Annotated in this window: 38 protein-coding genes, 1 tRNA gene and 1 pseudogene; 25 read left to right on the plus strand and 15 right to left on the minus strand. The window is 64.3% G+C overall.

From position 1 onward, the window contains the following. On the minus strand, positions 1-473 hold a 473-nt coding region (locus CTR53_RS20365), incomplete at its 3' end, for a 3-phosphoshikimate 1-carboxyvinyltransferase (protein WP_367159009.1). Positions 474-636: 163 nt separating this feature from the next. Between CTR53_RS20365 and CTR53_RS20370 the strand changes: the two genes are divergently transcribed. Together CTR53_RS20370 and CTR53_RS20375 are read left to right on the plus strand one after the other, a co-directional pair. Beyond that, the gene (locus CTR53_RS20370; RefSeq protein ID WP_290818032.1) at positions 637-963 is read left to right on the plus strand and encodes a TIGR02300 family protein; all 327 of its coding nucleotides are present in this window, start codon (positions 637-639) and stop codon (positions 961-963) included. A gap of 131 nt (positions 964-1,094) precedes the next feature. Next, a tRNA-Ala gene (locus tag CTR53_RS20375) sits at positions 1,095-1,170 on the plus strand. A 61-nt stretch (positions 1,171-1,231) separates the two neighbouring features. Here CTR53_RS20375 and CTR53_RS20380 read toward each other — a convergent pair. Next, positions 1,232-1,423 carry a hypothetical protein gene (locus CTR53_RS20380; protein ID WP_290818035.1) on the minus strand — a complete coding sequence of 64 codons (192 nt, stop codon included), beginning with the start codon at positions 1,421-1,423 and terminating at the stop codon, positions 1,232-1,234. Positions 1,424-1,520: 97 nt separating this feature from the next. Here CTR53_RS20380 and CTR53_RS20385 point away from each other — a divergent pair, with 97 nt between their 5' ends. From CTR53_RS20385 to speE, 4 genes are all read left to right on the plus strand, one after another. After that, positions 1,521-2,081 carry a PAS domain-containing protein gene (locus CTR53_RS20385; protein WP_290818038.1) on the plus strand — a complete coding sequence of 187 codons (561 nt, stop codon included), beginning with the start codon at positions 1,521-1,523 and terminating at the stop codon, positions 2,079-2,081. 20 nt (positions 2,082-2,101) lie between these two features. Continuing rightward, on the plus strand, positions 2,102-3,085 hold the full coding sequence (locus CTR53_RS20390) for a GNAT family N-acetyltransferase (RefSeq protein WP_290818041.1): 984 nt from the start codon (positions 2,102-2,104) through the stop codon (positions 3,083-3,085). 336 nt (positions 3,086-3,421) lie between these two features. Continuing rightward, the gene (speD, locus tag CTR53_RS20395) at positions 3,422-3,853 is read left to right on the plus strand and encodes an adenosylmethionine decarboxylase (protein WP_290818044.1); all 432 of its coding nucleotides are present in this window, start codon (positions 3,422-3,424) and stop codon (positions 3,851-3,853) included. Beyond that, a complete protein-coding gene (gene speE, locus CTR53_RS20400) occupies positions 3,850-4,857 on the plus strand; it encodes a polyamine aminopropyltransferase (protein WP_290818047.1) in 1,008 nt (335 codons plus the stop codon). Before speD ends, speE begins: the two co-directional genes overlap by 4 nt. A gap of 193 nt (positions 4,858-5,050) precedes the next feature. Here the strand turns inward: speE and CTR53_RS20405 are convergent, their stop codons facing one another. Both CTR53_RS20405 and CTR53_RS20410 read right to left on the minus strand, forming a co-directional pair. Further along, a complete protein-coding gene (locus tag CTR53_RS20405; RefSeq protein ID WP_290818050.1) occupies positions 5,051-7,021 on the minus strand; it encodes an APC family permease in 1,971 nt (656 codons plus the stop codon). Positions 7,022-7,161: 140 nt separating this feature from the next. After that, positions 7,162-8,367 (minus strand): MFS transporter, encoded by a 1,206-nt coding sequence (locus tag CTR53_RS20410; RefSeq protein ID WP_290818054.1) that lies wholly within the window; start codon positions 8,365-8,367, stop codon positions 7,162-7,164. Positions 8,368-8,633: 266 nt separating this feature from the next. Here CTR53_RS20410 and CTR53_RS20415 point away from each other — a divergent pair, with 266 nt between their 5' ends. Both CTR53_RS20415 and CTR53_RS20420 read left to right on the plus strand, forming a co-directional pair. Next, on the plus strand, positions 8,634-9,113 hold the full coding sequence (locus CTR53_RS20415) for a hypothetical protein (RefSeq protein WP_290818057.1): 480 nt from the start codon (positions 8,634-8,636) through the stop codon (positions 9,111-9,113). 21 nt (positions 9,114-9,134) lie between these two features. Next, positions 9,135-10,028 carry an EamA family transporter gene (locus CTR53_RS20420; protein WP_290818061.1) on the plus strand — a complete coding sequence of 298 codons (894 nt, stop codon included), beginning with the start codon at positions 9,135-9,137 and terminating at the stop codon, positions 10,026-10,028. On the opposite strand, the gene CTR53_RS20425 is transcribed toward CTR53_RS20420, so the two are convergent. Continuing rightward, on the minus strand, positions 9,996-11,234 hold the full coding sequence (locus CTR53_RS20425; RefSeq protein ID WP_290818064.1) for an MFS transporter: 1,239 nt from the start codon (positions 11,232-11,234) through the stop codon (positions 9,996-9,998). The genes CTR53_RS20420 and CTR53_RS20425 overlap by 33 nt on opposite strands. Positions 11,235-11,324: 90 nt before the next feature. On the opposite strand from CTR53_RS20425, the gene CTR53_RS20430 reads away from it, so the two are divergent. Further along, positions 11,325-12,098, plus strand: coding sequence for a helix-turn-helix transcriptional regulator (locus CTR53_RS20430; protein WP_290818067.1), 774 nt, complete (start codon positions 11,325-11,327; stop codon positions 12,096-12,098). Positions 12,099-12,188: 90 nt separating this feature from the next. On the opposite strand, the gene CTR53_RS20435 is transcribed toward CTR53_RS20430, so the two are convergent. The 3 genes from CTR53_RS20435 to rmuC are packed head-to-tail and all read right to left on the minus strand — an operon-like array spanning position 12,189 to position 14,571. Further along, the gene (locus CTR53_RS20435) at positions 12,189-12,611 is read right to left on the minus strand and encodes a cupin domain-containing protein (RefSeq protein ID WP_290818070.1); all 423 of its coding nucleotides are present in this window, start codon (positions 12,609-12,611) and stop codon (positions 12,189-12,191) included. After that, positions 12,608-13,231: an exopolysaccharide biosynthesis protein gene (locus CTR53_RS20440; RefSeq protein WP_290818072.1), complete on the minus strand. Its 624-nt coding sequence runs from the start codon at positions 13,229-13,231 to the stop codon at positions 12,608-12,610. The genes CTR53_RS20435 and CTR53_RS20440 overlap by 4 nt, the downstream gene beginning before the upstream one ends. After that, complete coding sequence (rmuC, locus tag CTR53_RS20445) at positions 13,228-14,571, minus strand: DNA recombination protein RmuC (RefSeq protein WP_290818075.1); 1,344 nt, start codon at positions 14,569-14,571, stop codon at positions 13,228-13,230. Before rmuC ends, CTR53_RS20440 begins: the two co-directional genes overlap by 4 nt. A gap of 91 nt (positions 14,572-14,662) precedes the next feature. Between rmuC and def the strand changes: the two genes are divergently transcribed. From def to truA, 3 genes are all read left to right on the plus strand, one after another. Beyond that, positions 14,663-15,181: a peptide deformylase gene (gene def / locus CTR53_RS20450; RefSeq protein ID WP_290818077.1), complete on the plus strand. Its 519-nt coding sequence runs from the start codon at positions 14,663-14,665 to the stop codon at positions 15,179-15,181. Positions 15,182-15,194: 13 nt separating this feature from the next. Beyond that, positions 15,195-16,118, plus strand: coding sequence for a methionyl-tRNA formyltransferase (gene fmt / locus CTR53_RS20455; RefSeq protein ID WP_290818080.1), 924 nt, complete (start codon positions 15,195-15,197; stop codon positions 16,116-16,118). Between the two features lie 114 nt (positions 16,119-16,232). Continuing rightward, positions 16,233-16,976, plus strand: a complete 744-nt coding sequence (gene truA, locus CTR53_RS20460; protein WP_290818083.1) for a tRNA pseudouridine(38-40) synthase TruA — start codon at positions 16,233-16,235, stop codon at positions 16,974-16,976. Here truA and CTR53_RS20465 read toward each other — a convergent pair whose 3' ends face one another. After that, a complete protein-coding gene (locus CTR53_RS20465; protein WP_290818086.1) occupies positions 16,977-17,552 on the minus strand; it encodes a hypothetical protein in 576 nt (191 codons plus the stop codon). Further along, positions 17,530-18,753, minus strand: a complete 1,224-nt coding sequence (dapE, locus tag CTR53_RS20470) for a succinyl-diaminopimelate desuccinylase (RefSeq protein ID WP_290818089.1) — start codon at positions 18,751-18,753, stop codon at positions 17,530-17,532. Before dapE ends, CTR53_RS20465 begins: the two co-directional genes overlap by 23 nt. Positions 18,754-18,968: 215 nt before the next feature. On the opposite strand from dapE, the pseudogene secA reads away from it, so the two are divergent. The 3 genes and pseudogenes from secA (at position 18,969) to CTR53_RS20485 (ending at position 23,315) form a co-directional block, all read left to right on the plus strand. Beyond that, positions 18,969-21,612 (plus strand): annotated as a pseudogene (gene secA, locus CTR53_RS20475) (preprotein translocase subunit SecA). Positions 21,613-21,729: 117 nt separating this feature from the next. Next, entirely contained in the window at positions 21,730-22,728 is a 999-nt protein-coding gene (locus CTR53_RS20480) for a DUF2891 domain-containing protein (RefSeq protein ID WP_290818093.1), read from the plus strand. Positions 22,729-22,754: 26 nt separating this feature from the next. Further along, a complete protein-coding gene (locus CTR53_RS20485) occupies positions 22,755-23,315 on the plus strand; it encodes a hypothetical protein (protein WP_290818096.1) in 561 nt (186 codons plus the stop codon). Positions 23,316-23,321: 6 nt separating this feature from the next. On the opposite strand, the gene CTR53_RS20490 is transcribed toward CTR53_RS20485, so the two are convergent. Then, positions 23,322-24,413: a peptidoglycan-binding domain-containing protein gene (locus tag CTR53_RS20490; protein ID WP_290818099.1), complete on the minus strand. Its 1,092-nt coding sequence runs from the start codon at positions 24,411-24,413 to the stop codon at positions 23,322-23,324. Positions 24,414-24,573: 160 nt separating this feature from the next. Between CTR53_RS20490 and CTR53_RS20495 the strand changes: the two genes are divergently transcribed. From CTR53_RS20495 to CTR53_RS20515, 5 genes are all read left to right on the plus strand, one after another. Beyond that, complete coding sequence (locus CTR53_RS20495; RefSeq protein WP_290818102.1) at positions 24,574-25,203, plus strand: LysE family translocator; 630 nt, start codon at positions 24,574-24,576, stop codon at positions 25,201-25,203. Between the two features lie 10 nt (positions 25,204-25,213). Then, complete coding sequence (locus CTR53_RS20500; RefSeq protein ID WP_290818105.1) at positions 25,214-25,840, plus strand: LysE family translocator; 627 nt, start codon at positions 25,214-25,216, stop codon at positions 25,838-25,840. A 1-nt stretch (position 25,841) separates the two neighbouring features. Next, the gene (locus tag CTR53_RS20505; RefSeq protein WP_290818108.1) at positions 25,842-27,035 is read left to right on the plus strand and encodes an epoxide hydrolase family protein; all 1,194 of its coding nucleotides are present in this window, start codon (positions 25,842-25,844) and stop codon (positions 27,033-27,035) included. A gap of 3 nt (positions 27,036-27,038) precedes the next feature. After that, entirely contained in the window at positions 27,039-27,497 is a 459-nt protein-coding gene (locus CTR53_RS20510) for a MaoC family dehydratase (protein ID WP_290818111.1), read from the plus strand. 193 nt (positions 27,498-27,690) lie between these two features. After that, on the plus strand, positions 27,691-29,301 hold the full coding sequence (locus CTR53_RS20515; RefSeq protein ID WP_290818114.1) for an alpha/beta fold hydrolase: 1,611 nt from the start codon (positions 27,691-27,693) through the stop codon (positions 29,299-29,301). Here the strand turns inward: CTR53_RS20515 and CTR53_RS20520 are convergent. Beyond that, positions 29,298-30,518, minus strand: coding sequence for an MFS transporter (locus CTR53_RS20520; RefSeq protein WP_290818117.1), 1,221 nt, complete (start codon positions 30,516-30,518; stop codon positions 29,298-29,300). The genes CTR53_RS20515 and CTR53_RS20520 overlap by 4 nt on opposite strands. 4 nt (positions 30,519-30,522) lie before the next feature. Continuing rightward, positions 30,523-31,404 carry an alpha/beta fold hydrolase gene (locus CTR53_RS20525; protein ID WP_290818120.1) on the minus strand — a complete coding sequence of 294 codons (882 nt, stop codon included), beginning with the start codon at positions 31,402-31,404 and terminating at the stop codon, positions 30,523-30,525. A 1,124-nt stretch (positions 31,405-32,528) separates the two neighbouring features. Between CTR53_RS20525 and CTR53_RS20530 the strand changes: the two genes are divergently transcribed. Together CTR53_RS20530 and CTR53_RS20535 are read left to right on the plus strand one after the other, a co-directional pair. After that, entirely contained in the window at positions 32,529-33,167 is a 639-nt protein-coding gene (locus tag CTR53_RS20530; protein ID WP_290818123.1) for a glutathione S-transferase family protein, read from the plus strand. A 177-nt stretch (positions 33,168-33,344) separates the two neighbouring features. Continuing rightward, the gene (locus CTR53_RS20535; protein ID WP_290818126.1) at positions 33,345-33,944 is read left to right on the plus strand and encodes an alpha/beta hydrolase; all 600 of its coding nucleotides are present in this window, start codon (positions 33,345-33,347) and stop codon (positions 33,942-33,944) included. A gap of 329 nt (positions 33,945-34,273) precedes the next feature. On the opposite strand, the gene CTR53_RS20540 is transcribed toward CTR53_RS20535, so the two are convergent. Then, entirely contained in the window at positions 34,274-35,227 is a 954-nt protein-coding gene (locus tag CTR53_RS20540) for an acetyl-CoA carboxylase carboxyltransferase subunit alpha (protein WP_290818129.1), read from the minus strand. A gap of 145 nt (positions 35,228-35,372) precedes the next feature. On the opposite strand from CTR53_RS20540, the gene purH reads away from it, so the two are divergent. The 3 genes from purH (at position 35,373) to CTR53_RS20555 (ending at position 39,052) form a co-directional block, all read left to right on the plus strand. Then, positions 35,373-36,959: a bifunctional phosphoribosylaminoimidazolecarboxamide formyltransferase/IMP cyclohydrolase gene (purH, locus tag CTR53_RS20545; RefSeq protein WP_290818132.1), complete on the plus strand. Its 1,587-nt coding sequence runs from the start codon at positions 35,373-35,375 to the stop codon at positions 36,957-36,959. A 17-nt stretch (positions 36,960-36,976) separates the two neighbouring features. Continuing rightward, entirely contained in the window at positions 36,977-37,630 is a 654-nt protein-coding gene (locus tag CTR53_RS20550; RefSeq protein ID WP_290818135.1) for a glutathione S-transferase family protein, read from the plus strand. Positions 37,631-37,804: 174 nt separating this feature from the next. Then, complete coding sequence (locus CTR53_RS20555) at positions 37,805-39,052, plus strand: cyclopropane-fatty-acyl-phospholipid synthase family protein (RefSeq protein WP_290818138.1); 1,248 nt, start codon at positions 37,805-37,807, stop codon at positions 39,050-39,052. A 21-nt stretch (positions 39,053-39,073) separates the two neighbouring features. Here CTR53_RS20555 and CTR53_RS20560 read toward each other — a convergent pair whose 3' ends face one another. After that, positions 39,074-40,498, minus strand: a complete 1,425-nt coding sequence (locus CTR53_RS20560) for an MFS transporter (protein WP_290818141.1) — start codon at positions 40,496-40,498, stop codon at positions 39,074-39,076. Positions 40,499-40,913 lie beyond the last annotated feature (415 nt).

The following is a 40,913-nucleotide window of genomic DNA, read 5'->3' on the forward strand; positions in this document are numbered from 1 at the left end:
AGCGGAAGCCGTCCGCCGCTGCGGCCGACAAAGCGCGCGCCGATGCGGGTCAGCGGCTCGACCACACGGCCCATCGGCCGGCGACGCAGCGACGCATCGCCCGTAAAGGTGGCAGCGAAATCGTGGCTCGCGACCAGGCCCATCACCAGACGCGCGCCGGTGCCGGCATTGCCCATGTCGAGCACGTCGGCCGGTTCGCTCAGGCCGCCGACGCCGACACCATGAACCTTCCAGTTGCCGTCCTCCAGCCGCTCGATCTCGGCGCCCATGGCGCGCATGGCGGCGGCGGTGCGCAGCACGTCTTCGCCCTCCAGCAATCCGCTGACCCGGGTTTCGCCGACGCTGAGCGCCCCGAAGATCAGGGAGCGGTGGGAAATCGACTTGTCGCCCGGGACTTTGGCCGCGCCGGCGAGGCCTTTTGACCCTGGACGGGACCGGAGCGGACGGGCGGTCTGGTCGGAACTGGCAGTCATGGCGGGGGATGATCCGGAAACGGCGGCCGGCATTGAAAAAAGCCGGCTGTAACGGGTTGACAGGGCGCGCTTCTTTAACACAATCGCGCCGCTCCGGCCAGCCGGCCGGCTGCCGCCTCCGGGCCTGTATTTTCCCGGTCGCCGATACATGGAGATTTGCTCGATGGCCAAAGCCGAATGGGGCGCCAAGCGCCGCTGCCTGAGTTGCGGCGCCGCTTTTTACGATCTGAACAAGTCGCCGATCACCTGCCCGAAATGCGGCACCGACTTCAATCCCGACGTGCTGATGAAAACCTCGCGCCGCCCGGCCAAGGTGGAAGAGCCGAAGAAGGTGGTGCCTAAGGCACCGGCTCCGGATGCGATCGACGATGAAGTCGAGGATACCGGCCTGGGCGACGACATTCTCGAAGACGCCGACGAGTTCGAGGAAGACGACGTCGCCGAGGAAATCGACGTCGACGCCCAGCCGGACGGCGACGAGGAACGCTAAGGAACAGAGTGGTTTGGGGTCGTTTTTCCGGCCCACGAAGCACTTGCAAACCAGCCGGGGGCGGCTTATGGTCCGCCCCCGCCGACGGACCCCGGGCCACTGCAAGGTTGCCCTTAAGTCCGTGATTTTATGGGGCCATAGCTCAGCTGGGAGAGCGCCTGCATGGCATGCAGGAGGTCAGCGGTTCGATCCCGCTTGGCTCCACCAAATCCTCAGGGAAGACTTCCGAAAACGCCCGTCCTTCAGGATGGGCGTTTTTCGTTGCGGCCTACTGGAAGAAACACAGGATGCCGTAGCAGGCGTCGAGCCAATGGCGGAACACGAAATACAGCGCCACATCCAGCGCGAGCAGCACCGCCAGCACCGGCAGGGCCACGAATTTCAGGAAATAGAGCAACGCCCAGCGCGTGAAGCGCGGGGCCGGGATCGCCATGCTGTGGATTCGCTCGAGACGGGCCATGCCGACTATGTAACCTGAAAGACGCATCGGCTTCGATAGCCTTTCAACGCCGCCGCGGCAGGCTTTACAGCCATCGGCGAGGCGGCAAAGCTGGGGCATGACAGATCAGCCCCCATCGGATCTGGCGCCCAGCCGCTCCACCTTTTCCACGACCGCCAGCCAGCTGCGGCGCGACTTCACGGCTGCGGATTGCCGCGAACCGGCGATCGGCCATCTGTACGATTACTGGCAGCGCCAGCGCGGCACGCATCGCTTTCCGGCGCGCGGCGACCTCGACCCCATCGACATGAAACCGGCGCTGGGTGGCATCACGATTTTCGAAATCCATCCCAAAGCCGACGGTGACGGCTTCCGTTTCCGCTACCGCCTGATCGGCTCGGCTATCGTGGCGCGCGACGGTTTCGACATGACCGGCCGCTTTCTCGACGAACTGCCGCTGATGCAGTACCGGACCTTACTGCTGGCCCGGCTGGACATGCTGGCGCGCGACCCCTCGCCGATGCTGGTGCACAACAAGCAGTTCTATGACGAGCGCTGGTACGATTACGAAGCGATCTGGCTGCCGCTGGCCACGGATCATGAAAATATCGACATGCTGATGGCCTGCCAGATTTTCGCCAGAAAGCCATCCAGCCATGTCGGCTTGCCCGTCGTATGAAAATGGCAGTCTGAGATCCGATGCAACTGACGTCGTGCATGAGTCCGGCCGACTGGGCCGCCGCGCAGAACGCACTCCGCTTCAGCGTGCTGGAACAGAGCTGGTGCTATGGCGCTGCCATAGCCGCCGTGACGCGGGGCAAGGTGCAGCCGGAACGCTGGCTGCTGCGCCGCGACGACGGCAGCATGGCCGGGCTTGCACAGGCTTTCGTGCGCCGCATCTCGTTGCTCGGCCATTTCGTGCGCCTGGTGCGCGGGCCGCTGTTCGTGCCGGGCCTGCCGCGCACGGAGCGTGAGGCCGCACTGGCCCTGATCCGGGCGCAATATCCGTGGCGCGCGCGCTGCCTGCTGTGGTGGCTGCCGGAACTGAATGGCGGCGCGGACTCCGACGCCACGATGGCACAACTCGGACTCCGGCCGATGATGACCGGCTATTCCTCGATCCGCTGCGACCTGCGTCCCACCCCGGACAAGCTGCGCGGCCAGCTCGACGGCAAGTGGCGCAACACGCTCAAGGCCGCCGAGAAATCCGCGCTGCTGATGGAAACCGCCAGCATCGCCGCCGGCACATGGAACGATGAAGCGTTTGCAGCCCTGGTCGGCGAACATGCGCAGCACCGCCTGGAAGAAGGCTTCGGCGGACCCGATGCACGCTTCTACGCCGCCTATGCCGAAGCCGCGAAGACAACCAGGCCGGACGGCGAAGATGCGCTGCTGTTCTGGGCCCATGCCGGCACGCATCAGGGCCGGGTGCGGCCGATCGCCGGTATTCTCGTCTTGCGGCATGGCCAAGCCGCGACCTATGCGATGGGCTGGAGCAATGAGGCCGGACGTCTGGTGAAGGCGCATTACCGCCTGCTCTGGCACGCGATGCTGACACTGCGCGACCTCGGCGTCACCGATTTCGATCTCGGCGGCGTGGACACCCAGCGCGGCGCCGGCGTGGCGCGCTTCAAACTAGGGCTGAACGGCGCGGTTTTCACCCTGGCCGGCAGCTACCTTTAAAGTCGTAAAACCGCGACCGAGCGGCGAATACAACCGGTCGAAAAGCCGGAAATTGTGACATCCCGTCCATAACTTAAAAAAAATCTCCCGGGGGGCCGATTGGGGGGCGATTCTGCTTGCATCAGGGGGGAAATGGCCCCATACCCCCCTCCTTGAGGCTGTTTGGAAAGTCGCGAACTGGCCGTTGGCGCCAATAGATTTCTCTGGGCCGGTGCCGACCGGAACCACGGGGCTTTCCCAACAGTCTCTCTGCCAATCGGATACCCCCTTACTGTCACCGGGGGTGCACTTTTTTCTCAGGATTGTGGAAAAGCAATCCCCGTGGTGGAGACCAGTATGAGCAAGAATAACCTGAAGCCCGCCCTCCATGCCGTTCAGAGCGAGGAGGCTGCGGTCGATGAGCATTTCATCTGCAAGGATGGCATGCGCTATGCCGGCATGCATCTGATCATCGATCTGTGGGGCGGCAAGCATCTCGACAATTTGGCACTGGTGAAGCAGACGCTGACCGAGGCTGTCTCGGAAATCGGCGCGACCCTGCTGAACATCGACCTGCATCATTTCGAGCCCAATGGCGGCATTTCCGGCGTGGCCGTGCTGGCCGAAAGCCACATGTCGATCCACACCTGGCCCGAGAAGGGCTATGCGGCGCTGGACGTCTTCGTCTGCGGCGACTGCCAGCCGCAGAAGGCGATTCCGGTACTGCGTCGCGCCTTCCTGCCCGACAATATCCAGTGCACCGAAATGAAGCGGGGCCTCGTCCTGTGACCACCTGGTTCAACGAAACCCTGTACAAGGGCTTCCGCCAGAGTCACGAGGTCAAGAAGGTTCTCTTCGAGGGCCGCTCGAAATACCAGAATGTCGGCGTGTTCGAGAGCGGTCGCTTCGGCCGTGTCCTCGCGCTCGACGGCGTGGTCCAGTGCACCGAAGGCGACGAATTCGTCTACCACGAGATGCTGACCCATCTGCCGATCCTGGCGCATGGCAAGGTCGAGTCCGTGCTGATCATCGGCGGCGGCGACGGCGGCATTCTGGAAGAAGTGCTGAAGCACAAGTCGGTCAAACGCGCCACCATGGTCGAGATCGACGGCGAAGTGATCGAGGTCGCCAGGAAGTATCTGCCGAAAATCTGCGGCAAGGCTTTCAGCGACAAGCGCACCAATCTCATCGTGGGTGATGGCGCGGCCTATGTGGCCGAAACCAGGAACCGCTACGACCTGGTGATCGTGGACCGCCCGGACCCGGTCGGGCCTGCGACTGTGCTGTTCAGCGAAGGTTTCTACCGCAACTGCCGTCGCGTGATGAAGCCGAATGCCATTCTCGTGGCGCAGAACGGCGTGCCGCATATGCAGGGCCCGGAACTGACGGAAGCCATCAAGCTGTTCCAGAAGATCTGGGCGGACTCCGGCAGCTATCTGGCCGTAGTGCCGACCTATGTCTGCGGCTTCATGTCGATGACCTGGGCCTGCGACCGCGACATCACCGATATCGATCCGCGCCAGGTATTCGCCCGGTTCGACAGGGCGAAGCTGCCGGCACTGCGCTACTACAATCCGGAAATCCATTTCGCCGCCTTTGCGCTGCCGAATTTCGTCGCCGGTCTGATCCCCGCGCCGAAGGCTGCCCCGAAGACTACTCCGAAGAAATCCGCCAAAAAGACCGGCCGCAAGCCTGTGGCAAAAAAGTCGCCGGCGAAGAAAAAGACTGCAAAGGCGCCCGCCAAGGCGAAGAAGGCTGCGGCGCCAAAGAAGAAAGCTGCTAAAAGGCGCTGACGAATTTCAGAGTTAAAAAAGCGAAGCTAGCTTTAACTCCATAAAACCCGCTGGGATCTCCGGCGGGTTTTTTATTGGCACAAGCCCCTTACCCTCCCGCTTCGCGGGTCCCTCCCTCTCCCACTTCATGGGAGAGGGTAAGAACCTGACTCCTTCTCCCGCTCGCGGGAGAGGGTTGGGGTGAGGGCCTTTCTCACACCTTCATCGGCAAAATCACCATCGGCGCGCCGCGCAGATGCAGCAGACGCTGCAGCGACAGAGCGGTCGCATTGTGCAGCAGGCGGGTGAAGACATTGTCGTGCCGGAAGACAAGCTTGGAGGCGAAGAAGACCGTGTTGGGGTAGGTCTGCAGCGCCTCGCCGGCCAGCTTGTCAAGCTGGTCGATCGTTTCGGTGCCGTATCCGACATAGCAATCCGTGGCGATGCCGCGTCGCTCGCACCAGTTGGAAAACCGCTTCAGGCGCGTGTCGATCTCGGCCTGCAGGCGGGCAACCTTGTCCTGGCCGTGGAACTGTTCGGTATCGATCTCACCCACGGTCAGGAAGATCACATTCTCGAACTGGTTGGGAAACAGGGTCAGTGCCGCCAGCAGCGTGTGCATCGCCACACCGTCGCGCGAGCCTAAGAACAGCGCCGCGGTGCGCGCCTTGGGATCCGGCACCAGATCATGCCGCGGCGCTTCGCCATGGCCGTTGCCGAACAGCGCATCGGCTTCGGCCAGCTGGCGGTTCACGCTATCGTAATGCCGCCTGATCGCCAGGCCGAGCAGGACGACGAAACCGGTGGCCAGCACGGTGAACCAGGCGCCATCGGCGAATTTCTCCACCAAGGTCACCATCAGGATGCCGAAGGTGACGATGAAGCCGAGCAGCGACTGCGCCAGGCCGAAGATCCAGCGTTTCTCGGCACGATGGGTGAGCCAGTAGCGGCACAGGCCAGCGAGGCAGAGCGAGAAGGTCAGGAACACGTTGATCGAGTAGAGCACGACCAGGAAATGCACCTGGCCGCCGGTGATCCACAATGCGACGATGGCGGCCACCGCCATCACGACGATGCCGTCCTGCGTCACCAGCCGGTCGGACAGCTGGCTGAACTGGTGCGGCATCCAGCGGTCGACCGCCATGTTGGCCAGCACGGCCGGGCCGCCGAGGAAGCCGGTATTGGCAGCGACGAACAGCAGGGCAGCGGCGAAGGCCAGCGTGATGGCCAGCAGCACCGGCACGATAGGGCCGCCGCCGGTCAGTTCGGTCAGCACCGCTTCGAACACCGTGGCATTGAGCGTGCGGCCGTCCTGCTTGCCGACATGCCAGAGCAGGTAGAGCGCGATCAGGCCAGCCGCCATGAAGGCGAGCGACAGCGCCATGTAGAGCATGGTCCATTTGCCGGTGCGTACGCGTGGCTCGCGCAGCATGTTGACGTTGTTCGACACCGCCTCGATACCGGTATAGGTACCGCCGCCCATGGCAAAGGCCTTCAGCAGCAGCGCGATCACACCGACCATGCCGATCTCGGCCGAGAAGTTGCGCGTCTCGGTGATGGTGTCTGGGATCAACGCTGGCAGATGCGCGGCATGCATGCCAATGCCCGCCACGATCAGCACCGCATGGGTGAGGATGAAGCCGAGGAACAGCGGCACCAGCAGCGCAATCGGTTCCTTCATGCCGCGCAGGTTCAGGCCGGCCAGCAGCAGCACGACCAGCGATTCCACCGGCAGCTTCCACATGCGGTATTCCGGCGGCACCAGGCTGAACAGCGCGTCGACGCCGCTGGCTACCGAAATGGCAATGGTGAGCACATAGTCGATGATCAGCGCCGAGCCGGATAACAGCCCGGCATGGCTGCCGATCAGTTCGGTGGCGACCTTGTAACCGCCGCCGCCATTGGGAAACAGCGCGATGACCTGGTTGTAGGAAAACGCGATGATGAAGACAGTGAGTGCGGTGGCCACCGCGAGATAAAGCGCGAGATGCGTATGCGGTCCGAGCGCCAGGAAGGCTTCTTCCGGACCGTAGTTGGCCGAGGAGAGTCCGTCGGCGCCAAGGCCGACCCAGGCCACGAAGGCGGCCAGCGCGATATGCTGGCGTACTTTGGGAGAAAGCGGATCGAGAGGTGCGCCCAGAAACAGGCGCTTGAGCCTTTCCAGGCTCAGCCAGTGCAGGTTCATGATGTCACGTTGGGGGAGGTGGAGAGGCCAGTTGCCTGTCGCAAGGCATTCACTGTGCGAATGCGGCGCGGATGCTCTGCCTGTTCGCAAATTTCGTCAAGCTGCAGAAAGCGCATAGCCGCAATGCGGCCCGGAAATGGTTATTTCCGCGATTTCACGGCAAAAACAAAGCCGGCGGCGGAGATCAGCATCGCCACCAGCATGGTGAATGTAACTGCCGCATAACCGCCGGTCGCCTGCCAGATCAGGGCGGCGAGCGACGGCGCGATGGCCGCCGCGATGCTGGCCGGCAGGGTGAGCGCGCCGCTGATCGCGCCGAAGCCTTCGCGCCCGAGCAGGTCGGGCACCGAGGTGCCGCGCAGGATTGTCATCATGCCATTGGCCGCGCCATAGACCGCCGCCATCATGAACAACGCCGGCACAACGGATGGGAAGAACACCAGCACCAGCATCGCCAGCACGAACAGGCTCATGACGATATAGCCGGTCGCCACGGTTTCGATCTTGCGACCGAACAGCAGCAGGATGCGTCCGCCGACCTGCGCCGGACCGATCACGGTGATGATTGCCACGGCTGTGGCCAGGGCGATGCCGTATTCCGCCAGCATCGGCAGGAAATGGAAGATCAGCATGGCATGCGCCAGCAGATAAAACGTGAAACAGACCGCCAGACCCCAGAAGACAGGGTTGCGGAGAGCGCGCTGCATGGGCGTTTTGTCGCCGATCTGCGCCGGCGCATCGTTTGGCGGGCGCGTCCGGTCGCGCAGCAGCAGCGCATGCACGGGCAGACAGAAGACCAGATTGCACGCGGCCATCAGCAGCAGCGCAGTCTGCCAGCCGAGGCTTTCGATCCACCAGGCAATCAGCGGCGTGAACACCGTGCTGGCAAAGCCGCCGATCAGCGTCAGCATGGTGATGCGCACTTTCGCGCTGTCGGGGAACAGCCGCGTCAGCACGGCAAAAACCGGCGTGTAGAGCGTGCAGGCCTGCGCGATGCCCAAGCCGAACCAGATCGCATAGAACAGCACCGGATCGCGCACATAGGCCCAGGCGACGAACAGCAGCACGGCGAGCAGCGAGCCGATGCTCATCACCAGCCGGCCGCCATAGGCGTCGATGACGCGGCCGAGCGGATAGGCGGCGAAACCGGCAGTCAGAAGTCCGAGGGAGAGCGCGCCATTCAGCAGGCTGCGGCTCCAGCCGAACTCTGCTTCCATCGAGGCGATGAAGAGCGGGAAGCCGTAAAAGATGGTGCCCCAGGAGACCAGCTGGGCGACCGACAGCATGGCGACCAGCGGCCAGCCGTCGCGGCGCCAACCTCCGGCACGAAAGGATGCGAGACTCATTGCCGGGGTTATAGCGCCCTGCCCGGCGCAGCGGCATGAGTTTTTCTTATGAGGCGGAAAAGCGGGGCATCTACAGAAACTGGGTTCCCGCTTTCGCGGGAACGACGAATAACTCCAATCGTCATCCCCGCGCCCGGCGGCCTTGCCGCCTTACATATACTGTCGCGCAAAGCGCGACGGGCGGGGATCCAGACTTTGTCGTCTTGAAACCCACCCTCAAAAAATGATACATTATAACACTCATCCATCCCGCAACGAGGCCCACCATGCGCCGTCGCCAGTTCCTGACCGCCTCCGTCGCCGGTTTCGCCTGCACGGCAGCCGCCAGTCCTGCCCTGGCGCTTTCAATCCAAGATGCCCCTGCCCATCTGCGGCTCGGTCCGCCCGACCTGGCAGGCGCACTGGACTGGAGCCAGCTGGCCCGTGCCGGCGAGAGCATGTATCGCGACGGCCGCATCAGCCGCTTCCCCGCCGATCTGCATGTGCTGGACGGCCAGGACGTGACGCTGGCCGGTTATATGATGCCGTTCCATGACGGCGAGCGGCACAGCGAGTTCGTGCTGGGGGCGCTGCAGTTCCACTGCCCAGCCTGCATGATGGGCGACCTGCGCCGGCTGGTGGCGGTGAAGGCCGCCGCGCCGATTGCCCACACGGAAGGCCCGCTGGCGATCCGCGGCCGGCTGCGGCTGCTGGAAGATTCGGCCTCGCCGCTGTACTACCGGCTGGACGCTGCGACCACGGCCTGATCCGGAACGTACATTCTGTCCATGACGACTTCTGATTCCGCGCAGGGCAAGCTGCGCGCCACCCTGATCGGCACCATCGCCATCTGGCTCTGGGCCGCACTTGCCCTCTTCACCACGCTGACGCCGAACGTGCCGGCGCTGCAGCTCACCGCCATGACCTTCACGCTGTCGGCACTGGCCGCCATCATTATGTGGATCCTGCGCGGCGACGGTGTCGTGAAACACTTCCGCCTCAGCAAAGCCGCCTGGGCGCTCGGCGTCGGCGGGCTGTTCGGCTACCACGCGCTGTATTTCCTGGCGCTGAAACTGGCGCCGCCGCTGGAAGCCAGCCTGATCAACTATCTCTGGCCTCTATTGATCGTGCTGTTCTCGGCATTGCTGCCGGGCGAAAGACTGCGCTGGTTCCATATCGCCGGCGCGGGCTGCGGTCTGATCGGCACGGTTATCCTGATCGCCGGCAAAGGCGAGATCGGTTTCGATTGGCGTTATGCGGCGGGCTACGCCGCCGCCTTTGCCTGCGCCTTCACCTGGTCGATCTATTCGGTGCTGAGCCGGCGCTTCGCCACCGTTCCCACTGATGCGGTCGGCGCCTTCTGCGCCGCCACGGCTGTGCTGTCGTGGATCGGCCACTTCATGTTCGAGACCACGTCATGGCCGGCAGATACCTATGAATGGGCCGCCGTCGCCGCGCTGGGCCTCGGTCCGGTCGGACTGGCTTTCTTCTGCTGGGACCACGGCATGAAGCGCGGCGATGTGCGCGCCCTCGGTACTATGGCCTACGCGGCGCCGTTGCTGTCGACCCTGCTGCTGATCGTCTTCGGTCAGGGTACGCTGACGCTGCCGGTGATCCTCGCCTGCGCGCTGATCGTCGGCGGCGCCGTGCTAGGCACGGCTGACCTGCGGCGTCGCCGCTGAGGGCGGCACGGCTTCTTTGCGCATGTCTTCCTCGGTGGGCGAACCGCCGGGGAAAACCAGTGCCGAAAGGAAGATGCTGAAGCCCAGCACCGCCAGCACGCCGAACAGCGTGTCGAAACCGCCGCCGCGTTCGTAGACCAGCGCGATCAGCGGCACGGCCGTGGCGCTGGCGCCGAACGACAGCAGATAGCGCAGCGAAAACGCCCGCGCCCGCCATTCATCCGACGTGTAGCGCGCCACCATGGTGTCGTTGATCGTGACCTGGCCGAACACGGCGAACATCACACCGAGGCAGGGCAGGATCAGCCACCAGCTTTCCGTAAAGCCGGCCAGCAGCAGGCACGGCGCCTGCAGGAAAGACACCACCACAAAGATCTGCTTCAGCGTATAGCGGTCGACCAGACGGCCGATGATCAGCTGCGCCATCGCGCCGGCGAGATACACCACGAAGACCAGCAGGCTGATGCCAACCGGCGTGCCGATCAGGTCATGCATGCGTTCGCTGAACAGCTTGGGCAAAACAATCGTCGCCGCGTTGAACACCACGCCGCCGCTGACGCCCACCACCGCCAGCACGGCAAAGGCGCGCATGGCAATGGCGCGCGGCACGGCCTTTTGCGGCCTGCCCTTGCGCGGCGGGCTGGCATGTTCGGGCACCATGGCGAGATAGGCGATACCGAACAGGATCGAGATTGCACCCGGAAGGATGAAGGCGAAGCGCCAGCCGAGGAACTGTGCGATGGCGCCGGTGACGAGCGCCGCGCAGGCGACGCCGACATTGCCCCAGACGCCGTTCAGGCCGAGTTCGCGGCCGAGCGTTTCAGAGCCGAGCGAGTCCGCATGCGCGGTCAGCATCGCGGTGCCGACCGGATGATAGATCGAGGCGAACAGCCCCATCAGCGTGAGGCCTATCGCGAGCGTGATCATCGACGAGGTCAGCCCGGTGAAAATCGCAGCCGTGCCGATGCCGAGGAAAAAGACGCCGAGCATGTTGCGCCGGCTCCATTTGTCGCCGAGCCAGCCGGACGGGATCGAGCCGGCGCCAAAGGCAATGAAGCCGCCGATGGAGAGCGCCAGCAGTTCGCCGTAGCTGTTGCCGAAATCCGCGCCCATCGCCAGCACGGCGGTGGGGAAGATCAGCATGAACATATGGTCGAACAGATGCGCGATGTTGACGTAGTTGATGACGCGGCGGGCCAGCGACATGGACGGAATCCTGATGAGAAATGATTGCAGCAACCACCATAACCATGTCTGATAGGAATTGTCCTGCCCTATTCTATCGAGAATCGGACAATGCCGGCCAAGCGCAGCACGAATGCCGAGGATTACCAGCGCATCGCCCGCCCGGTGGCGGCGATGCCGAAGGATTTCGTCTCCGGGCACCATATCGCCCGCCACAGCCATGAACGCGGTCAGTTGCTCTATGCCACGCGCGGCGTGATGCGGATCAGCACGGTTCAAGGGACGTGGGTGGTACCACCGCAGCGCGCGCTGTGGATTCCGCCCGGCATCGAGCATGAAATCCGCATGAGCGGCGCGGTGGCGATGCGCACGCTCTATATCGCACCGGAAACGGCGGGGAACCTGCCGGCCGACTGCCAGGTGATCGAGGTGTCGGACCTGTTGCGCGCGCTGATCCTCGCCGCCATGGAGGAACCGATGGAGTATGACAGCGGCTCGCGCGGCGAGGCGATCGCACAACTGCTGCTGCATGAGCTGCGCGGCGTGGCGGTGGTGCCGCTGCATCTGCCGCTGCCGCAGGATACCCGGCTGCAGGCGATCTGTCGGCTGGTGATCGAGCGCCTGGGCACGGATACCGATATCGAGACACTGGCGCGCGACGCCGGCATGAGCAGCCGCAGCCTCGCCCGCCTGTTTCAGCGCGAGACCGGCATGGGCTTCCTTGCCTGGCGCCAGCAGGCGCGGCTGGCCGAAGCGCTGGCGCAATTGAGCACGGGCAAGCCCGTCGCACTGGTAGCGCAGGATCTGGGCTATGCCAGCCCAGCGGCGTTTACGGCGATGTTCAGGCGAAGCCTCGGCACGACGCCGGGGAAGTATTTTTCATGATTGTCATGGCCGGGCTTGTCCCGGCCATCCACGTCTAAAAAACAAGGCGTGGATCCCCGGGACAAGCCCGGGGATGACAGTGAGGGAGCGTCAGGGCCCCCAGCCCTTCGGCGCCAGTTCGAAACCGCTGAACTCAAACCCCGGCGCAACGGTGCATCCGACCAGCGTCCACTCGCCAAGTGTTTCCGCCGCCTGCCACCAGCCGGTCGGTACGATGCCCTGCGGGCGCTCGCCCTTCGCCAGATCGTTGCCGAGCGTGATCATGCGGATGCCGCCGCCCTTCTTCTCGGCGATGCGCAGCATCAGCGGCGCGCCGGCATGCCAGTGCCAGGTCTCGACGGCATCCACCTTATGCCAGTGCGAGACCTCACCCTGCTTCAGCAGAAAGTAGATCGCGGTCGAGCGGCTGCGGCCATTTGCATCCACCGCTGGATCGCGAAACGTCTCGACGTAATGCCCGCCTTCGGGATGCGGCTGCAGGCCGAGCAGCCTGATCACGTCATCGGCTGTCATCCGAAAATCCGGTCGAGAATGGCGAGCCCCACATCAAGCAGGAACCAGACCCAGCCGGTGGCGACCACACTCGACGCCACCGCAGCGACCACCAGTGCGCCGTCGCGTTCGACCTGGCCCAGGGCAGCCAGGATGATCGCCCAGGCCGGAATGAGATTGCCGAACGGGATCGGCAGCGACAGCAGGATGGCGTTCCACAGAATCAGCCCGCCGATCAGGCGGCTCGCCAGCGGCCCGGCGGCCAGATGCGTGAAACGCGGCCGGACGAAGCGTTCGATTTTGACAATATACGGCAGCGCGGGGCGCAGCAGTTTTGCGACATCGCGACGCGCGAAGCTGCGTGCCCGCCAGCTGGCCGGGAACCACGGCGTGCGGAAACCGAGCAGCATCTGCACCGAGAGCAGCAGCAAAGGCGCGCCGAGGATCGCGGAAAGCCCGGGCGCGATCGGCGCCGGAATGCCGTTGGGCAACGCGAAGACCAGCACGAGGAAACCGAAGCTGCGCAGGCCGAAGGCACGCAGCAACTCGTCCAGGCTGATGCGGTCGCTGTCCGGCCCGTTGCAGATCGCTGCGACGATCTCGCTGACCTTTTCCGGGCCAGCCTGTGGCTGCTCGCTCATTTCCCGCTTAAGCCGGGAAGCTGCGGCGTGACATCTTCAACATCGGCTTCGATCACATCATCCATCGGTTCGCTCACATTCAGCCGCGCCAGCTGGTCCGGCGCCGCCTTGCTGGGGCGTATACCGTACTTCGCAAGTTGGCGAATTTGAGGCAGGACGTTGCGATTGATCGAACCGCTGAAATTCGACAGGGCATCGGCCGCCGTCTTGACGCTCTTGTTCAGCGTCACCACATGGCTGAGCGAGACCGCCAGGTTATTGGTGAGTTTCGTCACCAGTTCGACGATCTTGTCGAGATTCTCGGCCTGCCGGCCGGTGTCGATCTGCATCCGCGAATAGGCGATCAGGGCAAACAGCGAGGACGGCCCGGCCAGCATCACATCGGCCGCAATGGCGCGCTGTTCGAAATCCGGCGCCGCCAGCCGCAGCTTTTCGACTGCCGCATCATTGGGCAAGGTCATCGCGACGATGCTGCGCTTGATGCTGCCACCGCGCTTCGATTCCCTGTAGGCCGCCAGCACGGCATTGCCGTAATCCTTGGCGGTGAGCTGGCGCAGATGCGTGTTCATGCGCTGCGCCAGCGACTGCTGCGCTGTCGCTTCCGCCGCCTCGCCTTCAGCCTCGGCCAGATCGAGCAGCAGCTTGGACGCCTTGGAATCGACCACCAGCACGGCATCGCCCGGCAGGAAGACGATCGCATCGGGACGCAATGCACCGCGCTCGCCGTCGCCGGCCACATGATACTGCATGATGAAATCGACGCCGGGCTGCAGGCCGAAGGTCTTCAGCGTGTTTTCCAGCCCGATCTCGGCCAGCCGGCCGGCGCCGCCGGGATGCGACAGCATGCGGTGGATGGCATCGACCCGGCTGTTGTCCTTCTGCTGCTGCGCCACGGTGGCGGCCACGACCTGCGCCACCTCGGTCATCTGCTTGACCACGCCTTCGGTGACCTGCTGGACCTTCTTCTGCGACTCTTCCTTCTGCGCTTCGGCCTCGCGCTTGTGGTCGGCCAGCAGCTTGTTCGACATCTGGGCAGCGGATTCCAGCGCCGCGGCCTTGGCCGCCTGGGTGGCGGTTTCAGCCAGCTTTTCGAAGGCCTGGCTCTTCACTGCCAGTTCGCTGCGCAGGCCGGCGGCGGCGCGTTCGGCCTCCAGCCGGGCAGCCTGAGCGCCCGCCGCCTCGTCACGGGCGGCATCCAGCTGATCGCGCAGTTCGGCCACCAGCGCAGCCTCGCCGCCAGAACGCCCCCCGCGCCTGAGCAGGAAAACCAGCAGAATCAGGATGATCGCCAGGCCGGCAATGCTGGCGATTCCGAGAATCGGCACTATATCCATGGACATGGCCGTTCATATCATGCGGGCTTGACGGACTGCCAGCCCACAGCCTATGTGACGGCCCAGAATTAAGGCGCTGTATCGCGGATTTTGAACCATGGCCCTGCTGCCCATCCTCATTGCCCCGGACCCGGTCCTGGAAACCGTCTCGACCCCGGTCGACGCGGTGACGGACGAGGTGCGCCAGCAGCTGGATGACATGCTGGAGACCATGTATGCCGCGCCGGGCATCGGTCTTGCCGCCATCCAGGTCGGCATCGCCAAGCGCATGCTGGTGATCGACATCAGCCGCGACGGCGACGAGAAGCAGCCGCTGTATATCATCAACCCGGAAATCACCTGGGTGTCGGACGACGACCAGCTGTATGAAGAAGGCTGCCTGTCGCTGCCCGAACACTATGCCGAAGTCGAGCGCCCGGCCGAGGTGAAGGTCAGCTATCTCGACCGCAATGGCGAGAAACAGGAACTGCACGCCGATGGACTCCTCGCCGTCTGTCTGCAGCATGAGATGGATCATCTCGAAGGCATTCTGTTCGTCGACCATATCTCTGCGCTGAAGCGCAACATGATCCTGCGCAAGCTGCTGAAGCAGAAGCGCTTCGCCGCCGCCGGCTGAGCCGGACTTCGGCATGACGAAACTGCGTCTGGTCTTCATGGGCACGCCGGATTTCGCCGTGCCGGTGCTGGATGCCTTTCTGAAAAACGGTGACGAGATCGCGGCCGTCTACAGCCAGCCGCCGCGCCCGGCCGGCCGCGGCCAGAAACTGACGCCGTCGCCGGTGCAGGCTTTTGCCGAGCAGAACGGTCTGGACGCGCGTCATCCTGTCAGCCTGAAGACGCCGGAGGCGCAGGCCGAGTTCACCGCCCTCAACGCAGATGCCGCCATTGTTGTGGCCTATGGCCTGCTGCTGCCCAAGCCGATCCTCGAGGCGCCGAAACATGGCTGCTTCAACCTGCATGCCTCGCTGCTGCCGCGCTGGCGCGGCGCCGCGCCGATCCACCGCGCCATCATGGCGGGCGATACCGAAACCGGCGTCTGCGCCATGCAGATGGATGTCGGGCTCGATACCGGCCCGGTGCTGCTGCGCGAGACCGTGCCGATCACGCCGCGCATGACGGTGAGCGAACTGCATAACGAACTGGTGCGCGTCGGTGCGCCGCTGATGCTGCGCGCCGTGCATGGTTTTGCCAAGGGCGAGATACAGCCCCAGGTGCAGGCGACCGAGGGCGTCACCTACGCCGCCAAGCTGCTGAAGGACGAAGGCCGCATCGACTGGAGCCGGAGCGCTGTCGAGATCGACCGCGCCGTGCGCGCGCTCAATCCCGGCATCGGGACGTCTTTTGAGCTGAACGGCGAACGTATCAAACTGCTAGCCGCCGAGCCTGTCGATGGCCGTGATACACTGGGAACGGCACTGGATGATGCCGGCACCATCGCTTGTGGAGAGGGCGCGCTCAGACTGCTGAAGTTGCAACGTCCCGGCAAGACGCCGGTCGCCATCGGCGATTTCCTGCGCGGCCTGCCGCTACCGAAGGGGAGCCGGGTTGGTTAAGCCGGCGCAAACGCAGGACGTGGATGGCCGGGACAAGCCCGGCCATGACACGCTTATATTTTTCTTGTCATGCCCGGACTTGTTCCGGGCATCCACGCCTGCCTTTTAAACGCCATGCCGCGCTATCGCCTGACGCTCGAATATGACGGCAGCCGCTTTGCCGGCTGGCAGAAGCAGCGCGACGTCGCCAGCGTGCAGCAGACGTTTGAGGAAGCCGTGCAGGCGATCTGCGGCGGCGAACTTACCATCGACACTGTTGTCGCCGGCCGCACCGATGCCGGCGTGCATGCGCGCGGCCAGGTGGTGCATTTCGACCTCGACCGCGACTTCACGCCCGACCGGCTGCGTGACGGACTGAATTTTTACCTGCGTGAAAACCGCATCGCCGTGCTGGATGCCGCCATCGTGGACGGCGAATTCAGCGCGCGCCTGTCGGCCACCGCGCGGCATTATCTCTACCGCATCCTGAATCGCCGCCCGCCGCCCGCTATAGAGTCCGGCGCTGTCTGGCATGTGCCGGTGCCGCTGGATGCCGAGGCCATGCAGATTGCGGCGCAGCGCCTGGTCGGGCATCACGACTTCAACAGTTTCCGCTCCACCGAATGCCAGGCGAAATCGTCGCTGCGCACACTGGACGCGCTGGATGTGAAACGCGTGGGCGACGAAATTCATATCACCACGCGCTCGCGCAGCTTCCTGCATAACCAGGTGCGCATCATGACCGGCACGCTGAAACTGGTCGGCGAAGGCCGCTGGAGCGCCGATGACGTCAGCGTAGCGCTGGAGAAGGCCGACCGCCGTGCGGCTGGACCGACCGCGCCGCCGGAAGGCCTCTGCCTGATGCGGGTGGATTACTGACTACAGCAGCAAGTCGACCAGCCGGTGGATCGCGAGCGTGACCAGCAGGTCGAGCGCCGAAATGGCGACCGACAGCGACAGCGTGGCGCCCAGGCCATGGCGCGCCACCCGCACGACAATATAGAGCCAGGCCAGCAGCAACGCCGTGCTCCAGCCGGCCAGCACGCTCGATGACAGCAGGCCCCAGCCGACGCCGGCGAGGATCGGCAGGGTCGCCGCCGTGGTGATGGCCTGCGCCCAGTTGTACAGGATGACGAAAATGCCGAAGCGTTCGCCGAGGCCGAAAATGCGGCTGATGCCGGCGATCAGGGCGAAATAGGCGACCCAGTTGAGCAGGAATTTCAGGCCCTGGGCCAGCATGTAGAAGGCCCGGTCCTCGTCGTAGGCCGCCAGTTCCGCCATCGTCGGCTGCATCACCAGCGCATAGACCACCAGCAGCACCAGCGGTAGCCAGAAGCTGCGCCAGAAGCCGTCGAGCGACAGGTCGTAGCAGAGCAGCGCGCGGGCGTCGCCACGCAGCAGCAGGCCGAGGCCTTTGACGGCGGCGGTGATCTCAGCGCTGGACGGCAAGGCCATCGAAGAACCGCTGCAGCATGCCTTCATAAACTTTCGACAGTGCGCGGATGTCTTCGACGCCGGCGCGTTCGTCCACCTTGTGCATGGTCTGGCCGACGAGACCGAATTCCACCACCGGACAATAGGCCTGGATGAAACGCGCATCCGAGGTGCCGCCGGTGGTGCTGAGTTCGGGCGCGCGACCGGTGCCCTCTTTCACGGCCTCTGCCATCGCTGCCACGAAAGGCCCCGGCTGGGTCAGGAAGGGCATGGCACCGTCTTCCAGCGTGAGGTCGAAACGCGTGCCGAGCAGCGCGCGGTTTTCACCCTGGCCGCCGCAGACCGCTTCGCAGGTGCGGATGATCCAGTCCTTCAGGCCGGCCGAACTCTGCTCGGTGTTGTAGCGGATGTTGAGCACGGCCTTGGCATTGGCCGGGATCACGTTGTTGGCCGGATTGCCAACATCGACGGTGGTGATTTCCAGATTCGACGCCTCGAAATGTGCGTTGCCGGTATCGAGCCGGCGCGACTTCAGCGCCGAGAGAATATCCAGCAGCTTGGGGATCGGGTTGTCAGCCAGATGCGGATAGCCGACATGGCCCTGCACGCCATGCACGGTCAATCGCGCCGTCAGCGAGCCGCGCCGGCCGATCTTCATCATCTCGCCCAGCCGCAGCGGATTGGTCGGCTCGCCCACCACACAGACACTGAGCGTCTCGCCCTTTTCCTTGAGCCAGTCGAGCACGCGCGTCGTGCCGTTGATGGCCGGGCCTTCCTCGTCCCCCGTGATGAGGAGACTGATGCCGCCGGGGATCTTGCCGTCGCGCACAGCGATGAAGCGTCCGGCAGCGGCCACGAAGGCGGCGATGGCCGATTTCATGTCGGTGGCGCCACGGCCATAGAGCTGGCCGTCGCGGATCTCGGCGGCAAAGGGATCGACACTCCAGGCCGCAGAGTCGCCCACCGGGACAACATCGGTATGGCCGGCGAAGCAGAAATTGGTCTCCCCAGTACCCCAGCGGGCATAGAGGTTTTCCACATCTGGAGTGCCCGGGGCGGTGAATTTCAGTCGCTCGCAGCGGAAGCCCAGCGGGGCCAGCACCCCCTCCAGCACGCCGAGCGCGCCCTGGTCGGCCGGGGTCACGCTCGGGCAGCGGATCAGGGCCTGGGCGAGCACAACGGCATCGGGGGCGGTCTGGGACGAGGCGGGGGCAGCGGACACGGGTGGGCCTTTCAGTGAAAGCGCGATGTAACCCCTTGAATTGCCGCAGGTCAATGCGGCCCGCCGGGGCGCTTACCGGCTCACCGGGCGGGGTTATGCCGCAGGCCGCTTCGTTGACATGGCGGGGGGCAGTGCATATCTATTGCCCCGGTTTCCGTTGCGCCGGTTCTCGTTGCGCGACGCGGATTTAGCGCATTCCCAGGGGTACGGCATAGATGTTCGGCGCGATCGCCAAGAAGCTGTTCGGTTCGGCCAACGACCGGGCGGTGAAAAGCTACCTCAAGACCGTCCAGGAGATTAACGACCTGGAGGCGAAGATCGCCCCCCTGAGCGATGCCGAGCTGCAGGCCAAGACCGCCGAATTCCGCCAGCGGCTGGCCGGACAGAATAGCAAGCCGGGCGATGACCTCGACGACCTGCTGCCCGAAGCCTTTGCCGTGGTGCGCGAGGCCGCCAAACGCGTGCTGGGCCAGCGCCATTACGACGTGCAGCTGATCGGCGGCATGGTGCTGCATGACGGTCGCATCGCCGAGATGAAGACCGGCGAAGGCAAGACCCTGGTTGCCACGCTCGCCGTCTATCTCAACGCCCTGCCCGGCAAGGGTGTGCATGTCGTCACCGTGAACGACTATCTCGCCCGCCGCGACGCCGAATGGATGGGCCGCGTCTACAACTTCCTCGGCCTCAGCACAGGCGTGATCGTGCATGGCCTGGACGACAACGAACGCCGCGACGCCTATGCCTGCGACGTGACCTACGGCACCAACAACGAATACGGCTTCGACTATCTGCGCGACAACATGAAGTTCCGTCGCGAAGACATGGTGCAGCGCCCGTTCAGCTTTGCCATCGTCGACGAAGTGGACTCGATCCTGGTTGACGAGGCGCGCACGCCGCTGATCATCTCCGGTCCGTCGGAAGACACCACCGACCTCTATGTGAAGGTCAACGCGCTGATCCCGCAGCTGGTGGCGGAAGATTACGAGAAGGACGAGAAGCAGCGCACGGTGAACTTCACCGAAGCCGGCACCGAGCATATCGAGCAGATCCTGCGCGCCGCCGACCTGCTGAAATCCGACTCGCTGTACGATGTCGAGAATATCGCCGTCGTGCACCACGCCAACCAGGCGCTGCGCGCCCATGTACTGTTCACCCGCGATGTCGACTACATCGTGAAGGACGACAAGGTCATCATCATCGACGAATTCACCGGCCGCATGATGGAAGGCCGCCGCTATTCCGACGGCCTGCACCAGGCGCTGGAAGCCAAGGAAGGCGCCTCCGTCCAGACCGAGAACCAGACGCTGGCCTCGATCACCTTCCAGAATTACTTCCGCATGTATCCCAAGCTGGCCGGCATGACCGGCACGGCCTCGACGGAAGCCGCCGAATTCGCCGACATCTATCGCCTGGAAGTGGTCGAGATCCCGACCAACGTACCGGTCGCACGTCTCGACGGCGACGACGAGGTCTATCGCACCGCGCGCGAGAAATACGAAGCCATCGTCAACCTGATCGGCGAATGCCGCGAGAAAGGCCAGCCGCTGCTGGTCGGCACGGTGTCGATCGAGAAGTCGGAACTGCTGTCCGACTTCCTCAAGCAGCGCAAGATTCCGCATCACGTGCTGAATGCGCGCCATCACGACCAGGAAGCCTTCATCGTGGCCCAGGCCGGCCGGCTCGGCGCTGTCACCATCGCCACCAACATGGCCGGCCGCGGCACCGATATTCAGCTCGGCGGCAATGCCGACATGCGCATCCTGGCGGAAACGCAGGGCATGGAAGGCGAAGTGAAGGCCAAGATGGAAGCGCAGATCCGCGCCGAAGTGGCAGCCGAGAAGGACAAGGTGCGCGCCGCCGGCGGTCTTTACGTGATCGGCACCGAACGCCATGAAAGCCGCCGCATCGACAACCAGCTGCGCGGCCGTTCCGGTCGCCAGGGCGATCCCGGCGCGTCGAAATTCTTCCTCTCGCTGGAAGACGACCTGCTGCGCATCTTCGGCTCCGAGCGCATGGACAGCATGCTGCAGCGGCTCGGCCTGAAGGAAGGCGAAGCNNAACCTGCTGAAATACGACGATGTGATGAACGACCAGCGCAAGGTGGTCTACGAGCAGCGCATCGAGATCATGGGCGCCGACAACGTGGCCGATACCGTGCGCGACATGCGCGAGGAAATCGCCGGCGAACTGGTCGACCGCCATATCCCCGAACGCGCCTATGCCGAACAGTGGGATGCCGAAGGCCTGCAGACGGAAGTGGGCCGCATCTTCGCGCTCGACCTGCCGATCGTCGACTGGGCCAGGGAAGAAGGCATCGCCGACCAGCAGATCCGCGAGCGCCTGCAGGACGCCATCGAGCGCCGCATGGCCGAGAAGGCCGCCAATTTCGGTCCCGATGTGATGCGCATGGTTGAGCGCAGCCTGCTGCTGCAGGTGCTCGACCAGACCTGGAAAGAGCATCTGCATCACCTGGATTACCTGCGTCAGGCCATCGGGCTGCGTGCCTATGCGCAGAAGGATCCGCTCAACGAATACAAGCGCGAAGCCTTCTCGCTGTTCGAGCAGATGCTGACCCGCGTGCGCGAGCAGACCACCTCGATCCTGTCGCGCGTGGAAGTCCGTGCCGAGGAACCGCCGGCCGATCTGTTTGCGCGGCCGAGCCAGCCCATGCGTGAGAGCCGCGGCGGCGAGATCGAAGGCGGCAACGATGACGGCAGCCTGCCGTCGCGCCCGGTGGCGCAGTCGCGCGCCGCCGTCGCTGTCGATCCCAACGACGAGTCGACCTGGAAGTCGACGCCGCGCAACGCACCGTGTCCCTGCGGCTCAGGCAAGAAGTTCAAATACTGCCACGGCAAATAGGCCGCGGCTTCCACCCAGCTTTGTCATGCCCGGGCTTGACCTGGGCATCCCATTAAATGGGACTCGCGGGTCAAGCCCGCGAGTGACGGTTTGTATTGATCGTGCCATCATCCCGGCATGAGCACACTCACCCTCGCCCAGGCCGAACGCTTCGCAGCCCTGCCGCTACGCAACCTCGACCGCGAATACCCGAACAACCTGACGCATTTCAATCTCAGCGCCACCGATGTGCGTGAGCCACACGACCTGCATCCGATCTTCTGGGGCAGCTACGACTGGCATAGCTGCATACATGGCTGGTGGCTGCTGACGCGCTGCCTGCGCCGGCATCCGCAACTGCAAGATGCCGGCCGCGCGCTCGATCTCTATGCGCGCCTCTTCACGCCCGCAGCCGGTGAAGGTGAGGCCGCCTATCTGGATGCGCCCGGCCGCGGCACCTGGCAGCGGCCTTACGGCTGGGGCTGGCTGCTGGCGCTCTCGGCCGAACTCTCATTATGGAATCATCCGCGAGCCAGCGAATGGCGCGCCGCGCTCAGGCCGCTGGAGCAGCGCATCGTGGCGCGCTTCCCCGCCTATATGGAGAAACTGACCTATCCGATCCGGGTCGGCACGCATTTCAACACCGCCTTCGGCCTGGTGCTGGCGCTGCATTACGCGCGCATCACCGGCGAGGCGACGCTGGAACCGGCAATTGCGGCCTACGCCCGCAAGGTCTACCTGCCCGACCGGGACTATCCGGCGCATTACGAACCCAACGGCGACGACTTCCTGTCGGGTGCGCTGACCGAGGCGCTGCTGGTGGCCGAATTATTGCCGACCGTGGATTTCGCAGCCTGGTGGAACGGTTTCCTGCCCGCCGCCACGACGCTGTTCAAACCCGCCATTGTCTCGGATCGCACGGATGCCAAGACCGTGCATCTCGACGGCCTCAACCTCTCCCGTGCCTGGTGCCTGCGCGGCATTGCGGCAAAACTTCCGGGCGACCAGTCTGCCCTGCTTCACAGCGCCGCCGCACATGAACAGGCCAGCCTGCCGCATCTGGAAAGCGGCGAATACGGCGGCGAACACTGGCTGGCGACCTTCGCTGCGCTCGCCATCGAAGGCCTCTCGGCCTGACAATCGCTTTGCGCTAGACTGCCGGCATGATTCGACACTTCACGCTTCTCATGCTGGGTCTTCTGCTGCTGGCGCCTGTTGCCGGCGCACAGGTGCAGGACTCCACCGACTACAAAACCGAGGGGCGCTACAAGGAGTTGTCGCAATACATTGCAACAACCCATTACGACAAGGTGCTGCAGCATCCGGAGGTGGCCAGGGCACTGCGCGCCCTGACCGGACCATATTATGAACGGATGTCCAATCTGGTCGATGTCACGCCGATTCGCTACGAACCCAAAGGCGACATCGTGCTGGAAGGCTATACGACCAAAGCGCCATACAATTCTCCGGAGCACGAGAAGGTGATGATCGTGATCAACTGGGGCACGCTTTACATGCATGCCGCGTTGCGCACGCCCACCGAGACACTGATTTTTGCCGACGATGATCATATGGACGAACTGCTGGAGCCGCTCAGCTTTTTCGTGCGTCATAACGAAGCCAGCAGCATCAGGGGGCGCGCCAGAAGCGAGGCCTGGTTCCGTTTCCTCGATTACCGACGCAACGGCGATCCGCAGATCTGGCCCGCGCGCAAGCCGAACTGAGATCGTCTAGCTGCCGGGCACCATGCGGCGATAGGGAATTCCGCTGAATTCGCGCAAACGGGTTTCGATGCTGCGCAGCACCTTGTCGGCTGATTGCGGATTGGCAACACCGTCCTGCAGTTTCGCGATCTGCGCCGCCACACTGTCGGAAATTTTCTCGAAGTTGCCGCTTTTCCAGTTGTTGTCTTGCTGAAATTCGAAATACGGCACCAGCATGGCGGCACCCTGGCGATGCGCTGCCGCGACCAGTCCGGATTCCGTGACCTCGAACGGTGCCCGGGCACCTTCGATCCGGCTCCCCTCGTAACCCGGCGCGATCTGGCGGACATAGCCTTCGGTCCGCGCCATGAAGTCGGCGAAGGCCCTTTCCTGCGCTTCCGGCTGACGCAGGAAATCCTCGAAACTGTTCAGGCCATATTTGCCGGTCCAGTTGCCATCCCTGTCGATCAGCCCGGCATCCTTCAGCGCCGGCACCCGCATCTGGTAGCGGCCATAGGCACCGTTGTTGCTGGCCGCATAGCCGCTGTTCCCGGCGCCCTCGCTTTCCTTCCTGTGAATTTCCTTTCGGAAATCCGCATGAATCGGCGAGTCCGCCCAGGCATCGTCCGGCGCGGCGGACGACGCCGACATGGCGTCGCTCATCACACCGGATCTCGTCGCCGCCTGCGCGTATTGCACCGGCGCCTCGTAACCCCTGCGCAACGCCGCCAGCGTCGGACCATCCGGCGCGGCCCAGCCATCCACCGTCAGGCCGCCATCCTTCTGATAGTCGCGCATCGCAGCATCGTCGCGATTGCCCCAGTAGCCGGTCGGTCCGCCGGTCGATTCGGCGTCCAGCATGCCCTCGCGATGCAGCAGCGCCTGCAGCTTGAACACATCGCCGCGCTGATTGGCGCGGCCGGTGCCGACCGGGCGGTTCAGGCGGAACAGGGTGTCGCCAAAGATGTCGTTCAGCGACGCGCCGCCCATCCAGCGACCGCGCACGGTTTCCCAGTCGGGATTGCCGGCGCCGATCCGGCCGAAGGGATCGGTCCCGGCTTCAGGCTCCGGCACAGGCGACGGGCCGAACAGATGGGCGAAGGGGTCGGTCAGCGACATGGGCAAATCTCTTCTTGAACATTATAAGAACATAATATAGGATAATTTTCTGATACTGGCAAGATTATATTCTTTGTTTGTTCTATTTCCACTAACCCGCTGTCAGGCCTTGCAGAACCGGCCGGGCCTGTGGCTGGCTGGGCAGCCGGTGGAGGAAACCATGCCTGTCAGTGTCGAACTCTGGATCGCCTTTTGCCTCGCCTCGATACTGGCCATCGCCATTCCGGGCCCGACCATGCTGCTGGCCATCGGTAACACCCTGGGCATCGGGCCGCGTATCGGATTCGCCGCCCTGCTGGGCATCGGCGCCGCCGATGCCGCCGGCATGACCGTCTCCGTACTGGGCCTGAGCGCGCTGCTCGCCACCGTCGCTCTGGCCTTCGAGATGGTGAAGTGGCTTGGCGCGGCCTACCTCATCTGGCTCGGCATCCAGCTCTGGCGCGCGCCGGTCATGGGCCTCGATGCCAAACCCGAACAGCGCCGCACCGCGCCGCGCGCCATCGCGCAGGCTTTCGTTGCCCATCTGCTGAATCCGAAAGGTATTCTCTTCTTCGGCGCCTTCCTGCCGCAGTTCATCGACGCCGGCCGCAGCACGCTGCCGCAATTCCTGACGCTGGGCGCAACTTTCGTTGCGCTCGATATCGCCATCATGTCGATTTATGTGACGTTGGCGGCACGCGGCCGTCGCACGGCGATTTCGCCGCTGTGGCAGCGTCGCTTCAACCGCACCGGCGGCGCGATGCTGGTCGGTGCCGGCATTTTCACGGCCACGCTCAAACGCCAGTCCTGAGGAACCCGCCATGCCCGTCAGTCTCGAACTCTGGGCCGCCTTCATTGCCGCGGCCAGCATCATGATCCTGATTCCCGGCCCCACCACCATGATGGTGCTGGGCCACACCATGGCAGGCGGCCCGCGCAACGGCGCCGTCAGCCTGATCGGCGTCACGCTCGGCGACATCTGCGCCATCACGCTCTCCATGCTCGGCTTCAGCGCGCTGCTGGCCGCCTCGGCCGAAGCCTTCACGGCGATGAAATGGCTTGGCGCAGCCTATCTGGTCTGGCTCGGCATCCAGCTCTGGCGCGCACCGCCGATGGAATTGACGCCCACGCAGGAAAAACGCGCCACCGCGCGCGGCGCGATCCTGCAGACTTTCATCGTCACGCTGCTAAACCCGAAAGGCATCCTGTTCTTCGCCGCCTTCCTGCCGCAGTTCATCGACCCGGCCAAACCGCTCTGGCCGCAGGTGATCGTGCTGATGCTGACCTTCGATCTGCTCGCCGCCGCTATTCAGGGCTTTTACATTTTCGCCATGGGCCGGGCGCGCAACCGCATCGCCAGCCCGCGTGTGCTGAAGACCATGAATCGCGTCGGCGGCGCCATGCTGGTCGGCGCCGGGCTGTTCACCGCGACGCTGAAACGGAGCTGAGATGCTCCGACTCGCACCGGCTGCGGAAAAGTTCAGCATCGCGATTCCCGATGCGGCGCTGGCCGACCTGAAAACCCGGCTGGCGGCGACGCGCCTGCCGCCCGAACCGGCCGATGCCGCCTGGCAATACGGCAGCAATGTCGCCTATATGCGCGGCTTCCTGCGGCGCTGGCGCGACGGCTTCGACTGGCGGCACTGGGAAAAGCGGCTGAATGGCTGGCTGCAGTATCGCGTGAAGCTGAAGCGGCCTGACACTGGCAATGGCCTGCAGACCGTGCATTTCCTGATCGAACCGGGCTCGGGCGATGCACCACGCCCGCTGCTGCTGACGCATGGCTGGCCGGGCTCGGTGCTGGAATTCGTCGATGTCATAGATCGTCTGGCACATCCCGAACGCTTCGGCGGTCGCGTCGAGGATGCCTTCACCGTGATCTGTCCGTCGCTGCCCGGCTATGGCTTCTCGATGCCGCTGGAGCGCCCGATCGGTCCGCGCGCGATTGCCAGACTGTGGCGCGACCTGATGGTGGAGGTGCTCGGCTTCGAACGTTTCCTGGTGCAGGCCGGCGACTGGGGCTCGATCGTCTCCAGCTGGCTCGGCATCGATTTCCCCGACCAGGCGATAGCGCTGCATCTCAACATGGTGCCGCTGCGCCCGCCGCTGACGCGCGACATGCAGCCGCCACTGAGCAATGCCGAAAAGGAATGGATGCTGCGCACCCGCAAGCGCCATGATGCCGAAGGCGGCTATTTCGCGATCCAGAGCACCAAGCCCACCACGCTGGGCTATGGCCTGGCCGACAGCCCGGCCGGCCTGGCCGGCTGGATCGTCGAGAAGCTGCACGGCTTTCCGCGCGCGCCGGCCGAGCATAAACCGGTGTTCGATCTCGACCATATGATCGCCAATGTCGCTTTCTACTGGCTGACCGAGACCGGCGTGACGTCGACCTGGCTGTACTGGGCGGCGCGGCAGAATGGCGAACTGGCGATGCAGCCCGGCGAGTTCCTGCGCAGCCCGACCGGCTTCCTGCTGCCACCCTGGGATCTGGTGCCACCGGCGCCGAAAGGCTGGCTGGAGCGCGGCTACAATGTGGCGCATCGCCATGATCTGGAACGCGGCGGGCATTTCGTGGCGATGGAACAGCCGGAGATTTTCGTCGCCGATGTACAGGCGTTTTTCAGGAATATGGTGGTTTAAGACATGAGCAGAAGCGAGCGCTGGTTCGAGGATTACACGGTGGGCGAGGTGATCCGCGCCGATGGCGTGACGGTTTCGGAAGCCGAGATCCTGTCCTTTGCCTTCACCTACGATCCGCAACCCTTCCATCTCGACAGACTGGCAGCCGAGGCATCGCCCTATGGCGGGCTGATCGCGTCGGGCTGGCAGACCGGGCTGCTGGGCTTCCGCATGCTGTTGCAGGCCGGCCTGCTCGGCAAGGGCAGCATGGGCTCGCCGGGGCTGGATGAGATCCGCTGGTTCAAGCCGGTGCGGCCGGGCGATACGCTGTTCGGCCGCGCCAGCATCGAGGACAAGCGCGAAAGCGCCTCGAAGCCCGACCGCGGCATCGTGAAGATGAAATACTGGATCGAGAACCAGAAGGGCGAAACGGTGATGAGTTTCTTCGGCACCCAGATGGTGCTGAAGCGGCCGCAGCCGTAAGCCGCGCCGATCAAATCCCCGTTTTAACCCCTGTGGATTATCCGCGGCGGGGCAGCGCTTTGGTACAGTATCTGTCCTGAAGCGTTCGACCGGCGTCCGTCAGGCGCCGGTCCATACCGACTCCGGACCAACGCAGATCCCAGCCAGCGCGCTGCGCGGATTGCAGTCCGGGTGTCGCGAGGAGATGCCGGACTTGATCGCCGCCCAACGCAAGCCGAGCGAAAGCCTCAGCCTTTCCCTGATCGGATCGCCATCGGCCCGGCTCGACGGTGTTGCGCTGGACCTGCCGCCATCGAAAAAGGCGCGCGCCCTGCTGGCCTATCTGGCGGCAACGCAGCAGCCGCAGCGGCGCGAGCGGCTGATTTCACTATTCTGGAGCGATGCCGAGAGCGGCCGCGAGGGCCTGCGCTGGACCCTGAGCCGCCTGCGCCGCGCACTCGAACCCGACGGCGTCCTGCGCATCGATGCCGACCGCGACACGGTGGCGATCCGCGAGAGCGCTGCCAGCTGCGACCTCTGGCTGATCAGGCAGATCGCGAAAATCACACCCGCCGCCTCGTCGACCGCGACGCTGCTGGCCGCGGCCGGCCTGCCCGACGGCGATTTCCTGGAAGGTCTCGACCTGCCGGATTGCTACGAGTTTCGTCTCTGGTGCACGGCCGAACGCGAGACTCTGCGCCGCACCATGGCCGCGATCCTGGCCACGCTGTGCGACCGGCTGGGTGCCAGCGAGCAGGCGCTACCCTATGCGCGGCGCCGCGTGGTGCTGGAGCCGACCGAGGAATGCGCGCATATCGCCCTGGTGCGGATGCTGACCGCCCTGGGCCGCCTGCGCGAGGCCCAGACGCATATCGACGCGGCGCGACAGCAGTTCGAGGCCGCCGGCCTGCCGCCGCCCTACAAGCTGATCCGCCTGTGGGCAGCGCAGGATAGCGCGCCCCGGCCGGTGATCGAGCTGGCGCGTCGGCCGGCGCGCCAGCGCGTGCAGTTCTGCACCACCAGCGACCATGTGCGGATCGCCTATGCCGTATCCGGCGAGGGCCCGCGCATCGTCAAGGCCGCCAACTGGTACAGCCATCTCGAACACGATCTCGAGAATCCGATCTGGCAGCATCTGCTGTCCACGCTGGCGCAGGATCGGCAGCTCATCCGTTACGACCGGCGCGGCTGCGGCCTGTCGGACCGCGCGACCCGGAAATTCGGTTTCGATGATTCGTTGCGCGACCTCGAGGCGGTCGGCGGACTGTTCGCCGACCAGCCCTTCGATCTGGTCGGATTCTGCAGCGGTGGCGCGATGGCAGCCGCCTATGCCGCGCGCCACCCCCATCATGTCCGCCGCCTGGTCCTGATCGGCAGTGCCGCCATCGGCTGGCGCTGGCGCGGCGAAACCGCCCGGGCCACGAACGAGCATATGATCGCGCTGACGCGTCAGGGCTGGGCGCTCGAAAATCCGGCCTTCCGCCAGGTCTTCACTTCGCTGATGTTCCCAGATGCGAACTATGACCAATCCCGGTGGTTCAACGAGCTGCAACGCATTTCCGCCGAACCCGATACAGCCGCCACGCTGATGGAAGCCTTCGGCGATTACGATGTCACGCCGCTGCTGTCGCAGGTGCAGTGCCCGACGCTGGTGCTGCACAATCGCGACGACGCCATGGTGCCGGCTGAATTCGGCCGGCAGTTTGCCGCCGGCATTCCGAATGCACAGTTCATCACCCTGCCGGGGCGCAACCACCTGACGCTCGAAAACGAACCCGCCTGGGCGAAGCTGAAAGCCGAGATCGAAGGCTTCCTCGCCGGCTAGATCGCGGCCGGCTTCGCCGCCGGCTCGACCGGCGCTTCACGGACCGGCAGGTTGGCGAGCATCGCGATGAAACCCAGCGCGGCACAGATCCACCACATGAGGTCGTAGGAGCCGGTGGCGTCGTAGATGACGCCGCCAAGCCAGGCGCCGACGAATGAGCCGAACTGGTGACCGCAGGAGACGACGCCCAGCAGCGTGCCGATATAGTAGGGGCCGAAAATCTGGCCCAGCAGACCGGCCGTCGGCGGAATCGAAGACATCCAGAAAATGCCCAGCACCGCCATCAGCGCCAGCATCAGCGGCTGGTCGAGCGTGAGCAGCACGAAAGCCAGCATGGTGGCGGCGCGCAGCCCGTAGATTCCGATCAGCAGCCTGCGCTTGCTGCGGGTCTGGCCGAGCGCGCCCGACAGATAGGAGGCAAACAGGTTGGTGATGCCGAGCGCACCCATCGCCATGGCGCCGGCCTCGGGTGGCATCCCGATGCTGACGATATAGCCGGGGATATGGGTGAAGCCGAAGCCGGCATGCAGACCGCAGATGGTGAAGCCGAAAACGATCAGCCAGAAGCTGCGGCTGCCGGCCGCCAGTGCCAGCGTTTCCGTCACGCTGCTGCGCGGCGCCGCGATCGCCTCGCGGCGCGCCGTCAGCAACACCATGGCCGCGGGCGCAATCAGCGCCGTGCCGCCCGCCAGGATCAGCAGCGCCGTCTGCCAGTCGAGCACCATGATGAAGGCCTGGCTGAGCGTTGTCAGCACGATCTGCCCCAGCGACGAGGCGGTGATCGCCAGGCCGGCAATCCAGCTCTGCATCGCCGGCGGCACGATGCGCGTGACAGCGCCGACGCAGATCGTCCAGGAGGCGCCAGCGACGCCGAGGCCATTGAACACGCCGCCGAAAACGTAGAAGGCCAGCGGCGTATCGGCATAAGCCATGCCGGTCAGTCCGATCACATAGAACAGGGCGCCGCTGCACAATACGCGCACATTGCCCTTGCTGTCGGCCCAGGCACTGAAGAAGGGTTGCGACAGGCCCCAGACCAGATTCTGGATCGCCAGCGCCAGGCCGAAGGTCTCGCGGTCCCAGCCGCGCGCCTGCAGCACCGGCTCGAGGAAAATCCCCAGGCTGGTGCGCGTGCCGAAAGACAGGAAGGCGACCAGCGAGGCCGCGAGGATGCAGGCATAGACGATGGCGGAGGGCCGGACGGCGGCGGATGTCATGATGTCAGGCTCCGGCGAGGATACGGCGACAGATATCCGCGGCCGGCGCAGATGCGTCATCGCGGCGGCGGTACCAGGCGGCCAGCAGACCCGCCAGCTGCTTCGCGTGGCTGAGCGGAATCATATGGCCGGCATCGGGCAGCGTGCAGCGTTCGACCTGTGGCAGGGTGGCTTCCAGCAGGACCGCGATATGCTGCACCGGCGCCGGCGACAGCAGGCCGTTGACGATCAGCGTGGGCACCTGCAGGTGACGCAGATCGGACAGGCCGGTCGGCTCCGAGAACAGCGCCATGAAATCCTGCGTCACGGCATGGACGGCAGCCGTCATCGCCTTCTGGACTTCAGGCGGAATCGCTGCCCATTTGCCGGCGCCGTTCCAGTAGTCGATGAAGATGCCCATGGCCCGTTGCCGGTCTGCCTCGCTGTCGGAGGCGGCGCCCTGCAGGATGGTGCGGGCCACGCTGGTGACCTCGCCGAAATGTATGTCTGCGACATCGCCGGCGCCGCGCAGCAGCGAGAAGTATGTCGGCTCGATGACCGCGAGACTGCGCAGGCGGCTAGGCATGCGGCGCGCAACCTGCAGCGCCACCGCGCCGCCGAAGGAATGCCCGATCAGATCGAACGACTCGTCCAGCTCGCCCGTCGCGCGGGCGACCAGTTCGACGGCGTCATCCAGCGTGAAACCTTGTCCTGCCGGCCAGGCTGCGGTGGTGCCGCAGCCAAACAGCTCCGGACGCAGAATCCGGCGTGGCGGCATGTTGTCCATCGCTGCCCAGACATCCATCATCCTGGTCCAGACATGGCGGTCGGCGCCAGAGCAGTGCAGCAGCACCAGCGGCCGGCCCGAGCCGGTATCGCCGCAGCCGATCGGGAAGCCCGCCGGCATCGAGTCATTTCTCATAGCTTGTCCCTGGAAAGCCTGCTGTCCGCCGACCGCCCCGGCGGCGGACAGCAGGTCGGATCACATGATCGTGGCGAGGGCAGTTTCGATGCGCTTGAACTGCGCNNATGTAGGTCCAGCGATAGGCCTTCAGCAGACCGGCATCGAGCGCCGCCGCTTCGGCGTCATTGAGGCGACGTGCATTGATCTGGCGGAAATAGGCGGCATCGGCCCTGGCCTGTCCCTGCAGGATGCCGTCGACGGCAACCACCAGCGCGATCAGGTCATCGATCGCCGCATCTTTTTCGGCCGCCGAAATACGATCGTTCTCCTTCACCCATTCCAGCTCGTCCAGAACCGCATGCTGCGATTCCTCGCGCCAGTGATGCAGGAAGACATCCTTGAACAGCGGCGACAGGGAATTGTCCGGTGCGATACTCTCGCGGTAATGCACCATGGTGAACAGCTCGATATGGCAGGTCAGCGCCAAAATCGCCCAGCTGGATTTCGACAGCACCGCGCGCGCCACGTCATTGCCGTCGGCGGTGCGGACGTAACCCTCAGGCATGCCAGCCGCGATCATCTGCTCGATGCGGCGGAACAGTTCCTGGTGCTTCAGTTCTTCCGCACTGAAGCGAACCAGCGCCTCCAGCGCCACCTGGTCGCCGAAAGCGTAATCCCGGCTGATCTCCAGGATCTTGGCGTTGATATAGCGCTCGATCATGCCGAACAGATAGGCATAGGTGCGCCCCTGCACCTGGCTGAGCAGGCGCTTTTCATCTTCGGACAGGAATCCGAATTCGCCCATCAGGGAAAGGCCGTCCGGCAGGAATTTAAGGGCGTGGTCGAATTTCCGACCCTGGATCACATCCTTGTCGATATCCCAGTTCACCTTCTTGGAATTCTCGATACAGCGGGCGTAGCGTTCGGTCTGAATAACGGCAACATTCATAGGGAGGACTCCTGCTCCTGATTCGGCCGACAACTCCGGCCGACAGGCGGTTTAGGCGATGCCCGTTGGCGCCACCGTGTGAAATACCGTGTAAATTTGCGACCCGCCGGCTTGACCTCGGGCCATCGCCGCCCTTTCTCTGGCGTCAGACAGTTACTCTTCCCGGGGGAAACACCGCATGTCCGTCACGCTCTACTACGGTTCCGGTTCGGCCTATGCCTGGCGCGTCTGGCTGGCGCTGGAGCACAAATCCGTGCCGCATGAGGTGAAGGTGCTGTCGTTCAGCGAAGGCGGCCACAAGACGCCGGAATACACCCGGCTCAACCCGCGCCAGCGCGTGCCGACCCTGGTGGATGGCGAATTCGTCATCCGCGAATCCGCCGCGATCATGGAATATGTCGAGGAGCGCTGGCCCGAGCAGCCGTTATTTGCCCGGGAGCTGCATCTGCGCGCCACGCAGCGCCGCATGATCCGCGAGGCCGACAATTACGTCGGCGAGAAGGTCGAGCATCTGTTTGGGGAAGTCTTTGCGCCGCCGGAAAGAGCCGATGCCGCAAAGCTGGCAGAGGCCGTCGCCGCCGTGCAGGCCGAAATCGCGCTGTGGGAGCCGCAGATCGCCGGCAGCTATATCAACGGCGAGACGGTGTCTGCGGTCGACTACACGCTCTATCCGCATCTCGCCATCATCGGACGGTTCCAGTTGCGCAAGCCCGATGCCATTCCGGCCGATATCTTCAGCCCGAAGATCGGCGCCTGGATGGAGCGCATGAAGGCGCTGCCGATCATGCAGAAGACCTGGCCGCCGCACTGGAAATAGGCGTACTTGGCCTACGCTGACCCTTCCGTGTCATGGCCGGGCTTGTCCCGGCCATCCGCGCCTTCACTTGTCGGCACCAAGTACATTTCTCTGGCCAGTTCACGAAAGACGTGGATGCCCGGGACAAGCCCGGGCATGACAATGTTGTTTTGCACCCGGCCCGGATAAAATGGTTGCATGACACACCTCCTCTTCCTGCCCGGTGCCGGTGGCGCGGCGGAATTCTGGCATCCGCTCGGCGCGTTGCTGCCGGCGCAGTACGACAGGACCTTCCTGAACTGGCCGGGGCTGGGGCATGAGGCGCACCGTCCCGGCTTCGACAGCCTGGAGGCGCTGACCGCGCATGCCGCCGCCCATCTGCGCAGCAACACGGTGGTGGTGGCCCAATCCATGGGCGGCATCTTCGCGCTGCGGCTGGCGCTGCTTTATCCGCAGATGGTGACAAAGCTGGTGTTGACGGCAGCGAGCGGCGGCATCGACGTGATGCGCTTCGGTGCCGGCGACTGTCGCCCGGCCTATCGCGCCGAATATCCCAATGCCGCGCCGTGGATCACCGCGGCGCGCGCCGATCACACGGCAGAGATCGGCAGCATCGCGCAGCCGGCGCTGCTGCTCTGGGGCGATGCCGATACGATCAGCCCGGTGGCGGTCGGCCAGCATCTTGCCTCACTGCTGCCGAAGGCCGAGCTGCAGGTGATCGCCGGCGGCGATCACGGCTTTGCACAGGAGCGCGCCGCCGAGATCGCGCCGGCGGTCCTGACCTTTCTGCAAAAATAATTTCGTCATGCCCGCGAAAGCGGGCATCCAGCATCATCGTTCGACTGGGTTCCCGCTTTCGCGGGAACGACGACTGGCTCTTGAACCTGTCGTACACCGCACCATCTCATCCGCACCGCCGTTGTTGGACATCGTGAACAGAAATCCTGAACCTGGCTGCAAGGGGATCGAACAGGCCGAAACAGGACGGAACAGGCTTTAACGGGATGGAACTGGCCCCCAGCAGGACGAAACTGGCCTTCGAACAGGACGTAACGGGACACAACAGGACGCAAAAAAGCCCGCGGTGGATGCCGCGGGCTTTGTGAATTCAGGAACTTGCGCCGGACTTACAGTCCGTTGCTGCCCATTTCGAGGAATTTGCGGCGCCGCGCTTCGCGTAAGGAACCCGGCTCCTGCCCGACCAGGCCGCGCAGGGACGCCTCCAGCGCATCGCCAAGCGACGCGATCGCCTGGCCCGGATTGCGATGGGCGCCGCCGAGCGGCTCCTTCACGATCTCGTCGATCACCTTGAGCTTCAGCAGGTCTTCCGCCGTCACACGCAGCGCCTCGGCGGCGTCCGGCGCCTTGGAACCGTCGTTCCACAGGATGGCGGCGCAGCCTTCGGGCGAGATCACCGAATAGATCGCATGTTCGAACATCAGCACGCGGTTGGCGGCGGCCAGCGCCACCGCACCGCCCGAACCGCCCTCGCCGACGATGGCTGCTACGAGCGGGACTCGAATATCCAGACAGCAGTCGATGGCGCGCGCAATCGCCTCGGCCTGGCCGCGTTCCTCGGCCTGCACGCCCGGATAGGCACCGGCGGTATCGACCAGCGTAATGACCGGCAGGCGGAAACGGTCGGCCATGCGCATCAGGCGGATCGCCTTGCGATAGCCTTCCGGCTTGGCCATGCCGAAATTGTGCTTGAGCCGGCTTTCGGTGGTGCGGCCCTTTTCATGGCCCATCACCATCACGGCACGACCGCGGAACCGCGCCAGGCCGCCGGTGATGGCGCCATCTTCGGCAAACGCACGGTCGCCGCAGAGCGGCACGTAATCCGTCACCAGACCGGCGATATAGTCGGCGAAATGCGGGCGCTCCTGGTGGCGCGCCACCTGCGTCTTCTGCCAGGCACCCAGCTTTGCGTAAGTCGCCTGCAGCTGCTGGGTGGCCTTGGCCTCCAGCCGCTCCAGGTCGTCGCTGATGTCGCTGTTGCCCTGGCTGGCGAGCTGCTTGAGCTCGGCGATTTTCGCCTCCAGCTCGGCAATCGGCTTTTCGAATTCGAGATATGAGCGCATGGGGGCCATCGTTTAGCATGGATCGCCCCCCTGCACAAACCCCGCAACCCATTGTTTCAGGCCGATTTTACACCGCTTTTGCGCGTGACACCGGCATGCTATAGCCCTGCGCGACCCTCTCCTCCTGCCCGCCGAGGCCCCGCTCATGTCCGCCGATCTCGTTCAAATCCGCCGTGCGCTGCTCTCCGTTTCCGACAAGACCGGCCTGATCGAATTCGGCAAGGCGCTCAGCGGCTTCGGCATCGAGATCCTGTCCACCGGCGGCACCTACAAGGCGCTGAAAGACGCCGGCGTGGCGGTGAAGGAAGTCGCCGAACATACCGGCTTCCCCGAAATGATGGACGGCCGGGTCAAGACCCTGCATCCGACCATCCATGGCGGCATCCTGGCCTTGCGTGACGAGGCCGAACACAAGGCGGCGATGGCGACGCACAACATCCCGCCGATCGATCTCGTTGTCGTGAACCTCTATCCCTTCGCCGCCACCGTGGCCAAGGGCGCGGATTTCCCGACCTGCATCGAGAATATCGATATCGGCGGTCCGGCGATGATCCGCTCAGCGGCCAAGAACCACGGCTTCGTCAACGTGGTGGTCGATGTCGCCGACTATGCGAAGATCATTGAGGCGCTGAAGGCCCATAACGGCGCCACATCGCTCTCCCTGCGCCGCGAGCTGGCCGCCAAGGCCTATGCCCATACCGGTGCCTATGACTCGATGATCGCCACCTGGTTCGCGCGGCAGAACGGCGAGGCTTTCCCGCCGACGCTTCTCGTGTCGGCCGAGCGCAAGCAGACTTTGCGCTATGGCGAGAACCCGCACCAGCAGGCGACTTTTTATGTGACGGGCGACAAGCGTCCGGGCGTGGCGACAGCAAAACAGCTGCAGGGCAAGGAACTCAGCTACAACAACCTGAACGACACGGACGCAGCCTTCGAGCTGGTGTCGGAATTCAGCGACAAGCCGACCATCGCCATCATCAAGCACGCCAACCCTTGCGGCGTTGCAATGGCTGACAGCCTCAGCAACGCTTGGGACGCGGCGTTGCGCTGCGACAGCACCTCGGCTTTCGGCGGCATCGTCGCGATGAACCGCAGGCTGGACAAGGCCACCGCCGAGAAGATCGGCGCCATCTTCACCGAAGTGATCGTGGCGCCCGAAGCCGATGACGACGCCAGGGCATTTCTGGCAGCGAAGAAAAACCTGCGCCTGCTGGTCACTGGCGGCATGGCCGATCCGGTGGCGAGCGGCTGGTTCATCAAATCCGTTGCCGGCGGCTATCTGGTGCAGACCCGAGATGCCGGCCGCATTGTTGAAGCCGATCTTAAAGTGGTGACCAAGCGCGCGCCGACGCCGCAGGAGCTGGCCGACATGCTGTTCGCCTTCCGCGTCGGCAAGCATGTGAAGTCGAACACCATCGTTTACGCCAAGGACGGCGCCACCGTGGGCATCGGCGCCGGCCAGATGAGCCGAGTGGATTCCGCCCGCATCGCCTATCGCAAGGCGCAGGATGCCGCCAAGGCGGCGGGCGTCGCGGACTCACTGACCAAGGGCTCGGTGGCCGCCTCCGACGCTTTCTTCCCGTTTGCCGACGGTCTGGAAGTGCTGGTCGAAGCCGGCGCCACTGCCGTGATCCAGCCGGGCGGTTCGATCCGCGATCAGGAAGTGATCGACGCCGCCGACAAGGCCGGTCTGGCCATGGTCTTCACCGGCATGCGCCACTTCCGGCACTAAGAAAGGGCGGCGCCGTTATGTACAAGCTCTACTGGGCGCCGGGAACGGCGGCGATGGCACCGCAGGCCGTACTGGAAGAGATCGGCGTGGCCTACGAGCCGATCCGCCTCGACATCGCCACCCGGGAACATGAGCAGCCGGCCTATAAGGCCCTCAACCCCAATGGCCGCATCCCGACCCTGGTGGATGGCGACTTCGTCCTCTTCGAGACCGCCGCGATCTGCCAGTATCTCGCCGACCGGCATCCGGAAGCCGGACTGGTTCCGGCCGAGCATCCGCTGCGCGGCCGTCATTACCAGTGGCTGACCTATATGACCAACACCATACAGGCGGGCTTCCTCGACTGGTTCCATCCCGACTGGACCTTCGCCGATCCGGCCCAGCAGGCCGCGCTGAAAGCTGCCGCGGGGGAGAAGCTCTATCGCAATTTCCAGGTTCTGGATGATGGCATCGGCCCGAAAAGTGCTGGGGGCAGCTACATGTTGGGTTCCAGCTTTAGCTTGTGCGATATCTATGTCGCCATGCTGACCCGCTGGAGCCGCTTCATGGAGCGGCCGATGTGGCGCTGGGTGAATATCGAACGCGTGGTGGGCGCGACCTACACCCGCCCGGCCTTCCAGCGCATGATGCAGAAGCAGGGCATTGCCTGGGCGGAGAACTGGGGCAAGTAACCCCACTGAATAAATAACTGTCCCGCGTATAGCCCGGGTCGGTAACCAACTCGCCGGATATATCGCGCCTGAAATCGCCGCTGGCCTCGACAACCCCTCTTGTCGAGGCCCGTGTGCCGCGCCAATATTAGTCACGGGATGGGGCGTTATCTCTTTGTGATCTGGAGATTCCGCATGCTTCTTGGTGCCGTGTTCAAGAGACTCATCAGGACCGGATCGCTGACGGTGATCGACCACCGTGGCGAGCGCCGGCATTTCGGTGAACCGCCCGGACCGCAGACGGTGACGATCCGCGTCACCAGCCTGAGTGCCGAATGGCGCATCGCGCTGAATCCCAAACTCGCCGTCGGCGAATGCTACATGAATGGCGAGCTCGTTTTCGAGCAGGGTGGGGTCTACGATTTCCTCACGCTGGTGGTGCGCAACCTTGGCGTCCATGGCAACATTCCCTTCTCAGCCGTGCAGCGCGGCTGGGAACGCGCGATGCGGCTATGGCACCAGTTCAACCCCGAGGCCGCCGCCAGCAAAAACGTGCAGCATCACTACGATCTGGACGGCCGGCTCTACGACCTGTTTCTCGATACCGACAAGCAGTATTCCTGCGCCTATTTCCCGACGCCGGACACCACGCTGGAACAGGCGCAGCTGGCCAAGAAGCGCCATATCGCAGCGAAGCTGAATCTGAAGCCCGGGATGCGCGTGCTGGAGATCGGCTGCGGCTGGGGCGGGCTGGCGCTGTATCTGGCCGAGACCTGCGGCGTCGAGGTCGTCGGCATCACGCTGAGCCATGAGCAGCATGCTCTCGCCAGCCGTCGGGCGCAGGAGCGGGGCTTAAGCGACCGGGTGAAATTCGAGATCGTCGACTACCGGAGAATGCTGGGCCGCAAATTCGACCGCATCGTCAGTGTGGGCATGTTCGAACATGTCGGCGTGCCGCATTACCGCGCATATTTCGAAGGCATCAATAACCTGCTGACCGATGACGGCGTGGCACTGGTGCATTCGATCGGCCGCTCCGAAGGGCCAGGCGCCACACCGGGCTTCATCCGCAAATACATCTTCCCCGGCGGTTATACCCCGGCGCTGTCGGAAGTGCTGCCGGTGATCGAGCAGAGCCAGCTCTGGGTCACCGACATGGAGATCCTGCGCCTGCATTACGCCGAGACGCTGAAACACTGGCGCATGCGTTTCCTGGCGCAATGGGACAAGGCGAAGGCGCTGTATGACGAACGCTTCTGCCGCATGTGGGAATTCTATCTGGCGGCGTCGGAAATCACCTTCCGGCACTGGGGTCATATGGTGTTCCAGGTACAGCTGGCGAAGAAGGTCGAGACGCTGCCGATCACCCGCGACTACATGCACGATGCCGAACTGGACCTCGTCAACCGCGAGAAGCCGCAGCGGTTTGCCAAGACGGGGTAAGACTGAGCGTGTGCCGGCGCGTTACTGACGCGCCGGTTCCTGCACCTTCCACAGCAGCACGAAACCGAGCGCCAGGAAGGCCAGGATCACCACCGGTGCGATGCGCTGCGTGGCAAACACGGCCGTGGTAATCCCGATCAGCAGCGGCGCCAGAAACGTCGTGGCGCGGCCAGACAAAGCGAAGATGCCGAAGAACTCGCCCACCATATCGGGCGGCGAGAGCCGCGCGACCAAAGTGCGGCTGGCGGCCTGCATCGTGCCCATGCCAAGCCCCAGAAAGCCCGCACAGAGGAAGAAGACCTGTTCGCCGGCGGAGGAGAACAGCCCCGCACCTGCAATCTTCGGCGCCACCTCGATCACGAACAGCACGCTGGCCGGCCCGATCGACATGATGCCGAGTGCGCCAAGCCCCACAAGGCAGATCGCCAGCTGCACGGCACGTTTGGAGCCCCAGCGATCCTCCAGCCTGCCACCGAGGATCACGGCGGGAATGGCGATCACGTTGAGCACGATGCCGAACAGGCCCAGCTCGGTGGTGCCCCAGCCGAACACGCCGGCAGCATAAATACCGCCGAAGCCGATCACCGCCACCAGCCCGTCGTAATAGACCATATAGGAGAGCAGAAAGCGCAGCAGGTTCTTGTAGCGCCGCATATGCCGGATCGTGTCGATCACGCGGCCGACGCCGTCGCGCACCACGGTGCGGAAGGGCTTGCCGGAACCCGGCCGGTCGGGCGTGAACAGAAACATCGGCGCGACGAACAGCGCGAGCCAGATCGCCGCCGTCGGCCCGATGATGCGTTCGGCTTCGAAGGCGTCGCGCTTCAGGCCGAGCAGGGCTTCGCCGGGCGGCGGTGTGATGCCGATCAGTTCGGGCTGCGACACGATCAGCACGCCGAACAGTGCGATCAATCCGCCGACATAGCCCATGCCCCAGCCTAGGCCGCTCAGGCGACCGACATGGCGCGGTGTTTCCAGCGAGGGCAGCAGCGCGTTGTTGAACATGATCGAATATTCGGCGGCGATATTGGCCAGCACCAGCCCGAGGATGACGAGCGGGATCAGCTGTGGCTGGCCGGGTTGCGCGAGCCACAGCAATGCGCAGCCGAAGGCGAGCTGGAGCTGGAAGGCGAAGAGCCAGGGTTTGCGCTGGCCGCCGGCATCGGCAATCGCGCCGAGGAAAGGCGCACCGAGTGCAACGATGACCGCCGAGAAAGCCTGTGTGAAGCCCCAGAGCGACTGGCCCTCGACCGGATCGCCGATCACCTTCGATGTGAAATAAGGCGCGAAGATGAAGGTGGTGATGACGGTGAAATACGGCTGGTTGGCCCAGTCGAACATCGCCCAGGAGATGCGCGCGCGCCACGACGCCGGCTGCTGCCCCGACTGCTGCCCGGGCGGTTCGCCAGATGTCGGCGACGGCGATGCGGAGTCTGCGATGCTCATGGCTGCCTGTTTTTCTGCCGTTCCCTGCCTGTCCAGCACCATAGCCGGTTCCGGGCAGGCGCGCCAATTGCGTCATGACCGGATCGTTTTGCGGTTGCGAGGAACGATGACTCGGCCATTGGTCCGCAACCGGAGATGACCGGTTCGCGACCATGCTGCCTGTTTCAGCGCCAGCCTGTTTTCAGTGCCCCTTGGCCTTGCCAAGACCGGTCATACGATGACAAACTATTTTACATGCGCGCCACGCAAAGTCCTGGGCGCATCGTCCAATGGGGAGATAATCGATATGACTCGTAAGATGTGGCTTTCCGCCGCCGTGTTCGGCGTTGCGCTGGCCGGTACCTCAGGTGCATTCGCGCAGACCAAGTGGGATCTGCCGGGTGCCTATGGCGCCAACAACTTCCACTCCAAGAAT

The organism is Ferrovibrio sp., from assembly GCF_002796975.1.
Classification (GTDB): Bacteria; Pseudomonadota; Alphaproteobacteria; order Ferrovibrionales; family Ferrovibrionaceae; genus Ferrovibrio.

Bases quoted from the DNA above. Each gene is read 5' to 3' on its own strand.
- CTR53_RS20370 (WP_290818032.1), top strand. From the start codon at position 637: ATGGCCAAAGCCGAATGGGGCGCCAAGCGCCGCTGCCTGAGTTGCGGC.
- CTR53_RS20380 (WP_290818035.1), bottom strand. From the start codon at position 1,423: ATGGCCCGTCTCGAGCGAATCCACAGCATGGCGATCCCGGCCCCGCGC.
- CTR53_RS20385 (WP_290818038.1), top strand. From the start codon at position 1,521: ATGACAGATCAGCCCCCATCGGATCTGGCGCCCAGCCGCTCCACCTTT.
- CTR53_RS20390 (WP_290818041.1), top strand. From the start codon at position 2,102: ATGCAACTGACGTCGTGCATGAGTCCGGCCGACTGGGCCGCCGCGCAG.
- speD (WP_290818044.1), top strand. From the start codon at position 3,422: ATGAGCAAGAATAACCTGAAGCCCGCCCTCCATGCCGTTCAGAGCGAG.
- CTR53_RS20405 (WP_290818050.1), bottom strand. From the start codon at position 7,021: ATGAACCTGCACTGGCTGAGCCTGGAAAGGCTCAAGCGCCTGTTTCTG.
- CTR53_RS20410 (WP_290818054.1), bottom strand. From the start codon at position 8,367: ATGAGTCTCGCATCCTTTCGTGCCGGAGGTTGGCGCCGCGACGGCTGG.
- CTR53_RS20415 (WP_290818057.1), top strand. From the start codon at position 8,634: ATGCGCCGTCGCCAGTTCCTGACCGCCTCCGTCGCCGGTTTCGCCTGC.
- CTR53_RS20420 (WP_290818061.1), top strand. From the start codon at position 9,135: ATGACGACTTCTGATTCCGCGCAGGGCAAGCTGCGCGCCACCCTGATC.
- CTR53_RS20425 (WP_290818064.1), bottom strand. From the start codon at position 11,234: ATGTCGCTGGCCCGCCGCGTCATCAACTACGTCAACATCGCGCATCTG.
- CTR53_RS20430 (WP_290818067.1), top strand. From the start codon at position 11,325: ATGCCGGCCAAGCGCAGCACGAATGCCGAGGATTACCAGCGCATCGCC.
- CTR53_RS20435 (WP_290818070.1), bottom strand. From the start codon at position 12,611: ATGACAGCCGATGACGTGATCAGGCTGCTCGGCCTGCAGCCGCATCCC.
- CTR53_RS20440 (WP_290818072.1), bottom strand. From the start codon at position 13,231: ATGAGCGAGCAGCCACAGGCTGGCCCGGAAAAGGTCAGCGAGATCGTC.
- rmuC (WP_290818075.1), bottom strand. From the start codon at position 14,571: ATGTCCATGGATATAGTGCCGATTCTCGGAATCGCCAGCATTGCCGGC.
- def (WP_290818077.1), top strand. From the start codon at position 14,663: ATGGCCCTGCTGCCCATCCTCATTGCCCCGGACCCGGTCCTGGAAACC.
- fmt (WP_290818080.1), top strand. From the start codon at position 15,195: ATGACGAAACTGCGTCTGGTCTTCATGGGCACGCCGGATTTCGCCGTG.
- truA (WP_290818083.1), top strand. From the start codon at position 16,233: ATGCCGCGCTATCGCCTGACGCTCGAATATGACGGCAGCCGCTTTGCC.
- CTR53_RS20465 (WP_290818086.1), bottom strand. From the start codon at position 17,552: ATGGCCTTGCCGTCCAGCGCTGAGATCACCGCCGCCGTCAAAGGCCTC.
- CTR53_RS20480 (WP_290818093.1), top strand. From the start codon at position 21,730: ATGAGCACACTCACCCTCGCCCAGGCCGAACGCTTCGCAGCCCTGCCG.
- CTR53_RS20485 (WP_290818096.1), top strand. From the start codon at position 22,755: ATGATTCGACACTTCACGCTTCTCATGCTGGGTCTTCTGCTGCTGGCG.
- CTR53_RS20490 (WP_290818099.1), bottom strand. From the start codon at position 24,413: ATGTCGCTGACCGACCCCTTCGCCCATCTGTTCGGCCCGTCGCCTGTG.
- CTR53_RS20495 (WP_290818102.1), top strand. From the start codon at position 24,574: ATGCCTGTCAGTGTCGAACTCTGGATCGCCTTTTGCCTCGCCTCGATA.
- CTR53_RS20500 (WP_290818105.1), top strand. From the start codon at position 25,214: ATGCCCGTCAGTCTCGAACTCTGGGCCGCCTTCATTGCCGCGGCCAGC.
- CTR53_RS20505 (WP_290818108.1), top strand. From the start codon at position 25,842: ATGCTCCGACTCGCACCGGCTGCGGAAAAGTTCAGCATCGCGATTCCC.
- CTR53_RS20510 (WP_290818111.1), top strand. From the start codon at position 27,039: ATGAGCAGAAGCGAGCGCTGGTTCGAGGATTACACGGTGGGCGAGGTG.
- CTR53_RS20520 (WP_290818117.1), bottom strand. From the start codon at position 30,518: ATGACATCCGCCGCCGTCCGGCCCTCCGCCATCGTCTATGCCTGCATC.
- CTR53_RS20525 (WP_290818120.1), bottom strand. From the start codon at position 31,404: ATGCCGGCGGGCTTCCCGATCGGCTGCGGCGATACCGGCTCGGGCCGG.
- CTR53_RS20530 (WP_290818123.1), top strand. From the start codon at position 32,529: ATGTCCGTCACGCTCTACTACGGTTCCGGTTCGGCCTATGCCTGGCGC.
- CTR53_RS20535 (WP_290818126.1), top strand. From the start codon at position 33,345: ATGACACACCTCCTCTTCCTGCCCGGTGCCGGTGGCGCGGCGGAATTC.
- CTR53_RS20540 (WP_290818129.1), bottom strand. From the start codon at position 35,227: ATGCGCTCATATCTCGAATTCGAAAAGCCGATTGCCGAGCTGGAGGCG.
- purH (WP_290818132.1), top strand. From the start codon at position 35,373: ATGTCCGCCGATCTCGTTCAAATCCGCCGTGCGCTGCTCTCCGTTTCC.
- CTR53_RS20550 (WP_290818135.1), top strand. From the start codon at position 36,977: ATGTACAAGCTCTACTGGGCGCCGGGAACGGCGGCGATGGCACCGCAG.
- CTR53_RS20555 (WP_290818138.1), top strand. From the start codon at position 37,805: ATGCTTCTTGGTGCCGTGTTCAAGAGACTCATCAGGACCGGATCGCTG.
- CTR53_RS20560 (WP_290818141.1), bottom strand. From the start codon at position 40,498: ATGAGCATCGCAGACTCCGCATCGCCGTCGCCGACATCTGGCGAACCG.